Source organism: Streptomyces spinosisporus (genome assembly GCF_022698145.1).
Taxonomy (GTDB): Bacteria; Actinomycetota; Actinomycetes; order Streptomycetales; family Streptomycetaceae; genus Streptomyces; species Streptomyces spinosisporus.
The window spans coordinates 113,493-170,099 of record NZ_JALDAX010000017.1; the positions used below are offsets into that span (position 1 = coordinate 113,493).

50 protein-coding genes and 2 pseudogenes (2 of these 52 running past the window's edge) are annotated in these 56,607 nt (G+C 71.9%); 33 read left to right on the plus strand and 19 right to left on the minus strand.

Annotated features, from left to right (window positions below; translation table 11 throughout):
- The 6 genes from hisH to MQN93_RS34300 form a co-directional block, all read left to right on the plus strand.
- Window positions 1–427, plus strand: partial view of an imidazole glycerol phosphate synthase subunit HisH gene (gene hisH, locus MQN93_RS34275; protein WP_016435887.1) — the 3' portion only. The gene continues 215 nt to the left of window position 1, outside the view; only the last 427 of its 642 coding nucleotides appear in the window; its start codon lies beyond the left edge, outside the window; the stop codon is at window positions 425–427.
- A 3-nt stretch (window positions 428–430) separates the two neighbouring features.
- Window positions 431–1,156 carry a bifunctional 1-(5-phosphoribosyl)-5-((5-phosphoribosylamino)methylideneamino)imidazole-4-carboxamide isomerase/phosphoribosylanthranilate isomerase PriA gene (gene priA, locus MQN93_RS34280; protein ID WP_242712572.1) on the plus strand — a complete coding sequence of 242 codons (726 nt, stop codon included), beginning with the start codon at window positions 431–433 and terminating at the stop codon, window positions 1,154–1,156.
- Window positions 1,153–1,551 (plus strand): RidA family protein, encoded by a 399-nt coding sequence (locus MQN93_RS34285; protein WP_016435889.1) that lies wholly within the window; start codon window positions 1,153–1,155, stop codon window positions 1,549–1,551. The genes priA and MQN93_RS34285 overlap by 4 nt, the downstream gene beginning before the upstream one ends.
- Entirely contained in the window at window positions 1,548–2,303 is a 756-nt protein-coding gene (gene hisF, locus MQN93_RS34290; protein ID WP_242712573.1) for an imidazole glycerol phosphate synthase subunit HisF, read from the plus strand. The genes MQN93_RS34285 and hisF overlap by 4 nt, the downstream gene beginning before the upstream one ends.
- A gap of 114 nt (window positions 2,304–2,417) precedes the next feature.
- Window positions 2,418–3,008: an ArsR/SmtB family transcription factor gene (locus MQN93_RS34295; RefSeq protein WP_016435891.1), complete on the plus strand. Its 591-nt coding sequence runs from the start codon at window positions 2,418–2,420 to the stop codon at window positions 3,006–3,008.
- Entirely contained in the window at window positions 2,986–4,239 is a 1,254-nt protein-coding gene (locus tag MQN93_RS34300) for an MFS transporter (protein WP_242712574.1), read from the plus strand. Before MQN93_RS34295 ends, MQN93_RS34300 begins: the two co-directional genes overlap by 23 nt.
- 16 nt (window positions 4,240–4,255) lie before the next feature.
- Here MQN93_RS34300 and MQN93_RS34305 read toward each other — a convergent pair whose 3' ends face one another.
- Window positions 4,256–4,891: a TIGR03085 family metal-binding protein gene (locus tag MQN93_RS34305; RefSeq protein WP_016435893.1), complete on the minus strand. Its 636-nt coding sequence runs from the start codon at window positions 4,889–4,891 to the stop codon at window positions 4,256–4,258.
- Between the two features lie 83 nt (window positions 4,892–4,974).
- Between MQN93_RS34305 and hisI the strand changes: the two genes are divergently transcribed.
- The 11 genes from hisI to lgt all read left to right on the plus strand — a co-directional run bounded on the left by hisI (window position 4,975) and on the right by lgt (window position 14,221).
- On the plus strand, window positions 4,975–5,367 hold the full coding sequence (gene hisI, locus MQN93_RS34310) for a phosphoribosyl-AMP cyclohydrolase (RefSeq protein ID WP_242712575.1): 393 nt from the start codon (window positions 4,975–4,977) through the stop codon (window positions 5,365–5,367).
- A gap of 11 nt (window positions 5,368–5,378) precedes the next feature.
- Window positions 5,379–6,860, plus strand: a complete 1,482-nt coding sequence (locus MQN93_RS34315; RefSeq protein ID WP_242712576.1) for an anthranilate synthase component I — start codon at window positions 5,379–5,381, stop codon at window positions 6,858–6,860.
- 72 nt (window positions 6,861–6,932) lie between these two features.
- Window positions 6,933–7,574, plus strand: coding sequence for a TIGR02234 family membrane protein (locus MQN93_RS34320; protein WP_037782584.1), 642 nt, complete (start codon window positions 6,933–6,935; stop codon window positions 7,572–7,574).
- A gap of 517 nt (window positions 7,575–8,091) precedes the next feature.
- Window positions 8,092–8,352, plus strand: coding sequence for an HGxxPAAW family protein (locus MQN93_RS34325; RefSeq protein ID WP_242712577.1), 261 nt, complete (start codon window positions 8,092–8,094; stop codon window positions 8,350–8,352).
- A gap of 113 nt (window positions 8,353–8,465) precedes the next feature.
- Window positions 8,466–8,915, plus strand: a complete 450-nt coding sequence (locus MQN93_RS34330; RefSeq protein ID WP_242712578.1) for a DUF2752 domain-containing protein — start codon at window positions 8,466–8,468, stop codon at window positions 8,913–8,915.
- Between the two features lie 145 nt (window positions 8,916–9,060).
- Window positions 9,061–9,870, plus strand: coding sequence for an indole-3-glycerol phosphate synthase TrpC (gene trpC / locus MQN93_RS34335; protein ID WP_108013428.1), 810 nt, complete (start codon window positions 9,061–9,063; stop codon window positions 9,868–9,870).
- A 21-nt stretch (window positions 9,871–9,891) separates the two neighbouring features.
- Window positions 9,892–10,107, plus strand: a complete 216-nt coding sequence (gene trpM / locus MQN93_RS34340; protein ID WP_078516659.1) for a tryptophan biosynthesis modulator TrpM — start codon at window positions 9,892–9,894, stop codon at window positions 10,105–10,107.
- A gap of 60 nt (window positions 10,108–10,167) precedes the next feature.
- A complete protein-coding gene (gene trpB / locus MQN93_RS34345) occupies window positions 10,168–11,451 on the plus strand; it encodes a tryptophan synthase subunit beta (protein WP_242712579.1) in 1,284 nt (427 codons plus the stop codon).
- The gene (gene trpA, locus MQN93_RS34350) at window positions 11,448–12,266 is read left to right on the plus strand and encodes a tryptophan synthase subunit alpha (protein WP_016435901.1); all 819 of its coding nucleotides are present in this window, start codon (window positions 11,448–11,450) and stop codon (window positions 12,264–12,266) included. The genes trpB and trpA overlap by 4 nt, the downstream gene beginning before the upstream one ends.
- 88 nt (window positions 12,267–12,354) lie before the next feature.
- Window positions 12,355–13,128, plus strand: coding sequence for a DsbA family protein (locus MQN93_RS34355; protein WP_242712580.1), 774 nt, complete (start codon window positions 12,355–12,357; stop codon window positions 13,126–13,128).
- 82 nt (window positions 13,129–13,210) lie between these two features.
- Window positions 13,211–14,221, plus strand: a complete 1,011-nt coding sequence (gene lgt, locus MQN93_RS34360; protein WP_242712581.1) for a prolipoprotein diacylglyceryl transferase — start codon at window positions 13,211–13,213, stop codon at window positions 14,219–14,221.
- A 48-nt stretch (window positions 14,222–14,269) separates the two neighbouring features.
- On the opposite strand, the gene MQN93_RS34365 is transcribed toward lgt, so the two are convergent.
- The 6 genes from MQN93_RS34365 to MQN93_RS34390 are packed head-to-tail and all read right to left on the minus strand — an operon-like array spanning window position 14,270 to window position 21,236.
- Window positions 14,270–15,106 carry an HpcH/HpaI aldolase/citrate lyase family protein gene (locus MQN93_RS34365; RefSeq protein WP_016435904.1) on the minus strand — a complete coding sequence of 279 codons (837 nt, stop codon included), beginning with the start codon at window positions 15,104–15,106 and terminating at the stop codon, window positions 14,270–14,272.
- Window positions 15,103–16,320, minus strand: coding sequence for a CaiB/BaiF CoA transferase family protein (locus MQN93_RS34370; protein ID WP_242712582.1), 1,218 nt, complete (start codon window positions 16,318–16,320; stop codon window positions 15,103–15,105). The genes MQN93_RS34365 and MQN93_RS34370 overlap by 4 nt, the downstream gene beginning before the upstream one ends.
- Window positions 16,317–17,678, minus strand: a complete 1,362-nt coding sequence (locus MQN93_RS34375) for an ADP-ribosylglycohydrolase family protein (protein ID WP_242712583.1) — start codon at window positions 17,676–17,678, stop codon at window positions 16,317–16,319. The genes MQN93_RS34370 and MQN93_RS34375 overlap by 4 nt, the downstream gene beginning before the upstream one ends.
- Window positions 17,666–18,850 carry an ADP-ribosylglycohydrolase family protein gene (locus MQN93_RS34380; protein ID WP_372504509.1) on the minus strand — a complete coding sequence of 395 codons (1,185 nt, stop codon included), beginning with the start codon at window positions 18,848–18,850 and terminating at the stop codon, window positions 17,666–17,668. Before MQN93_RS34380 ends, MQN93_RS34375 begins: the two co-directional genes overlap by 13 nt.
- Window positions 18,851–18,858: 8 nt before the next feature.
- A complete protein-coding gene (locus tag MQN93_RS34385) occupies window positions 18,859–20,235 on the minus strand; it encodes an ADP-ribosylglycohydrolase family protein (RefSeq protein WP_242712584.1) in 1,377 nt (458 codons plus the stop codon).
- Window positions 20,232–21,236, minus strand: a complete 1,005-nt coding sequence (locus MQN93_RS34390; RefSeq protein WP_016435909.1) for an ADP-ribosylglycohydrolase family protein — start codon at window positions 21,234–21,236, stop codon at window positions 20,232–20,234. Before MQN93_RS34390 ends, MQN93_RS34385 begins: the two co-directional genes overlap by 4 nt.
- A gap of 240 nt (window positions 21,237–21,476) precedes the next feature.
- On the opposite strand from MQN93_RS34390, the gene MQN93_RS34395 reads away from it, so the two are divergent.
- The 3 genes from MQN93_RS34395 to MQN93_RS34405 all read left to right on the plus strand — a co-directional run bounded on the left by MQN93_RS34395 (window position 21,477) and on the right by MQN93_RS34405 (window position 28,622).
- Window positions 21,477–22,208, plus strand: a complete 732-nt coding sequence (locus tag MQN93_RS34395; RefSeq protein WP_016435910.1) for a VIT1/CCC1 transporter family protein — start codon at window positions 21,477–21,479, stop codon at window positions 22,206–22,208.
- A 365-nt stretch (window positions 22,209–22,573) separates the two neighbouring features.
- Entirely contained in the window at window positions 22,574–27,166 is a 4,593-nt protein-coding gene (gene gltB / locus MQN93_RS34400) for a glutamate synthase large subunit (protein WP_242712585.1), read from the plus strand.
- A complete protein-coding gene (locus tag MQN93_RS34405; protein WP_016435912.1) occupies window positions 27,159–28,622 on the plus strand; it encodes a glutamate synthase subunit beta in 1,464 nt (487 codons plus the stop codon). The genes gltB and MQN93_RS34405 overlap by 8 nt, the downstream gene beginning before the upstream one ends.
- 132 nt (window positions 28,623–28,754) lie before the next feature.
- Here the strand turns inward: MQN93_RS34405 and MQN93_RS34410 are convergent, their stop codons facing one another.
- Both MQN93_RS34410 and MQN93_RS34415 read right to left on the minus strand, forming a co-directional pair.
- A complete protein-coding gene (locus MQN93_RS34410) occupies window positions 28,755–29,660 on the minus strand; it encodes a chitosanase (RefSeq protein WP_016435913.1) in 906 nt (301 codons plus the stop codon).
- A 36-nt stretch (window positions 29,661–29,696) separates the two neighbouring features.
- A complete protein-coding gene (locus tag MQN93_RS34415; protein ID WP_242712586.1) occupies window positions 29,697–30,608 on the minus strand; it encodes a rhomboid family intramembrane serine protease in 912 nt (303 codons plus the stop codon).
- 97 nt (window positions 30,609–30,705) lie between these two features.
- On the opposite strand from MQN93_RS34415, the gene MQN93_RS34420 reads away from it, so the two are divergent.
- Both MQN93_RS34420 and qcrB read left to right on the plus strand, forming a co-directional pair.
- Window positions 30,706–31,431, plus strand: coding sequence for a vWA domain-containing protein (locus MQN93_RS34420; RefSeq protein ID WP_242712587.1), 726 nt, complete (start codon window positions 30,706–30,708; stop codon window positions 31,429–31,431).
- A 67-nt stretch (window positions 31,432–31,498) separates the two neighbouring features.
- Window positions 31,499–33,148 carry a cytochrome bc1 complex cytochrome b subunit gene (gene qcrB / locus MQN93_RS34425; protein WP_016435916.1) on the plus strand — a complete coding sequence of 550 codons (1,650 nt, stop codon included), beginning with the start codon at window positions 31,499–31,501 and terminating at the stop codon, window positions 33,146–33,148.
- Here qcrB and MQN93_RS34430 read toward each other — a convergent pair.
- The 3 genes and pseudogenes from MQN93_RS34430 to MQN93_RS34440 form a co-directional block, all read right to left on the minus strand.
- Window positions 33,123–33,641 (minus strand): annotated as a pseudogene (locus MQN93_RS34430) (acyl-CoA dehydrogenase family protein); the annotation flags it as partial. The gene qcrB and the pseudogene MQN93_RS34430 sit on opposite strands and share 26 nt — an antisense overlap.
- Before the next feature lie 576 nt (window positions 33,642–34,217).
- Window positions 34,218–34,505 (minus strand): annotated as a pseudogene (locus MQN93_RS34435) (acyl-CoA dehydrogenase family protein); the annotation flags it as partial.
- Window positions 34,506–34,807: 302 nt separating this feature from the next.
- Window positions 34,808–35,947, minus strand: coding sequence for an acyl-CoA dehydrogenase family protein (locus MQN93_RS34440; RefSeq protein WP_242712588.1), 1,140 nt, complete (start codon window positions 35,945–35,947; stop codon window positions 34,808–34,810).
- 48 nt (window positions 35,948–35,995) lie between these two features.
- Here MQN93_RS34440 and MQN93_RS34445 point away from each other — a divergent pair, with 48 nt between their 5' ends.
- Genes MQN93_RS34445 through MQN93_RS34455 form a run of 3 tightly spaced genes read left to right on the plus strand, consistent with a single transcriptional unit; the run spans window position 35,996 to window position 38,618 of the window.
- Window positions 35,996–36,787 carry an SDR family oxidoreductase gene (locus MQN93_RS34445; protein WP_242712589.1) on the plus strand — a complete coding sequence of 264 codons (792 nt, stop codon included), beginning with the start codon at window positions 35,996–35,998 and terminating at the stop codon, window positions 36,785–36,787.
- A gap of 26 nt (window positions 36,788–36,813) precedes the next feature.
- Complete coding sequence (locus tag MQN93_RS34450) at window positions 36,814–37,437, plus strand: TetR/AcrR family transcriptional regulator (protein ID WP_016435920.1); 624 nt, start codon at window positions 36,814–36,816, stop codon at window positions 37,435–37,437.
- Window positions 37,438–37,460: 23 nt separating this feature from the next.
- Complete coding sequence (locus MQN93_RS34455; protein ID WP_242712590.1) at window positions 37,461–38,618, plus strand: acetyl-CoA C-acetyltransferase; 1,158 nt, start codon at window positions 37,461–37,463, stop codon at window positions 38,616–38,618.
- A gap of 65 nt (window positions 38,619–38,683) precedes the next feature.
- Here MQN93_RS34455 and MQN93_RS34460 read toward each other — a convergent pair whose 3' ends face one another.
- From MQN93_RS34460 to MQN93_RS34475, 4 genes are all read right to left on the minus strand, one after another.
- Window positions 38,684–39,748, minus strand: a complete 1,065-nt coding sequence (locus MQN93_RS34460) for an NAD(P)H-dependent flavin oxidoreductase (RefSeq protein ID WP_242712591.1) — start codon at window positions 39,746–39,748, stop codon at window positions 38,684–38,686.
- A 70-nt stretch (window positions 39,749–39,818) separates the two neighbouring features.
- Window positions 39,819–40,559, minus strand: coding sequence for a CoA-transferase subunit beta (locus MQN93_RS34465; protein WP_242712592.1), 741 nt, complete (start codon window positions 40,557–40,559; stop codon window positions 39,819–39,821).
- Window positions 40,556–41,371: a CoA transferase subunit A gene (locus tag MQN93_RS34470; protein ID WP_016435924.1), complete on the minus strand. Its 816-nt coding sequence runs from the start codon at window positions 41,369–41,371 to the stop codon at window positions 40,556–40,558. The genes MQN93_RS34465 and MQN93_RS34470 overlap by 4 nt, the downstream gene beginning before the upstream one ends.
- A complete protein-coding gene (locus MQN93_RS34475; protein WP_242712593.1) occupies window positions 41,368–42,153 on the minus strand; it encodes an enoyl-CoA hydratase family protein in 786 nt (261 codons plus the stop codon). Before MQN93_RS34475 ends, MQN93_RS34470 begins: the two co-directional genes overlap by 4 nt.
- A gap of 55 nt (window positions 42,154–42,208) precedes the next feature.
- Between MQN93_RS34475 and MQN93_RS34480 the strand changes: the two genes are divergently transcribed.
- The gene (locus tag MQN93_RS34480; protein WP_242712594.1) at window positions 42,209–42,949 is read left to right on the plus strand and encodes an SDR family oxidoreductase; all 741 of its coding nucleotides are present in this window, start codon (window positions 42,209–42,211) and stop codon (window positions 42,947–42,949) included.
- Window position 42,950: 1 nt separating this feature from the next.
- Complete coding sequence (locus MQN93_RS34485; RefSeq protein WP_242712595.1) at window positions 42,951–43,886, plus strand: SDR family oxidoreductase; 936 nt, start codon at window positions 42,951–42,953, stop codon at window positions 43,884–43,886.
- A gap of 799 nt (window positions 43,887–44,685) precedes the next feature.
- Here MQN93_RS34485 and MQN93_RS34490 read toward each other — a convergent pair.
- Both MQN93_RS34490 and MQN93_RS34495 read right to left on the minus strand, forming a co-directional pair.
- Window positions 44,686–45,582, minus strand: coding sequence for a hypothetical protein (locus tag MQN93_RS34490; protein WP_242712596.1), 897 nt, complete (start codon window positions 45,580–45,582; stop codon window positions 44,686–44,688).
- Between the two features lie 106 nt (window positions 45,583–45,688).
- Window positions 45,689–47,446, minus strand: a complete 1,758-nt coding sequence (locus MQN93_RS34495; RefSeq protein WP_242712597.1) for a glycoside hydrolase family 35 protein — start codon at window positions 47,444–47,446, stop codon at window positions 45,689–45,691.
- Window positions 47,447–47,578: 132 nt separating this feature from the next.
- Between MQN93_RS34495 and MQN93_RS34500 the strand changes: the two genes are divergently transcribed.
- The 6 genes from MQN93_RS34500 (at window position 47,579) to MQN93_RS34525 (ending at window position 55,191) form a co-directional block, all read left to right on the plus strand.
- Entirely contained in the window at window positions 47,579–48,481 is a 903-nt protein-coding gene (locus MQN93_RS34500; protein ID WP_016435930.1) for a helix-turn-helix domain-containing protein, read from the plus strand.
- Window positions 48,482–48,492: 11 nt separating this feature from the next.
- Window positions 48,493–48,843: a chorismate mutase gene (locus MQN93_RS34505; protein ID WP_016435931.1), complete on the plus strand. Its 351-nt coding sequence runs from the start codon at window positions 48,493–48,495 to the stop codon at window positions 48,841–48,843.
- Between the two features lie 140 nt (window positions 48,844–48,983).
- A complete protein-coding gene (locus MQN93_RS34510) occupies window positions 48,984–49,535 on the plus strand; it encodes a response regulator (RefSeq protein ID WP_016435932.1) in 552 nt (183 codons plus the stop codon).
- Window positions 49,536–49,591: 56 nt separating this feature from the next.
- Complete coding sequence (gene pepN, locus MQN93_RS34515; protein WP_242712598.1) at window positions 49,592–52,087, plus strand: aminopeptidase N; 2,496 nt, start codon at window positions 49,592–49,594, stop codon at window positions 52,085–52,087.
- A 252-nt stretch (window positions 52,088–52,339) separates the two neighbouring features.
- A complete protein-coding gene (locus MQN93_RS34520; RefSeq protein ID WP_242712599.1) occupies window positions 52,340–53,761 on the plus strand; it encodes a pyridoxal phosphate-dependent decarboxylase family protein in 1,422 nt (473 codons plus the stop codon).
- Window positions 53,758–55,191, plus strand: a complete 1,434-nt coding sequence (locus MQN93_RS34525) for a lysine N(6)-hydroxylase/L-ornithine N(5)-oxygenase family protein (RefSeq protein ID WP_242712600.1) — start codon at window positions 53,758–53,760, stop codon at window positions 55,189–55,191. The genes MQN93_RS34520 and MQN93_RS34525 overlap by 4 nt, the downstream gene beginning before the upstream one ends.
- Before the next feature lie 36 nt (window positions 55,192–55,227).
- Here MQN93_RS34525 and MQN93_RS34530 read toward each other — a convergent pair whose 3' ends face one another.
- Window positions 55,228–56,607 carry the 3' portion of a bifunctional metallophosphatase/5'-nucleotidase gene (locus MQN93_RS34530; RefSeq protein WP_242712601.1) on the minus strand. The gene runs 426 nt beyond the window's last position, so the window shows 1,380 of its 1,806 coding nt (coding positions 427–1,806); the start codon falls outside the window, past its right edge — the gene reads right to left on this strand; the stop codon is at window positions 55,228–55,230.

Sequence of the window (56,607 nt, forward strand, 5' to 3'; positions counted from 1 at the left end):
CAGACTGTCCGGCGGCCGCCCGGTCATGGGCATCTGCGTCGGCATGCAGATCCTCTTCGCACGCGGCATCGAGCACGGCGTGGAGACCGAGGGCCTGGGCGAGTGGCCCGGCTCGGTCGAGCCGCTGCAGGCCGAGATCGTGCCCCACATGGGCTGGAACACCGTCGAGGCACCGGCCGACACCGAGCTGTTCGCCGGCCTGGACGCGGACGCGCGCTTCTACTTCGTGCACTCCTACGCCGTCCACGACTGGTCGCTGGAGACGCACAACCCGTCGATGAAGGCGCCCAAGGTGACCTGGTCGACGCACGGCAAGCCCTTCGTGGCGGCCGTCGAGAACGGCGCCCTGTGGGCCACGCAGTTCCACCCCGAGAAGTCCGGCGACGCCGGCGCGCAGCTGCTCACCAACTGGATCGGAACCCTGTAGACCATGGCCAAGCTCGAACTCCTCCCCGCCGTCGACGTCCGCGACGGACAGGCCGTCCGTCTCGTGCACGGCGAGTCCGGCACGGAGACCTCGTACGGCTCCCCGCTCGAGGCCGCCCTCGCCTGGCAGCGCTCGGGGTCCGAGTGGCTGCACCTGGTCGACCTGGACGCCGCGTTCGGCACGGGTGACAACCGCGCGCTGATCGCCGAGGTCGCGAAGGCGATGGACATCAAGGTGGAGCTGTCCGGCGGCATCCGCGACGACGCCTCGCTGGCGGCGGCCCTCGCCACCGGCTGCACCCGGGTGAACCTGGGCACGGCCGCCCTGGAGACCCCGGAGTGGGTCGCCAAGGTCATCTCCGAGCACGGCGACAAGATCGCGGTCGGTCTCGACGTACGCGGCACGACCCTGCGCGGCCGCGGCTGGACCCGGGACGGCGGCGACCTCTACGAGACGCTGGAGCGCCTCGACAAGGAGGGCTGCGCGCGCTACGTCGTCACCGACATCGCCAAGGACGGCACCCTCAAGGGCCCCAACCTGGAGCTGCTGCGCAACGTCTGCGCGGCGACCGACCGCCCGGTGGTGGCCTCCGGCGGCGTGTCGTCCCTGGACGACCTGCGCGCCATCGCCGAGCTGGTACCCCTCGGTGTCGAGGGCGCCATCGTCGGGAAGGCCCTGTACGCGAAGGCGTTCACCCTGGAAGAGGCCTTGGAGGCGGTAGCCCAGTGAGCGATCTACGACGGGTGGCGAGCGGTGCGCCCTGGGAGGAGACGTTCGGCTACTCCCGCGCGGTCGAGCTGCCGAACGGCCTGGTGCTGGTCTCCGGCTGCACGTCCATCGTGGACGGCGAGATCGCCGGGGGCGGCCCGTACGAGCAGGCGGTCAACGCCTTCAACGTCGCGCTGGAGGCGCTGGGCCAGGTGGGACTGGGCCGCGACGACGTCGTGCGGACGCGCATGTACATCACGCACGCCCGGGACGTGGAGGACGTCGGGCGGGCCCACAAGGAGCTGTTCGACGCCGTCCGCCCCGCCGCATCCATGATCATCGTCTCCGGCTTCGTGGACCCAAGCCTGGTCGTCGAGGTCGAGGTGGAGGCGTACCGAGGGGACACCGCAGCATGACCCTGGCCGTACGAGTCATCCCCTGCCTGGACGTGGACAACGGCCGGGTCGTCAAGGGGGTCAACTTCCAGAACCTGCGCGACGCGGGCGACCCCGTCGAGATGGCCAAGGTGTACGACGCCGAGGGCGCCGACGAGCTGACGTTCCTCGACATCACCGCGTCGTCGGGCAACCGCGAGACGACGTACGACGTGGTGCGCCGTACGGCCGAGCAGGTGTTCATCCCGCTGACGGTGGGCGGCGGTGTGCGCACCGCCGAGGACGTGGACAAGCTGCTGCGGGCGGGCGCGGACAAGGTCGGTGTGAACACCGCGGCCATCGCGCGCCCCGACCTGATCCGCGAGATCGCGGAGCGCTTCGGGCGGCAGGTGCTGGTGCTGTCGGTGGACGCGCGCAGGACCGAGGGCGGCACCTTCGAGGTCACCACGCACGGCGGCCGCAAGGGCACCGGCATCGACGCCGTCGAGTGGGCCCACCGGGCCGCCGAGCTGGGCGCGGGCGAGATCCTGCTCAACTCGATGGACGCGGACGGCACGAAGGACGGCTACGACCTGGAGATGATCGCGGCCGTCCGCAAGCACGTGACGGTCCCGGTGATCGCGTCCGGCGGCGCCGGCAGGCTCGCCGACTTCCCGCCGGCGATCGCGGCGGGCGCGGACGCGGTGCTGGCGGCGTCGGTCTTCCACTTCGGCGACCTGCGGATCGGCGAGGTGAAGGGGGAGCTGCGGGGCGCCGGGCACCCTGTGCGGTAGTACGTCGAGCCAGCCCCGGCCGGTCCTGGCCGGGGCTCGCTTGTCGCTAAATGCGAAAGAGAAGTTGCGCAAAATCGATTGCGCAACTTCTCTTTCGCATTTAGCGTCGCATGCATGGCTGACAGCGAGAGGGACCGGCGCATCAAGGACGTGGGCACGCTCAAGGCGCTCGCCCACCCCCTGCGCGTCCAGCTCTACCGACTGCTGACCATCGCGCGGACAGCGACCGCCTCCCAGCTCGCCGACCAGGTCGACGAGGCCGTCTCGCTGGTCAGCTACCACCTGCGCAAGCTGGCCGAGCACGGGCTGATCGAGGAGGCCGAGCCGGGGAGCGGGGACGGCCGTGAGCGGTGGTGGCAGCCCGCGTCCGAGGGCGTGAGCATCCGTGACGAGGACTTCAGGGACGCCCCGGAGAAGGCCGCAGCGCACACCGCCGCCAGCCGCCTCTTCTTCGAGCAGCGCGTCGAGATGTACCGGCGCTACCTCGACGAACGCGCGCACTGGAGCGACGCGTGGACGACCGCCTCCGAATCCGCGGAGTGGCTGCTGCGCCTGACCTCGGACGAACTGGCCGAACTGGCCAAGGAGATGTACGCCGTCGTACGCCGGTACGAGGAGCGCGGACGCGCCGCCGTCGCCGCGGGCGACACCGAGGGCCGCGAGAACGTGGCGGTGCACACCTATGGCTTCCCGTTCCGTGTCTGAGACCGCGACAGCCGTCGCACTTCCCGCCCACCGCGACACCAACGTCCTGCGCTGGCTCGCCGCCTTCACCTTCTCGATGGTCGGCGACAGCGTCTACTACATCGCGCTGTCCTGGGCCGCCGTACAGACCGGTACGCCCTCACAGGCCGGGCTGGTGATGACGGCGAGCGCGCTGCCGCGGGCGCTGCTGATGCTCGGTGGCGGGGTGATCGCCGACCGTCTGGGGCCGCGACGCGTGGTGATCGGCAGCGACGCCGTGCGCTGCGCGGCCGTCCTCGCGGTGGCCGCCCTGCTCGTCCTGACCAGCCCCGGTCTGTGGCCGCTGGCCCTGCTCGCCCTGGTCTTCGGCACCGTCGACGCGGTGTTCCTGCCGGCCGTGGGTGCCCTCCCCGCGCGCGTGACGAACCGTGACCAGCTCGCGCGCGTGCAGGGCATGCGGGGACTCGCGATCCGGTTCGCGAGCGTGGTCGGCGGACCGCTCGGCGGGCTCGGGTTGGCGCTCGGCGGGGCGACGGCGGCGTTCGGCCTCGCGGGACTGCTGATCGCCGTGTCCGTGCCGCTGCTGGTCTCGGTGCGCATACGCGAGCTGCCACCGGACGACACGGTGGGCACACACAATGCCACCGCCCGGCAGGACCTCGTGGCAGGACTGCGCCACATCCGCCGGCACCCCGTGCTCGCGCCGCTGATGGCGGCCATAGCCCTCGGCGACCTCGGCTTCGTCGGCCCGCTCAACGTCGGTCTGACCCTGCTGTGCGACGAACGCGGCTGGGGCGCGGCCGGGATGGGCTGGGTGCTCGCCGGGTTCGGCGTCGGCGCGGGCGCCGCCTCGCTGCTGCTGACCGTGCGCGGACGGCTGCCGCACGCCGGGCGGGTCGCCGGCTGGTCGATCCTGGCGGGCTCGGTGGCGGTCGGCACGCTCGCGTTCGCGCCGACCGTCGTCCTCGCCGTCGGAACAGCCCTGCTGATCGGCCTGCTCACCGGACTCAGCGGCGCGATGTGCGGGGCCCTGCTGCAGACCCACGCCGACCCGGCGTACCTGGGCCGGGTGACCGCCGTCTCCAGCCTGGTCAGCCTCGGTCTCACCCCGCTCAGCATGCCCCTGTCCGCCACCGCGATCGGCGCGTGGGGAACCGGTCCCGTCTTCGTGGTCAGCGCGCTCGTGTGCGGGCTCGGCGGAGTGGTCGCCCTGGCCGTGCCCGGCCTGCGCCGCGCCGAGCTGCCCCGCTGACGCGGGATGCGGGCTTCTAGATGCCCAGCTGCTTCGTCTCGTGCAGCTTGGCCACCGCGTCCTTCTCGCCCTCCAGCTGCACGTCGGCGGCGTCCTGACGGCCGTAGGAGAAGAGCAGGAGCTCCGACGGTTCGCCGGTGACCGTCACCACGGGTGTGCCGCGGTGGGCGACCGCGGTCTGGCCGTCCGGGCGGCGCAGGACCAGGCCCGTCGGGGTGCCGCGGCCCATCAGCCGGGCCGAGCGTTCGAGGCGGGACCACAGGGCGTCCTGGAACACCCCGTCGAGTTCGCGCGGCGTCCAGTCGGGCTGCGCACGGCGGACGTCCTCGGTGTGGACGTAGAACTCCACCGTGTTCGACATCTCGTCGACCTGCTTGAGCTGGAAGGGCGAGAACCGCGGCGGACCGGTGCGGATGAGCTGGATCAGCTCCTCGTACGGCTTCGAGGCGAACTCCGCCATCACCCGTTCCAGGCGTGGCGCGAGCTGCTTGATCAGGATGCCGCCGGCGGCATCGGGGCGACGCTCGCGCACCACCACGTGCGCGGCGAGATCACGGGTCTGCCAGCCCTCGCAGAGGGTCGGGGCGTCCGGGCCCTCGGCCTCCAACAGGTCGGCCAGGAGAAGTCGTTCACGCTTGGCGAAAGTCGACATGCAGTCAGCCTACGACCACCCTCCGGGTCCGCCCAGTGGACGCGGCGCCGTGACTGTCGGTGCCGCGCGGCACAATGGCACCCATGACCAGCACGCCACCGGCCGGCAGCCTCGACCCGGAGATCGTCGCGCGCCTCAAGCGCAGCGCCGACGGTCTCGTCCCCGCCATCGCCCAGCAGTACGACACCGGTGAGGTGCTCATGCTCGGCTGGATGGACGACGAGGCGCTGCACCGCACCCTCACGACCGGCCGCTGCACCTACTGGTCGCGCAGCCGCCAGGAGTACTGGGTCAAGGGCGACACCTCCGGCCACTTCCAGTGGGTGAAGTCCGTCGCGCTGGACTGCGACGCCGACAGCGTGCTGGTCAAGGTGGACCAGGTCGGCGCCGCCTGCCACACCGGCGCGCGCACCTGCTTCGACGAGGACGTGCTCCTCAAGGACGCCGATTCGGGCGCGTCCGGCCCGGATCAGTAAGGTCAGCCGCCATGGACCTCGAGACCTTCCGCAAGCTGGCCACCGACCGCCGTGTCATCCCCGTCACGCGCAAGCTCCTCGCCGACGGCGACACCCCGGTCGCGCTCTACCGCAAGCTCGCCGCCGAGCGCCCCGGCACCTTCCTGCTGGAGTCCGCGGAGAACGGCCGCTCCTGGTCCCGGTACTCCTTCGTGGGCGTCCGCTCCGCCGCCACGCTCACCGCGCGCGACGGCCAGGCCCACTGGCTCGGCACCCCGCCGGTCGGCGTCCCCGTCGACGGCGACCCGCTGGCCGCCCTGCGCGCCACCATCGAGGCCCTGCACACCCCGCACCAGGAGGACCTGCCGCCCTTCACCGGCGGCATGGTCGGCTATCTCGGCTACGACATCGTGCGCCGCCTGGAGAAGATCGGTCCCGGCGAGCGGGACGACCTGAAGCTGCCCGAGCTGACCATGCTCCTCACCAGCGACCTCGCGGTCATGGACCACTGGGAGGGCTCGGTCCTGCTGATCTCCAACGCGATCAACCACAACGACCTGGAGACGGGCGTCGACGAGGCCCACGCCGACGCGGTCGCCCGCCTCGACGCCATGGAGGCGGACCTGACACGAGCGGTCGCCCAGCCGCCCGCCGTCCTGCCGCCCTCCGAACTCCCCGAGTACACCGCCCTGTGGGGCGGCCCCGACTTCCAGGAGGCCGTCGAGGACGTCAAGGAGCGCATCCGCGCGGGCGAGGCCTTCCAGGTCGTCCCCTCGCAGCGCTTCGAGACACCGTGCACGGCCAGCGCGCTGGACGTCTACCGCGTGCTCCGGGCGACGAACCCCTCGCCGTACATGTACCTCTTCCGCTTCGACGGCTTCGACGTCGTGGGCTCGTCCCCCGAGGCCCTGGTGAAGGTCGAGGACGGACAGGCCATGGTCCACCCCATCGCCGGCACCCGGCCGCGCGGGGCGACCCCGCAGGAGGACCAGGCCCTCGCCGACGAACTGATGGCCGACCCCAAGGAGCGCGCCGAGCACCTGATGCTGGTCGACCTCGGCCGCAACGACCTGGGGCGGGTCTGCGCACCGGGCTCCGTCGAGGTCGTCGACTTCATGTCCGTCGAGCGGTATTCGCACGTGATGCACATCGTCTCGACGGTCACCGGAAAGGTCGCGGACGGCCGCACCGCCTTCGACGTCCTGACGGCCTGCTTCCCGGCCGGCACCCTCTCCGGTGCCCCCAAGCCCCGCGCCATGCAGATCATCGACGAACTCGAGCCGTCCCGCCGGGGGCTGTACGGCGGCTGCGTCGGGTACCTGGACTTCGCGGGCGACTCCGACACCGCCATCGCCATCCGCACCGCCCTGCTGCGCGGCGGCACGGCCTACGTCCAGGCGGGCGCCGGCATCGTCGCCGACTCCGACCCGGTCGCCGAGGACCAGGAGTGCCGCAACAAGGCGGCGGCCGTCCTGCGCGCGGTGCACACGGCGAACCGGCTGGGCGGCAAGTAGGCGCGCTTCGCGCGCGATGGGGCGCTTCTCACGTGAGCCCCGGGTGACGGTTCACCCGGGGTACGGGTGATAGTGGAGTACGTGACAGCTGTTCCTCACCCCCGTTCCGAAGCCGGCGGCCCCGCGCGGGCCGGCCGCCGAAGTCTCGCCCTGGCCCTGCTGTGCGGTGCGCTCGGCGCGGCCGTCGCGCTGCTCTCCACCCGGCAGCGCTGGTCGGAGGGCACCACCACGGTGGCCGGCGGCGCCTTCTCCCTGACCGCCAAGGGCAGCGACGTCACGGGTGTGCCCGCGGCGCTCGCCATAGTGGGCCTCGCCGCGCTCGTCGCCGTCTTCGCCGTCCGCAAGGCCGGCCGGCTGCTGGTGGCGGCCCTGCTCGCGCTCTCCGGCGCCGGCACCATCGCCGCCGCCCTGCTGGGCGTCTCCGACACCTCCGCGCTCGACGAGCAGGCCGCGAAGGCCGCCGGCGACACCTCGGCCACCGTGGACGCCCTCTCCCACACCGCCTGGCCCTACGTCGCGGCAGCGGGCGGCGCCCTCCTCCTCGTCGCCGGCCTCCTCGCCCTGCGCTACGGCCGGCAGTGGCCCGCCATGTCCGGCCGCTACGAGCGCGCGGGCGCCCCGAAGCCCCGCCGCAGGACAGCGCCCACCGACCCCGACCGCCCCGAGGACATCTGGAAGGCCCTCGACCGCGGCGAGGACCCCACCGGAGCGTGACCGCTCCGCGGAGGGCGGGGGCGGTTTTCGCGGGGGCGTGATTGCTGCGCGTGGTGGGTGGGTGTGGGTTTTGCGGGCGGGTGATTGCTGCGGGTGGCGGGCGGGTTCGGTTTTCGCGGGTGCGTGATCGCTGCGCGTGGCGGGCGGATTCGGTCTCCACGGGTGCGTGATCGCTGTGCGGGTGGGCGTGGTTTTCGCGGGCGGGTGATCGCTGCGCGCGGAGGGCCGGTTCGGTCTCCGTGGGCGCGTGACCGCTCCGTACGGAAGGCGGGTTCGGGTCTGCATGGGCGCGTGACCGCTCCGCGCGGAGGACGGGTTCGGGCCTGCACGGGCGCGTGACCGCCCCGCGCCGCGGGCCGGGTTCGATCCACCGGAGCCGACGCGCGAGGCGTCGCGTTGCGGTCCCCGTCGGAGTCGACGCGCGAGGGGACACCCCCGAGCGGCGCGCTCGCGTGCGTGCGGGACAATGTTTGTGAGCGTCCGGCTCAGACACGAAAACAGCAATGAGGAGCAAGCAATGGCGGGCAGCAGCCACGGTCACACCCCGGCCGCCTGGACCGGTGTCATGATCGCGTTCGTCGGTTTCTGCGTCTCCGGCGCCTTCATGGTGATGGCTCAGCCCGCGGGCTTCTGGGCCGGCATGGGCATCGTGGTCGTCGGCGGTGTCGTCGGCTGGATCATGAGCGCGATGGGCATGGGACAGCCGAAGGACGCCCACAAGGACTTCCAGGAGGCGCTGGCGCAGAGCCAGGCCGCCGCGGGCGCGACCAAGAGCTGACCAGCACGGCTTTCGCGCGTACCCCTGCGCACCCCCGCGTACCCCTGAGGGGCGATCCGGCGCCGGATCGCCCCTCACGCGCGCGTGGCGGCCCGTGCGTCCTCCGGGGGACAATGCAGGACGTGAACGCCGAGAGCCAGATCCCGACGCGGACCCCCGCCGGACCCACGGCGATGTCCCGGCTCGCCGTCCCCGCAGGGATCCTCGCGGCCGTCGCCGGCGCCTTCGCCTACGTGGGCACCGTGGACCCCAACCAGCCCGGCCACTACCCGGCGTGCCCGCTCTACCAGGTCACCGGCATCTACTGCCCCGGCTGCGGCGGGCTGCGCAGCGCGCACTCCTTCGTCCACGGGGACTTCCTGGCGGCGCTCCAGGACAACGCGCTCGCCGTCGTGGGCTATCTGGCTTTCGCGGTGCTGTGGACCGTATGGGTGGTGCGCGCGGCCCGCGGCCGGCCGCTGCGCTTCGAGCCCGGGCCGGTGCACCTGTGGACGCTCGGGACATTGCTGCTGGTCTTCACGGTTGTCCGGAACCTGCCGTTCGGTGGCTGGCTACATCCTTGATCAACAGGCGAACGTCCAGGTAGTGCGGCCGACGTCAACCGGATGCGAGGCCTACGCCATCCTGCGGATACCATCGCAGTGACCATCGGTTTTTCCCTTGGCTCAACCTCTTGAACAGTCAACCGTCTGAAAGGGGGCCGCTCGCGTGAGTGTGCTCGACGAGATCATCGACGGAGTCCGTGCCGACCTCGCGGAGCGGCAGGCGCGCGTCAGCCTCGACGAGCTCAAGGAGCGCGCGGCGAAGGCTCCCGCGGCCAAGGACGGACTGGCCGCGCTGCGCGGCGACGGTGTCAAGGTCATCTGCGAGGTCAAGCGCTCCAGCCCCTCCAAGGGCGCGCTGGCCGCGATCGCCGACCCCGCCGGACTCGCCGCGGACTACGAGGCGGGCGGCGCGGCCGTCATCTCCGTGCTGACCGAACAGCGCCGCTTCGGCGGCTCGCTCGCCGACCTGGAGGCCGTCCGCGCCCGCGTGGACATCCCGGTCCTGCGCAAGGACTTCATCGTCACCTCGTACCAGCTGTGGGAGGCCCGCGCGTACGGCGCCGACCTCGCCCTCCTGATCGTCGCCGCCCTCGAACAGCCGGCCCTGGAGTCGCTGATCGAGCGTGCCGTCTCCATCGGGCTCACCCCGCTCGTCGAGGTGCACGACGAGGACGAGGTCGAGCGGGCGGTGGACGCGGGCGCCAAGGTCATCGGCATCAACGCGCGCAACCTCAAGACCCTCGAGGTCGACCGCGGCACCTTCGAGCGCGTCGCGCCCGAGGTCCCCGCCGACCTCGTCCGGGTGGCCGAGTCCGGCGTCCGCGGCCCGCACGACCTGATCGCGTACGCCAACGCCGGCGCCGACGCCGTCCTGGTCGGCGAGTCCCTGGTCACGGGCCGCGACCCCAAGACGGCCGTCTCCGACCTGGTGGCGGCGGGCGAGCACCCCGCACTCCGGCACGGACGCGGCTGACCTTTCGCTAGACTCGCCCCGATGACGCTCACGACGACCACCACGGACCGGTACGCCCGCCTCGCGCGCGGCTGCCGCCCTCGCGGTTGCCGTGCCCCCGCCCGCCGTGTCCACGGCCGCAGGGTCAGATACGTCATCGGCGACGAACCCGGCCAGGTCAACGGCCGGCGATGGCAGCGCCCCTCCAGGGGCGCGGGGACCTGCGCGACCAGCCACACACGGCCCGCAGTCGCCTGACCATCTCCGCCCCCACGGCGATCAGTGCTGTTCACACACCACTCACCGTGAGGTACACGCATGCCCAGCGACTTCTTCATCCCCGACCCGGAGGGTCAGGTCCCCAGCGCCGAGGGCTACTTCGGCGCCTTCGGCGGCAAGTTCATCCCGGAGGCCCTCGTGGCCGCCGTGGACGAGGTCGCCGTCGAGTACGACAAGGCCAAGCACGACCCGGAGTTCGCCCGCGAACTCGACGACCTGCTGGTCAACTACACCGGCCGCCCCTCGGCCCTCACCGAGGTGCCCCGCTTCGCCGCGGAGGCCGGCGGCGCCCGGATCTTCCTCAAGCGGGAAGACCTCAACCACACCGGCTCCCACAAGATCAACAACGTGCTCGGCCAGGCCCTGCTGACCAAGCGCATGGGCAAGACCCGCGTCATCGCCGAGACCGGCGCGGGCCAGCACGGCGTCGCCACGGCGACCGCCTGCGCGCTGTTCGGCCTCGACTGCACGATCTACATGGGCGAGATCGACACACAGCGCCAGGCCCTGAACGTGGCCCGCATGCGCATGCTCGGCGCCGAGGTTGTCGCCGTGAAGTCCGGCAGCCGCACGCTCAAGGACGCCATCAACGAGGCCTTCCGCGACTGGGTCGCCAACGTCGACCACACCCACTACCTCTTCGGTACGGTCGCGGGCCCGCACCCCTTCCCGGCCATGGTCCGCGACTTCCACCGGGTGATCGGCGTGGAGACCCGCCGCCAGCTCCTGGAGCGCGCCGGACGCCTCCCGGACGCCGCCATCGCCTGTGTGGGCGGCGGCTCCAACGCCATCGGCCTCTTCCACGCCTTCATCCCGGACGCCTCGGTCCGCCTGATCGGCTGCGAACCGGCCGGACACGGCATCGAGTCGGGCGAGCACGCGGCCACGCTGACCGCGGGCGAGCCCGGCATCCTGCACGGCTCGCGCTCCTACGTCCTCCAGGACGAGGAGGGCCAGATCACCGAGCCGTACTCGATCTCCGCCGGTCTGGACTACCCGGGCATCGGCCCGGAGCACTCCTACCTCAAGGACTCGGGCCGCGGCGAGTACCGCGCCGTCACCGACGACGCGGCGATGCAGGCGCTGCGCCTGCTGTCGCGCACCGAGGGCATCATCCCGGCCATCGAGAGCGCCCACGCCCTCGCCGGAGCCCTGGAGGTCGGCAAGGAGCTGGGCAAGGACGGGCTGATCGTGGTCAACCTGTCCGGCCGCGGCGACAAGGACATGGACACGGCCGCGCGCTACTTCGGGCTGTACGACACCGACGCGGAGGTCGCCGCCAACGAGGCCGACACCGCCGAGATCGAGGGGGACGCCAAGTGAGCGGGAACATTCAGCTGCTGTCCGACACCCTCGCCGGCGCCAGGGCCGAGGGCCGCTCCGCCCTCATCGCCTACCTCCCGGCCGGGTTCCCGACCGTGGACGGCGGCATCGAGGCGGTCAAGGCGGCCCTGGACGGCGGCGCGGACGTCGTCGAGGTCGGCCTGCCGCACAGCGACCCGGTCCTCGACGGCCCCGTCATCCAGACCGCCGACGACATCGCCCTGCGCGGCGGCGTCAAGATCGCGCATGTGATGCGGACGGTCAAGGAGGCCCACGAGGCCACCGGCAAGCCGATCCTCGTCATGACGTACTGGAACCCCATCGACCGCTACGGCGTCGAGCGCTTCACCGCCGAGCTCGCCGCGGCGGGCGGCGCGGGCTGCATCCTGCCCGACCTGCCGGTGCAGGAAGCGGCGCTGTGGCGGGAGCACGCCGACAAGCACGGGCTCGCCACGGTCTTCGTGGTCGCGCCCAGCAGCAAGGACGAGCGGCTCGCCGAGATCACCGCGGCGGGCAGCGGCTTCGTCTACGCCGCCTCCCTGATGGGCGTCACGGGCACCCGCGAGTCGGTGGGCGCGCAGGCGCAGAACCTGGTCGAGCGCACCCGCGCCACCGGCACCGCCCTGCCCGTCTGCGTCGGGCTCGGCGTCTCCAACGCCGAACAGGCCGCCGAGGTGGCCGGCTTCGCCGACGGCGTGATCGTCGGCTCGGCCTTCGTCAAGCGGATGCTGGACGCGCCGGACGACGCGGCCGGTGTCGAGGCCGTCCGCTCGCTCGCCGGTGAGCTCGCCAAGGGCGTGCGCGGGGCGGCGTAGCCGGACATCTCATGTCACGGGGATCCTCCTTACGAGTGGATCTGGGAGCGGGGAGGCGCATTGCGCCTCCCCGTTTCGTTCTGGGGGTGTGAGCGAGAAGAACCGTGAGGGAAAGCGCACCGCCCGGGAGCGGCTGGCGGACGAGCGAGCGAAGCAGAAGGCCGCGGACAAGCGACGGCGGACGCTGATCGTGGGCGCGAGCGTGGTCTGCGTCCTGGGCCTCGCCGCGGTGATCGGCGTGGTCGCCGCGAACTCCGGCAAGGACGAGGACAAGGCCTCGGGCCCGGCCGTGGCGCCCTCCGGGGCCCAGGGCAAGGACAGCCTCGCGATCCCGGTGGGCAAGGACGGCGCCAAGTCGACGCTCACGATCTGGGAGGACTTCCGCTGCCCGGCCTGCATGGCCTTCGAGACGGCGTACCGCCCGACGTTCCACGAGCTGACCGACTCCGGGCAGCTGCGCATCGAGTACCACCTGGTCCGGCTGATCGACGGCAATCTCGGCGGCACCGGCTCGCTGCGCGCGGGCAACGCCGCCGCCTGCGCCCAGGACGCCGGCCTGTTCCGCGACTACCACGACATGCTGTACGCGAACCAGCCGAAGGAGACCGACGACGCCTTCGGGGACAACGGCAAGCTGATCGCGCTCGCGGGCAAAGTGAAGGGCCTGGACACGGCCGCCTTCCGCTCCTGTGTCAACGACGGCAGGCACGACAGCTGGGTCGACAAGTCGAACGACGCCTTCAAGGCCGGCCATTTCAGCGGCACCCCGACCGTGCTGCTCGACGGCAAGAACATCTACCAGGACCAGACGATGACCCCCGCCAAGCTGAAGCAACTCGTGCAGCAGGCGAACAAGGGTTAAGAGTTTCACGGCCGCCCGTTATGGACCCGTAGCCGGTCCGCCTGCCGTCGGGCCCGCCCGGCACGGTAGCGTCGACCCTGTCATGGAAGAACTTGCCTACATTCCGAGCCCGTCGCGCGGGGTGCTGTATCTCGGCCCCATCCCGCTGCGCGGCTACGCGTTCTGCATCATCATCGGCGTCTTCATCGCGGTCTGGCTCGGCAACCGGCGCTGGGTCGCCCGTGGCGGGCGGGCCGGCACGGTCGCCGACATCGCCGTCTGGGCGGTGCCGTTCGGCCTCGTCGGCGGCAGGCTCTACCACGTCATCACGGACTACGAGCTGTACTTCAGCGAGGGCCGTGACTGGGTGGACGCCTTCAAGGTGTGGGAGGGCGGACTCGGCATCTGGGGCGCGATCGCGCTCGGTGCGCTGGGCGCCTGGATCGGCTGCCGCCGCCGCGGCATCCCGATGCCCGCCTACGCCGACGCCGTCGCCCCCGGCATCGCCTTCGCGCAGGCGATCGGCCGCTGGGGCAACTGGTTCAACCAGGAGCTGTACGGCAAGGAGACGCACGTCCCCTGGGCGCTGCACATCACGTCCTCGACGGACGGCCGCGTGCCCGGGTACTACCACCCGACGTTCCTCTACGAGTCCCTGTGGTGCATCGGCGTCGCCCTCCTGGTCATCTGGGCCGACCGCCGCTTCAAGCTGGGCCACGGCCGGGCGTTCGCGCTCTACGTCGCCGCGTACTGCGTGGGCCGCGCCTGGATCGAGTACATGCGCGTCGACGACGCCCACCACATCCTCGGCCTCAGGCTGAACGACTGGACCGCGCTGGGCGTCTTCCTGCTCGCGGTGACATACATCGTGGTGTCGCTGGACAAGCGCCCGGGCCGGGAGGCCGTGGTCGAGCCGGGTGCCGCGGAGGACTCGGCCGGGGCCGACGGCGGGGATCGCGTGTCCTTCGAGAAGGACGAGGCGGATGCGAAGGGTCCCGAGGAGCCCGAAGCCGCCGGGAACGCCGACGCCTCCGAAGCCGAGGCGAAGGACGGCGCGGAGGACGACGTCAAGGACGACGTGAAGGACAGCGCCGAGTCGGCCAGGAAGAGCTGACCGGTCGGTCGTACGACGACGAGGGCGCCCGCGGTGAAGCGGGCGCCCTCATCGTCGTTCGCGGTGGGCGAGCGCCAGAGTGCGCTGCGCCGCCGTCACCACCGCCGCGTCGATGAACGTCCCGTCCGGCAGCGCCTGGGCGCCCTGCCGGGTCGTCGCCGCCTTCACGATCGTCTCGGCCTCCTCGACCTCCCTCGCCGTGGGCAGATAGGCCCGCTCGATGACGGGGAGCTGACGGGGGTGGATGGCGGCGCGGCCCAGGAAGCCGAGGGCGCGGCCGTGGGCGCAGGACGCGGCCAGGCCCTCCAGGTCGCGGATGTCGGGGTGGACCGACTGCGGGGACGGGGGCAGGCCCGCCGCCCGTGCGGCGACGACGACGCGGGAGCGGGACCAGTCGAGGCCCACGTCCTCGCGTACGCCGAGGTCGGCCCGTAGATCCGCCTCTCCCAGGGCGATGCCGCGCAGGGCCGGGTGGGCCGAGGCGATGGCGTAGGCGTGCTCGACTGCCAGGGCGGACTCCAGCAGGGCGTACAGGGGGAGGGCTCCGCCGTCGGAGGGGACCGACCGTTCCGCGGTGCGGGCGATCTGCTCGGGGGAGGTCACCTTCGCAAGACGCAGGCCCGACAGGCCCGGCAGGGCGGCCACCGCCTCCAGATCGCGTGCGGCGAGCGGGCCGTTGAGGGCGTTGATGCGGACATGGACCGGGACCGGCTGCGGGGCGGAGAGGAGTTCGGCCGTGGCCGCGCGGGCGTACTCCTTGCGGTCCGGGGCGACCGCGTCCTCCAGATCGACGACGACCACGTCGGCGCCCGCGACCAGGGCCTTGGCGACGACCTGCGGTCGGTCGCCGGGGGCGTAGAGCCAGGTGAGCGGGGGCGGGGTCATACGGCGCCCTCCTCGCGCAGGGCGGTCAGTTCGGCCGGGGTCAGACCGAGTGCGGTCAGGACCGTCTCCGTGTCGGCGCCGTGCGGGCGGCCCGCCCAGCGGATCGCGCCGGGGGTGGAGGAGAGCCGGAAGAGGACGTTCTGCATGCGGAGGGGGCCCAGTTCGGGGTCGTCGAGCGAGGTGATCGTGTCCAGGGCCGCGTACTGCGGGTCCATCATCACCTCCCGGACGTCCTGGACCGGCGCCACCGCCGCCTCCGCCTTCTCGAAGGCCGCGAGGACCTCGGTCCGGGTGCGCTCGGCGATCCAGCCGCCGACCGCCTGGTCCAGGACGTCGGCGTGCCGGGCGCGGTCGGCGCCCGTCGCGAACCACGGCTCGTCGATCAGCTCCGGGCGGCCCACCAGGTGCATCACGCGTTCCGCGATCGACTGCGCGGAGGTGGAGACGGCGACCCAGGCGCCGTCGGCGGTGAGATAGGTGCCGCGCGGGGCGTTGTTCTGGGAGCGGTTGCCGGTGCGCGGCTGGACGTGGCCGAGCTGGTCGTACCAGATGGGCTGGGGGCCCAGGACGGTCAGGATCGGCTCGATGATCGCCATGTCGACGACCTGGCCCTCGCCGGTGCGCTCGCGGGCGGCCAGCGCGGTCATGACGGCGTAGGCCGTGGCCAGGCCCGCGATGGAGTCGGCGAGGCCGAACGGCGGGAGCGTCGGGGGTGCGTCCGGTTCGCCGGTGATGGCGGCGAAGCCGCTCATCGCCTCGGCCAGGGTGCCGAAGCCGGGGCGGTGCGCGCTCGGGCCGAACTGGCCGAAGGCGGTGACCCTCGTGAGGATCAGCCGGGGGTTGGCGGCGGACAGCTCCTCCCAGCCGAGGTCCCACTTCTCCAGGGTGCCGGGGCGGAAGTTCTCGACGACGACGTCCGCGGTGGCGACCAGGCGCAGCAGGGTGGAGCGACCGCCCCGCTTCGACAGGTCGAGGGTGATGGTCCGTTTGTTGCGGCCGAGCAGCTTCCACCACAGGCCGACGCCGTTCTTCGACGGGCCGTGGCCGCGGGCGGGGTCGGGCTTGGCGGGGTGTTCCACCTTGATGACCTCGGCACCGAAGTCGCCGAGCATGGTGGCGGCGAGCGGGCCGGCGAAGAGGGTGGCGAGGTCGAGGACGCGCAGTCCGGTGAGAGGGGCCTGGGCCTCTTCGGTGGGTCGGGTGGCGCGGGTCATGAGCGGGATGCCTCCCGGTGCGTGAGCTGGGCCAGGGTGTCGAAGCCGGTGCCGTTGAAGTCGCCCACGGAGGTGGCGAGCCGGTTCTTCAGCGGGGTCGTCCAGCGGTCCGGCAGGGCGGCCGGGGCACCGGCGAGGAGGGCGGCGATGCTGCCGGCCGCCGCGCCGCACGAGTCGGTGTCCCAACCCCCGGACACCGCACGGCAGATGGAGCCGCTGAAGTCGCCGTCCGCATGGGTGAGCGCGGCGGCGACGAGGGCGGTGTTGGGGACGGCGTGCACCCAGTGGTGGGTGGCGGCATGGGTCTCGTGCAGCCGGTCGACGACGGTGTCGAAGTCGGTGTGCTCCGCGGCGAGTTCGACGGCGTGGCGGACGGCGCGGGCCAGCCGGGAGCCGGGCGGTACGACGGTCAGGCCGGTACGGAGACAGGCGTGGACGTCGTGGGTTCCGGTCGCCGCGGCGGCGATGACGGCGGCCGTGAACATCGCGGCGTAGACGCCGTTCGCGGTGTGGGTGAGGGTGGCGTCGCGATGGGCCTGCTCGGCCGCGGCTGCCGGGTCGCCGGGGTTGGTCCAGCCGTGTACGTCGGCGCGGATGAGCGCACCGATCCACTCGCGGAAGGGGTTGCGGTGGCGGGCCGTATGCGGTGGCTCCAGGCCGAGGAGGAGATTGCGGTAGGCGATGCGCTCGGCGGTGAAGGTGCGGCCCGCCGGAAGTTCGGACAGCCACAGGCCGGCGACGTCGGCCGTGGTGAAACCCCTGCCGTGGCGCTGCATCAACAGCAGGTTGAGGAGCGGGTAGTTGAGGTCGTCGTCCTCCGGCATGCCGTCGATGTTCTCGGCGAGGGAGGTGGTCGCCGAGCGGCGGTTCCAGGGATGTTGCGCCAGGAGGTCACCGGGCACCCCGCGGGCGGTGAAGTAGGTGTGCAACGGCCAGTTCCCGGCGGCGCGCGCCAGTTGACGGATGCCGTCGAGGGGGAGCTTCTCCACCGGTTTGCCCAGCAGACAGCCGACGGCCCGGCCGAGCCAGGCGGCCTCGAGACGGGCCCGCGTGACCGGTGACGGGCCGGCGGACGCGGGCCAGTCGGGGCACAGGGCCCTGATCCTGCGCAGATCCGTCGGCTCGCTGTCGCCCAACGTGCTCGGCAGGTCCGCCAGTTCGTCCAGCAGGTCCTTGGCGAGCAGCCGCAGGTAGCGCGAGACAGGGGTCGGTGAGGCGCCCGCCCGCAGCGGGGCCTCGGGGCCGCGCGCGGCCCGCCACCGTGCGGCGATCGCCGACGGCTCGCGTCCGTCCAGGGCCGCCTGCCTCAGCTCGTGGCCGATCAGGTCCTCCGGCTGGACCCAGGTCAGTCGGAGCAACTCGGGCCTCCCATCTCGGCGAAGGCCGCCTCGTGGGTCCTGCGGCGGCGTACGTCCCGCTCGAAGATCTCCCGGGTCACCCGCGTGAGCGTCGCCGCCGGCTCCCACAGGTCGAGGCGGCTCGCCTCCGCCACCCTCTTCGACCAGTCCTCCGGGACCGGGGAGCCCAGGGCGCCGGCGAGTGCGCCCGCCATCGTCGCGATGGAGTCGCAGTCACGGCCGTAGTTCACTGCCCCCAGGACGGCGTGCCGGTAGTCGCCGCAGGAGACCAGCAACATGCCGAGGGCGACGGGGAGTTCCTCGATCGCGTGGAGCCGGGAGGGGCGGCGGGCGCCGAGGGACGGGTCGCGGTAGTCGGGGCCGACGGTGTCGTACGGCGCCACCGCCTCGCGCAGCGGGACCAGCGCCGACTCGAAGTCCGTGTGACGGGAGGCCACTTCGCAGACCCGGTCGATCGCCGTGCGCGTGCCGTCCTTGGCCAGGGCGAGCGCGGCGGCCACGACCGAGTCCGGCGTCGCTCCGGGGGTGGCGGCCGCGGCCACCGCCGCCGCGAGGACGCCCGCCGCCTCGCGGCCGTACGACGACTGGTGCGCGCCCGCGACGTCGAGCGCTTCCGCGTACGCTCCCGCCGGGTTGGCCGCGTTGACCAGGCCGACTGGCGAAATGTACATCGCGGCACCGCAGTTGACGATGTTGCCGGTGCCCGCCTCGCGGGGGTCGGCATTGCCGTAGTGGAGCCGGGCCACCAGCCACTTCTCCGCGAGGAAGAGGCGGTGCAGGGGGAGGGACTCCGTCTCCAGCTCCGGGATCCAGCGCGGGTTCGTCATCAGGTCCGGGACCAGGTGGTCGGCGATCGCGAACGCGTCCAGGTGGTCGCGGACCCGGGCGTAGACCCGCACCAGCGCGTGCGTCATCAAGGTGTCGTCGGTGACGTGGCCGTCGCCCTTGTGGTACGGCGCGAGGGGGCGGGCCGTGCGCCAGTCGTCGCCGTTCCAGGGGCCGACGATGCCGTGGACGCGGCCGCCGTGGCGTTCGAGGATCTGGTCGGGGGAGTAGCCCTCGACGGGGCCGCCGAGGGCGTCGCCGACCGCGGCTCCCACGAGGGCTGCGGTGATGCGGTCCTCCAGGCTGGTTTGTCGGCTTCCGGAGGTCATGGGTGTCATGGGCGTCATGGGCGGAATCATCCTCCCGGTGAGGTCGGTTGCGTGGCTTCCAGAAGTTCGGCGAGTTCCACCAGGTCGGTGCCGGTCAGGCGGGGGAGTGCGCAGCCGGAGAGGGTGCGGCAGGCCTGGCGCCAGGTCGCCGGGATCGACGCGCCGCCGCCGAGTGCTCCGGTGAGCGCTCCCGCGAGCGCCGGGGCCGAGTCGGCGACGCGGGACAGACAGGCCGCGGCCGGGACCGCCTCCGCGATACGGCCGCCCGAGGCGATGGCCAGGGCCAGGGCGACCGGGACCGTCTCGGCGGCGGCGATGCCGTAGCTGTAGACGTGGTCGACGATCTGGTGCTCCAGGAGCGGGATCAGGGTGAAGGCGCTCTCGGCGCCGGCGGCGAGGTCGAGGGCGTGGCGGGCGTTGCGGCCGATCTCCGTGTACTCGGGGAGCTCGGCGAGGGCGGCCGCGACACAGGTGTGTGCGTCCGCGCCGCCGAGGGCGAGGGACACGGCCGCCGCCATCGCGCGGGCGCCGTGCACTCCGTCGCCGTCCTGGGTGTAGCGGGCGTCGAACTCGGCGAGGTCCGCGGCGGGGCGGGGGTCGCCGGGGTGGGCCACGGCGAGGACGCAGGCGCGTACGCAGGCCGCGTCGTCGAAGTAGTGGGGGTTGTCGTGGCCGGTGGCGGGTGGGCGCAGGCCGGTGGCGAGGTTGCCGAGGCCGGCGCGTACGGAGATGCGGGCGCGCAGGGGGAGGACGGCGGACTCGACCTCCGGGGCGCGGTTCGCCGCGGCGGCGATCTCGGCGGCCACGGCGTTCCAGGTGAGGTCGATGGCGGCTCTCGTACGGCGTTCTCGGCTGAGGTCGCCGAGGACGGTGCTGTCGCCGGCGCGCAGGAGGGCCTCTGCGGCGAAGGCCGCCCATTCCGCGTCGTCGGAGGGGCCGAGGCGGAGGGGTTCGGGGGGTTGGTTCAGGGCGATGGGGACGGGGAGGGTGGTGGTGGCGTTCTGTTCGGCGAAGGTGTCGAGTTCGCGGGTGAGGCGGCGGGTCCACTCGGGCATGCGGGCGGCTCTGTGGCGGGCGGCGGGCCAGCCGGCGGCGTCGCCTGCGGCGAGCCCCAGCAGGAGGCCTTCGGTGCGGCGGGGGTTGTTGTGCGGGTCGGCGTGGGGTGCGCGGTGCGGGTCGGCGTCGGCGTCGGGTGCGGCCTCGGCTTCGCCTTCGGCCGATGTGTTCCCACCCGCACCACCCGTGCGAGTTTCGATGTCGGGTGCGGGTGGCCCCTGTGGGGGTCGTTCGCCGTCGGCGGGTGCGGGTGCGGGTGCGGGTGCGGGTGTAGGGCGGGCCTGCGTGCGTGGTTCGTCGGTGGTGATCGTTTGTGGGGTCTGTGTCCAGGGGGCCGGTGGGGTCATCGGGGGCGCTCCCGGGTGAGGTGGTCTGCCACGTCGAGGATGTGGTGGCCGGCCATGGCCGGGAGGCAGGTGCCGCGGGCCGGGCCGATGGCGGCCGCCCAGTCGTGGGGGATGGCCGAGATGCCCTGGGTGGCGCCCGCGAGGGCGCCCGCCACCGCGGCCGTGGTGTCGGCGTCTCGGCCCATGTTCACGGCCGTGAGGACGGACTGCCGGAAGTCGCCGTCGGCCGCCGCGTAGGCGCCGAAGGCCAGGGCGACCGCCTCCGGTGCGAGGTCGGTCCAGGGGTAGCCGCCGATGACGACCGAGGAGCGGACGGCGCGTTCGCCGCGATGGGCCACCGCGGCGGCCCGGCGCAGGGAGCGGGCGGTCCAGGAGTCGTCCGGGACGACGGCGAGGGCGGAGGCGACGACGGCGATCGTCGGCGCCCCCGCCATCGCCGCCGCGACGCCGGCCGCGACCGCCTGGCCGCCGTAGATGCCCTCGCCGTCGTGGCTCACCGAGCCGTCGATCGCCGCCAGCCGGGCGGCCTCGGCGGGGCGGCCCGCGGCGAAGACGCCGAAGGGGGCCGCGCGCATGGCCAGGCCGTCGCTCCAGGCGTGCCGATGCTGGGCCGAGATCGGCGCGGCAAGGCCTCGGCGCAGGTTCTCCAGCGTGCCGCGCTCGCTGAAGCCGGCGCCGCGGAACGGGCCCTCCTCGCGGTCCGCGATCCACTCGTGCCAGGCCGCCTCGACATGGGCCGGGGTGAGGGCGGATCCGTGCCGGGCCAGGAGCAGACCGGAGAAGATCGCGTACTCCGTGTCGTCGGTGCCGCAGGGGTGCTCGGCGACGTAGCCGGTGATGCGGCCCCAGCGGGCGCGGATCTCCGAGGGCTTCATGTTCTCCGCCGGGGCCCCGAGGGCGTCGCCGACGGCCAGCCCGAGCAGCGCGCCGCGCGCCCGTTCGCGGAGTTCTGCGGCGTTCCCGGGTGAGGGGACCGGGGGAATGCAGGCGACCGATGCCATACGCGGCCTCTTCCGGGAGTGGGTTCGCACAGGGCGCGAACCCTTTGCCCATGTGTCCCACCGTCGGCGGTTGACCTGAGCCTCCGACGGAGCCAAGTCACCCGGTCGACGCCCGGGTCCGGCTGTTAGCTCAGCCTTTCCTTGCTGGCGGGGGAGGAATTGCGGGCGTAGATTTGGCGTTGTCGGAAGTTAGAAACAGTCCAAAGTTAGCTTTGGCTTAGCTTCCTTGAGGAGAGGCAAGTGGCGATCATCGAGACCGAGGCCGCGCTGCACGAAGCGCACCGCGACAACCACACGCACCGGGATGTGAACGGCGGCTGGCTGCGCCCCGCCGTCTTCGGCGCGATGGACGGCCTGGTCTCCAACCTCGCCCTGATGACCGGTGTGGCCGGCGGTGCCGTCAGCCGGGAGACCATCGTGCTGACCGGGCTCGCGGGCCTGGCCGCCGGCGCCTTCTCGATGGCCGCCGGTGAGTACACGTCGGTCGCCTCCCAGCGCGAGCTCGTCGAGGCCGAGTTGGACGTCGAGCGCAGGGAGCTGCGCAAGCACCCGAAGGACGAGGAGGCCGAGCTCGCGGCGCTCTACGAGTCGCGCGGCGTCGAGCCCGAGCTCGCGCGGGAAGTCGCCCGCCAGCTGTCGAAGGACCCCGAGCAGGCCCTGGAGATACACGCCCGCGAGGAGCTCGGCATCGACCCCGGCGACCTGCCGTCCCCGCTGGTCGCGGCCGTGTCGTCGTTCGGGTCCTTCGCGCTGGGCGCCCTGCTGCCCGTACTGCCGTATCTGCTCGGTGCGACCGTGCTCTGGCCCGCCCTGCTGCTGGCGCTCGTCGGGCTCTTCGCCTGCGGTGCGGTGGTGGCCAGGGTGACGGCGCGCAGCTGGTGGTACAGCGGACTGCGGCAGCTCGCGCTCGGTGGCGCCGCGGCCGGTGTGACGTACGCCCTGGGCAGCCTGTTCGGAACGGCCGTAGGATGAGGGTCGGCTGCACAGTATGCGTTGGGCCGCATAAGTAGCCGTTACTCGCTGGTTTCGGATGCATGACCACGGGGCATGAGCCGTAAGCGCTGTGGGCAATGACGCCTGTCGCGCATCCGCGGGGGGCGACGCCGCCCCTCCCGCCTTGGACTGACGGACATCGATCTGTCCCGTTCGGTCCCCATAGCTTCCACCGCAGGCGTGGTACCCCCGCCGCCCCGCGGTGTCCGCATGTTGGAACGAAGCATCCGCTTCCCGAGAACGCCCCCATCATGTAACCTGCACGAAATTTTGCACCGAGCAGAGGGCCAACGTCGTCCCTCGGCACTTTGAACATGCCACTTGAGACGACGACGGGAGAGCCGATGCGTACGCCGCGCCAGCCGTCCCAGCACTCCGCGAATGGCCAGAACTGGTCCTTCATGGATGCTCGCCCTGCTGCGCAGGGTATGTACGACCCCCGCAACGAACGAGACGCGTGCGGCGTCGGATTCGTGGCGACCCTCACCGGCGAGGCGTCCCACACTCTGGTCGAACAGGCCCTGACGGTGCTGCGCAACCTCGAGCACCGCGGCGCCACCGGCTCCGAGCCGGACTCCGGTGACGGCGCCGGACTGCTCTCCCAGGTGCCCGACGCCTTCTTCCACGAGGTGGCCGGATTCCAGCTGCCCGAGGCGGGCGGTTACGCCGTCGGCATCGCGTTCCTGCCCGAGGAGGGCACCGAGGACGTCGTCTCACGCATCGAGACGATCGCCGGTGAGGAGGGCCTCACGGTCCTCGGCTGGCGCGAGGTTCCGGTCGCGCCGGAACTGCTCGGCGCCACCGCCCGTTCGACGATGCCCGCCTTCCGGCAGCTCTTCGTCACGGACGGCGTGAGCCGGGACATCGACCTCGACCGCAAGGCCTTCGCGCTGCGCAAGCGCGCCGAGCGCGAGGCCGGCGTCTACTTCCCGTCGCTCTCGGCCCGCACCATCGTCTACAAGGGCATGCTGACCACCGGCCAGCTGGAGCCGTTCTTCCCGGACCTGTCCGACCGCCGCTTCGCCTCGGCCGTCGCCCTGGTCCACTCGCGCTTCTCCACGAACACCTTCCCGTCGTGGCCGCTCGCGCACCCCTACCGCTTCGTCGCGCACAACGGCGAGATCAACACCGTCAAGGGCAACCGCAACTGGATGCGCGCCCGCGAGTCGCAGCTCGTCTCCGACCTGTTCGGCGAGGGCAGCTTGGAGCGCCTGTTCCCGGTGTGCACGCCGGACGCCTCCGACTCGGCGTCCTTCGACGAGGTGCTCGAACTGCTGCACCTGGGCGGGCGTTCGCTGCCGCACTCCGTGCTGATGATGATCCCGGAGGCGTGGGAGAACCACGACTCCATGGACCCGGCCCGGCGCGCCTTCTACCAGTTCCACTCCACGATGATGGAGCCCTGGGACGGCCCGGCCTGTGTCACCTTCACCGACGGCACCCAGGTCGGCGCGGTCCTCGACCGCAACGGCCTGCGCCCCGGCCGCTACTGGGTCACCGACGACGGCCTCGTCGTCCTCGGCTCCGAGGTCGGCGTCCTCGACATCGACCCCGCCAAGGTCGTCCGCAAGGGCCGCCTGCAGCCCGGCCGCATGTTCCTCGTGGACACCGCCGAGCACCGCATCATCGAGGACGACGAGATCAAGGCGACCCTCGCCGCCGAGCAGCCGTACGCCGAGTGGATCGAGGCCGGCGAGATAGAGCTGGGCGACCTGCCCGAGCGCGAGCACATCGTGCACACCCACGCCTCGGTCACCCGCCGCCAGCAGACCTTCGGCTACACCGAGGAGGAACTGCGCGTCCTGCTCGCGCCGATGGCCAAGGCCGCGGCCGAGCCGATCGGTTCGATGGGAACCGACTCGCCGATCGCCGCGCTCAGCGACCGTCCGCGGCTGCTCTTCGACTACTTCACACAGCTGTTCGCCCAGGTCACCAACCCGCCGCTGGACGCGATCCGCGAGGAGCTCGTCACCTCCCTGCGCTCCTCCCTCGGCCCCTCGGGCAACCTGCTGGAGCCGACCGCCGCCTCGTGCCGCTCGGTCCTGCTGCCCTTCCCGGTCATCGACAACGACGAGCTGGCCAAGCTCATCCACATCAACGCCGACGGCGACATGCCCGGCTTCAAGGCCGCGACCCTCTCCGGCCTGTACCGCGTCTCCGGCGGCGGCGACTCCCTCGCCGCGCGCATCGACGAGATCTGCGCCGAGGCCGACGCCGCCATCGAGAACGGCGCCCGCCTGATCGTCCTGTCGGACCGCCACTCGGACGCCGAGCACGCGCCGATCCCCTCGCTGCTGCTCACCGCGGCCGTCCACCACCACCTCATCCGCACCAAGCAGCGCACCCAGGTGGGCCTGCTGGTCGAGGCCGGAGACGTCCGCGAGGTCCACCACGTCGCCCTGCTCATCGGCTACGGCGCCGCGGCCGTCAACCCGTACCTGGCGATGGAGTCGGTCGAGGACCTGCTGCGCGCGGGCACGTTCATCAACGGCCTGGAGCCCGAGCAGGCCATCAAGAACCTGATCTACGCCCTCGGCAAGGGTGTCCTGAAGGTCATGTCCAAGATGGGCATCTCGACCGTCGCCTCCTACCGCGGCGCACAGGTCTTCGAGGCCGTCGGCCTGGACGAGGCCTTCGTCGAGAAGTACTTCAACGGCACGGCCACCAAGATCGGCGGCGTCGGCATCGACGTCATCGCCAAGGAGGTCGCCGCCCGCCACGCCAAGGCCTACCCGGCCTCCGGCATCGCGCCGGCCCACCGCGCGCTGGAGATCGGCGGCGAGTACCAGTGGCGCCGCGAGGGCGAGCCGCACCTGTTCGACCCGGAGACGGTCTTCCGCCTCCAGCACTCCACGCGCACCGGCCGCTACGACGTCTTCAAGAAGTACACCGAGCGCGTCAACGAGCAGTCCGAGCGCCTGATGACGCTGCGCGGCCTGTTCGGCTTCAAGTCCGGCCGGGAGCCGATCTCGATCGACGAGGTCGAGCCCGCGAGTGAGATCGTCAAGCGCTTCTCCACCGGCGCCATGTCCTACGGCTCCATCTCGCGCGAGGCCCACGAGACCCTCGCCATCGCCATGAACCAGCTGGGCGGCAAGTCCAACACCGGTGAGGGCGGCGAGGACCCGGAGCGCCTGTACGACCCGGCGCGCCGCTCGGCGATCAAGCAGGTCGCCTCCGGCCGCTTCGGCGTGACCTCCGAGTACCTGGTCAACGCGGACGACATCCAGATCAAGATGGCCCAGGGCGCCAAGCCCGGCGAGGGCGGCCAGCTGCCCGGCCACAAGGTGTACCCGTGGGTGGCGAAGACCCGGCACTCCACGCCGGGTGTGGGGCTCATCTCCCCGCCGCCGCACCACGACATCTACTCCATCGAGGACCTGGCCCAGCTGATCCACGACCTGAAGAACGCCAACCCCCAGGCGCGCATTCACGTCAAGCTGGTCTCCGAGGTCGGCGTCGGCACGGTCGCGGCGGGTGTGTCCAAGGCGCACGCCGACGTGGTGCTGATCTCCGGCCACGACGGCGGCACCGGCGCCTCCCCGCTGACCTCGCTGAAGCACGCGGGCGGCCCCTGGGAGCTCGGCCTCGCCGAGACCCAGCAGACCCTGCTGCTCAACGGCCTGCGCGACCGCATCGTCGTGCAGACCGACGGCCAGCTCAAGACCGGCCGTGACGTCGTCATCGCCGCGCTGCTCGGCGCCGAGGAGTTCGGCTTCGCGACCGCGCCGCTCGTCGTCTCCGGCTGCGTCATGATGCGCGTCTGCCACCTGGACACCTGTCCGGTCGGCATCGCCACGCAGAACCCGGTGCTGCGCGAGCGCTTCTCCGGCAAGGCCGAGTACATCGTCAACTTCTTCCAGTACATCGCCGAAGAGGTCCGCGAGATCCTCGCCGAGCTGGGCTTCCGCACCATCGAGGAGGCCGTCGGCCACGCCGAGGCGCTCGACGTGACCCGCGCGGTCGACCACTGGAAGGCGCAGGGCCTGGACCTCGAGCCGCTGTTCCACGTGCCCGAACTGCCCGAGGGCGCCGTGCGCCACCGGCTGATCGAGCAGGACCACGGCCTGACCAAGGCGCTCGACAACGAGCTGATCAAGCTCGCCGCCGACGCGCTCGCCGCGGACTCCGCCACCGACGCCCAGCCGGTGCGCGCCCAGGTCGCCATCCGCAACATCAACCGCACGGTCGGCACCATGCTCGGCCACGAGGTGACCAAGAAGTTCGGTGGCGCGGGCCTGCCCGACGACACCATCGACATCACCTTCACCGGCTCCGCGGGCCAGTCCTTCGGCGCCTTCCTGCCGCGCGGCGTCACGCTGCGCCTGGAGGGCGACGCCAACGACTACGTCGGAAAGGGCCTGTCGGGCGGCCGCCTCATCGTCCGCCCGGACCGGGGCGCCGACCACCTCGCCGAGTACTCCACGATCGCGGGCAACACCATCGCCTACGGCGCGACCGGCGGCGAGCTGTTCCTGCGGGGGCGTTCGGGCGAGCGGTTCTGTGTCCGCAACTCCGGCGCGCTGGTGGTCTCCGAGGGCGTGGGCGACCACGGCTGCGAGTACATGACCGGCGGTCACGCGGTGGTCCTCGGCGAGACGGGCCGCAACTTCGCGGCCGGCATGTCCGGCGGCATCGCCTACGTCATCGACCTGGACGTCGACAACGTCAACGCCGGCAACGTGGGCGCCGTGGAGGCCCTCGACGACTCCGACAAGCAGTGGCTGCACGAGGTGGTGCGCCGGCACCAGGAGGAGACGGGGTCCACGGTCGCCGAGAAGCTGCTCGCCGAGTGGGACATCGCCGTGGAGCGCTTCAGCAAGATCATCCCCAGCACGTACAAGGCAGTGCTCGCCGCCAAGGACGCCGCCGAGCGAGCCGGTCTCACCGAGACCGAGATCACCGAGAAGATGATGGAGGCGGCGACCAATGGCTGACCCGAAGGGCTTCCTGAACCACGGCCGTGAGGTCGCCCAGACCCGTCCCGTCGACGAGCGCGTCAAGGACTGGAACGAGGTCTACGTCCCCGGCTCCCTGCTGCCGATCATCAGCAAGCAGGCCAGCCGCTGCATGGACTGCGGCATCCCGTTCTGCCACAACGGCTGTCCGCTCGGGAACCTGATCCCCGAGTGGAACGACTACGCTTACCGCGAGGACTGGAGCGCCGCCTCCGAGCGGCTGCACGCGACCAACAACTTCCCGGAGTTCACCGGTCGCCTCTGCCCCGCGCCCTGCGAGTCGGCCTGTGTGCTCGGCATCAACCAGCCGCCGGTGACCATCAAGAACGTCGAGGTCTCGATCATCGACAAGGCGTGGGAGGCCGGCACCGTCGCCCCGCAGGCGCCCGAGCGCCTGTCCGGCAAGACGGTCGCCGTCATCGGCTCGGGCCCCGCGGGCCTGGCCGCCGCCCAGCAGCTGACCCGGGCGGGCCACACCGTCGCCGTCTACGAGCGCGCCGACCGCATCGGCGGCCTGCTGCGCTACGGCATCCCCGAGTTCAAGATGGAGAAGCGGCACATCAACCGCCGTATCGAGCAGATGCGCGCGGAGGGCACCCGCTTCCGTACCGGCATCGAGATCGGCCGCGACCTCAAGGCGACCGACCTGAAGAAGCGGTACGACGCGATCGTGATCGCCGCCGGTTCGACGACCGCCCGTGACCTGCCCGTCCCCGGGCGGGAGTTGAAGGGCATCTACCAGGCGATGGAGTACCTGCCGCTGTCCAACAAGGTCCAGGAGGGCGACTACGTGGTGTCGCCCATCTCGGCCGAGGGCAAGCACGTCGTGGTCATCGGCGGCGGCGACACCGGCGCCGACTGCGTGGGCACCGCCCACCGCCAGGGCGCGGCCTCCGTCACCCAGCTGGAGATCATGCCCCGCCCGAACGACGAGCGGCACCCGACCAACCAGCCCTGGCCGACCTTCCCGATCCTGTACAAGGTCACCTCGGCCCACGAGGAGGGCGGCGAGCGGATCTACTCCGCCTCGACGACCCACTTCGAGGGCGACGAGGACGGCAACGTCCAGTGGCTGCACCTCGCCGAGGTCGAGTTCGTCGACGGCAAGCTGACCTCGAAGCCGGGCACCGAGCGCAAGATCCCGGCCCAGTTGGTCACCCTCGCCATGGGCTTCACCGGCCCCGACCGGGAGAACGGCCTGGTCGAGCAGTTCGCCCTGGACCTCGACGAGCGCGGCAACATCGCCCGCGACGCCGACTTCCAGACCAACGTGCCCGGTGTGTTCGTCGCCGGTGACGCCGGCCGCGGCCAGTCGCTCATCGTCTGGGCCATCGCCGAGGGCCGCTCCGCCGCCCGAGGCGTCGACCGCTACCTGACCGGCGCCAGCGACCTCCCGGCCCCGATCCGCCCGACGGACCGCGCACTGACGGCCTGACGGTGGCACGAGGGACCTGACGGTCCCTCACGAGAACGTCCCGTACAAAGGCGTACGGAACACAGACGGCGCCCGCCCTTCCAGTCCCCGACCGGACCGCTGGGGCGGGCGCCGCCGCATGCTCGCGCGGATCTACGGCACCTTGTACGTCTCCCCGTACACCTGCCACGTCAGCGGTGTCTTCAGGGACAGGTTGCCGTCGTAGAGGAAGCGGCGCTGGGCCGTGTCGATGCGGCTGGTGTCGATGTCGGTGCGCTTGGACTTCATGGCCTTGACGCGGATGTCGAGGAAGATGTCCAGGTACTTCTTCTCGGAGCCGCCCTGCGAGGGCGTGTCCGCCTCCGCCATGGCGCGTTCGCGCAGGCCGTAGAAGCTGTTCGGGCCGGTGCCGGGGCCGTGGAAGACCATGGCGTCGTAGTAGATGAACTGGCCGAGCGTGCCGAGGCCGTCGAGCTTGGCGAGGCGGACGGACGGGTTGAAGTAGACCCGGTCGCGTTCCTCGTCCTGGGCCCTGCGGAAGGCGGGGAGCTTCGCCTCGGCCTTCCAGGCGGCGGTGAAGCCGGGGTCCAGGCCCTCGTGGGAGTCCGTGCCGTCGACCTTGCGCAGGGCGGGCAGATAGCGGGCGAGGCCGTTGCCGGGGTGCGCCTTGGTGTAGCGCTCGACCAGGGTCAGCAGGTCGTGGGTGCCGGTGCAGAAGCCGATGACGCCGGCCGTGTAGCCCTGCCCGTCGCCGATGTCCTCGATGTAGCCGTAGGCGCTGCGCCAGTCGAGGGTCGAGTTCTCGGCGCTCGCCACCAGCTTCTGCGCCAGCTCCTTCTCGGCCGGGGCGGCGAGGCCGGGCGGCAGGTCGGCGATCACCTCGTCGTCCTCCGCCCGCTCCTGCTCCGCCCGGCTCTTCGCGTCCTGCGCCCCGTGCGGTGCGGCCGAGACCGACGGCCTGGACGTGCCGTCGTCGGAGTGCGCGGGCGTGAGGACGTAGACCCCCGCCGTGATGACCACGGGAAGGGCCGCGAAGAGCAGGCAGCCGACACGTTTCATGGGGCACACATTACGTGCACATGTTCCATCGGCCGGTCACACGGTCAGTTCGGCGACCTTCGCCAGCGAAAGGATCACCAGCAGCGCCAGCACGGCGACACAGGTGCCGGCCTGCACGAGGTTGCGCCGCCGGTCCCGGGGCGCGTACGCGTACGCCAGCGTCACCGCGCCGCCGGCCAGCAGACCGCCGAGGTGGCCCTGCCAGGACGTGAGGCCCGCGGAGATCAGCAGCCACAGCAGCAGGCCCGCCATGAAGCGGTTGACGCTGCGCATGTCGGCGCCGAGACGGCGGGCCATCACGTAGTACGCCGCCCCGAGCCCGAAGATCGCCCCGGACGCGCCCAGGGTGGGGGTGTCGGGCGCGATCAGCAGGACGAGCACCGAGCCGCCGAGCGCCGACAGCAGGTACAGCGCGACGTAGCGGATGCGGCCCAGCTGGAACTCCACGGCCCGGCCGATGTTCCACAGCGACACCATGTTCATCACGATGTGCAGGATCCCGAACGTCCCCTCGGCGACCGGGAGATGGAGGAAGGCGCCGGTCAGCAGGCGGTACCACTCACCGTCCACGACACCCTCGGGGTGATAGCCCGGGGGGTAGTCCGCCTGCCACACGTAGTGGCCGCCGTCCGGTCCGACCAGCCCGCGGCCCAGCATCTCGAACCGGTCCACGACCGAGGACCGCACCAACTCGCCCAGATACGCGAGCACGTTGAGCCCGATCAGGACGTACGTCACCAGGGGCACACCGGTGATCCGGCCGCCGAAGGCGGTACGTGCCTGCCGTACCGACCGCGCGCCCTCCTTCACGCACTCCACGCACTGGTGGCCGACGGCCGCCTCACGCATGCAGTCCGGGCAGATGTACCGGTCGCAGCGGGTGCAGCGGACATGGGACTCCACCTTGGGGTGGCGATAGCACGTGGTGACGGCGGACTCGGGTTCCACGGCCGGCTCCTAGGGCGCGGTGGGACGGATGGTGAGCCGATGGGAACGGCGGCGAACAAAATAACCAACGCCGGTTGCCGATGGGAGAGTAGGGGCCATGGTTGCGATCAGTCTGCAGAAGATCGAGGAGACCGCGCCCGCGCTGGTCGGTCCCTACAAGAGCGCAGGGGCCTCGCTGCACCGGCACGGCATCGAGGGTGTGCGGGCCGCCGTGTACCTGGTGGTCGACCACTCCGGCTCCATGAAGCCGTACTACAAGGACAGCAGCGTGCAGGCGCTCGCGGACCGGGTGCTGGGGCTGTCGGCGCATCTCGACGACGACGGACGGGTGCCGGTGGTGTTCTTCTCGACGGACGTCGACGCCGAGACCGACATCGCGCTGGCCGACCACGAGGGCCGTATCGAGCGGATCGTGGCCGGCCTCGGGCACATGGGCAGGACCAGCTACCACCTGGCGATGGACGCGGTCATCGACCACTACCTGGACAGCGGGTCCACCGCCCCCGCCCTCGTCGTCTTCCAGACCGACGGCGGCCCGATCAACAAGCTCGCCGCGGAGCGGTATCTGTGCAAGGCGGCGAAGCTGCCGCTGTTCTGGCAGTTCGTGGGCTTCGGGGACCCGCACAGCAAGCAGTTCGACTTCCTGCGCAGGCTCGACGACCTGGCGGTCCCGGACAAGCGGGTGGTGGACAACGCCGGGTTCTTCCACGCCGGCGAGGACCCCGCGAAGGTGTCCGACGCGGAGCTGTACGACCGGCTCGTCGGGGAGTTCCCCAAGTGGCTGGTGGCCGCCCGATCGGAGGGGATCCTGCCGCCGTCCTGACCGCCCCGTTGGCTTGGCCTCCCCGTCGTGTCACCCTGAGGATGATCCGACGGGAGGCGACGAACGTATGGACGGCGCACGATCGGGGAACGAAACGGCGACTGCCGCACGCAGGCAGCCGCCGGGCAAGGGCGAGCGCGTCGCCGACTGGGCCGACGGGCGGCTGGGGCTCTACTCGCTGGCCAAGGCCAACATGCGCAAGGTTTTCCCGGACCACTGGTCCTTCATGCTGGGCGAGATCTGCCTCTACAGCTTTCTGATCCTCATCCTCACCGGCATCTACCTCACCCTGTTCTTCGAGCCGAGCGGCGTCGAGGTGATCTACCACGGCTCGTACACCCCGCTCAACGGCGTCCCGATGACCCGGGCCTACGAGTCCACGCTCGACATCAGCTTCGACGTGCGCGGCGGACTGCTGATCCGGCAGATCCACCACTGGGCGGCCGTGGTCTTCATCGCCGGCATGCTCATCCACATGATGCGGGTGTTCTTCACCGGCGCCTTCCGCAAGCCGCGCGAGCTGAACTGGCTGTTCGGCTGGACCCTGCTGTTCCTCGGCATCATCACCGGTCTGACCGGCTATTCGCTCCCCGACGACCTGCTGTCCGGCACCGGTATCCGCTTCGCGGACGGTGCGATCCTGTCGGTCCCGATCGTCGGAACGTATCTGTCCATGTTCCTGTTCGGCGGGGAGTTCCCGGGGCACGACATCATCTCGCGGCTCTTCCCGATCCATGTCCTGCTGCTGCCGGGGATCATGCTCGGCCTGGTCGTGGCCCATCTGATCCTGGTCTTCTACCACAAGCACACGCAGTACCCGGGGCCCGGACGGGACCAGAAGTCCGTGGTCGGCATGCCCTTCCTGCCGGTCTACATGGCCAAGGCGGGCGGCTTCTTCTTCCTCGTCTTCGGTGTGCTGACGATCATGGGCGGCGTCGCCAGCATCAACCCGGTCTGGGCCTTCGGTCCCTACCGGCCGGATCTGGTGACCACCGGCGCCCAGCCCGACTGGTATCTCGGCTTCTCCGAGGGCCTGATCCGGGTGATGCCGGGATGGGAGATCAACTTCTGGGGTCACACGCTGGAGCTGGGCGTCTTCATCCCCTTCTCGCTCTTCCCGCTGATCATGCTCGCCATCGGCGTCTATCCCTTTGTCGAGGCCTGGATCACCGGTGACAAGCGTGAGCACCACATCCTGGACCGGCCGCGCAACATGCCCGTGCGCACCGGTCTCGGCGTGGCCTGGCTGAGCCTGTACGGGGTGCTGCTGATCGGCGGCGGCAACGACATCGTGGCCACGCATCTGCATCTGTCCATCAACGCGATCACCTGGTTCGTGCGGGTCTCCTTCTTCGTGGTGCCGGTGGTGGCGTTCCTGGTCACCAAACGGATCTGCATGGGCCTGCAGCGCCGGGACCGGGACAAGGTGCTGCACGGCAGGGAGAGCGGCACCATCAAGCGGCTGCCGCACGGGGAGTTCGTCGAGGTCCACGAGCCCCTGGGCCAGGACCAGTTGTTCACGCTCACCCAGCACGAGCAGGAGCCGCCGTACGAGATCGGGCCGCGGGTCGACGCGAACGGTGTGCGGCGGCCGGTCACGATCTCCCAGCGGGTGCGGGCGCAGCTGTCCAAGGCCATGTTCGGGTCGGAGTCGCGCATCCCGAAGCCGACGGTGGAGGAGTATCGGGAGCTCACCAGCGGCGACCACCACCACTGAGGACCAGGGCCCGGCAGGTGCGCGGTCCGCCCCACGCGGTGCGCAGGGCGCGGGCCTTGGTCAGCCACAGGGACAGGTCGTACTCCGCGGTGTAGCCGATCGCGCCGTGCAACTGCAGCGCCGTACGGGCCGTCCGGTACGCCGCCTCGCACGCCGCGACCTTCGCCGCGGCGACATCGCCCGGGCTCAGCGTCAGCGCGGTCCCGAACAGCAGAGGGCGAGCGAACTCCAACGCGATCTTCGCATCCGCCAGCCGATGCTTGACGGCCTGAAACGACCCGATGGGCACACCGAACTGGGTGCGCTGCTTGACGTAGGCAACGGTCTTGTCGAGCAGCGCGACACCGACACCGAGAGCTTGAGCAGCGGTAGCGAGCCGGGCCAGGAGCAGGGCACGGGCGGCCGCTTCGGAGACCTGCGGGCTGGTGGGGAGGGGGTCCCCGCCGGGGGGGAGGGGGAAGAGGCGGCGGGCGGGGTCGAGGGATGGGTGTGGGGGGTTCGTGGGGGAGGGTGAGGTGGGTGTGGGTGCGGGTGCGGATGCGGATGTGGGTGTGGGCGGGGTGGATGCGGATGGGTGCGGGACCAGCGCGGGTGGGTGCGGGGCTGGCGTGGGAGGTTGTGGGGCGGAGGGAGAAGGTTGTGGGGTGGATGCGGGAGGGGGCGGGACCGGCGCGGGAGGGTGTGAGTTCGGCCCGGGCGGGGGCGAGTTCGGCGCGGGCGGGTGCGGGGCCGGCGCGGGAGGTTGTGGGGCGGATGTGGCCGGGTGCGGTACCGGTGCGGCTGGGTGTCGGGCTCGGGTGGGTGGGTCGGCCGTGGTGTGGGGCAGCCTGCTCGGTCGGTCGGCCGGGGTGGGTGGCCCCTCCGGGTGGTCCGGCGGGGGCGTGACGTACAGGGTGGCCGCGGGCGGCGGCCCCGGCACCGCAGTGCACGGGTCAGCGACCGCCAGGAGTACGTCGGCCATGTCCGCGTCGAGCGCGTACCGGCCTGTCGTGAAGGTGGCCACCGACGCGCCGGAGGCCAGCGCGGGCAGCAGGCGTTCGGCGCGGCAGGCTTCGTCGAGGCCGTCGAGGAGCACAGCAGCCGCGACCGTCTCCACCAGTGGGCCCGGCACCGCGTGCCGCCCCAACTCGATGAAGGCGACGGTGAGTTCGACGGGCCGCAGGCCCATGCCGCCGTACTTCTCCTCGACCGCCAGGGAGAAGACCCCGGCCTCGGCGATACGGGACCACAGGGCGCGCCCGCTCGTGTGGTCACCGCGACTCCAGTCCCGTACGACCGAAGGCGTGTCCGCCGCCGTCAGCATCGCGTCCAACGAGGCGGCGAAGGCACGCTGTTCGACGTCCAGCAGAAAGCGCATCAGCGGCGTCCTTTCGTGGAGCCCGGCTGTCCTTCGGGCTTCCGCGCGGTCACCCTCGCGCGCGTGGCCGCGTCCCCTGTGCCGGTGGACCCTTCGTGCATCAGCGGCGTCCTTTCGTGGAGCCGGGCTCCTTATCGGGCTTCCGCGCGGTGACCCTCGCGCGCGTGACCTCGTCCCCTGTGCCGCCGGAGTCTTCGTGCATCAGCGGCGTCCCTTCATGGACCCGGGCATTGCTTCGGTCCTCCGCGTCGTCACCCTCGCGCGCGTGACCGTGCCTCCCGCCCCGGCGGAGCCCGTGCGCATCAGCGGCGTCCCTTCGGCAGCCCCAGGAGGCGTTCGGCGATGATGTCGCGTTGGATCTCGTTCGTGCCTGCGTAGATGGGGCCGGCGAGGGAGAAGACGTAGCCCTCGGACCAGGGGGTGTCCGCGAACTCGCCCTCCTCGCCCAGCAGATCGAGCGCCGTCTCGTGCAGGGCGAGGTCCAGTTCGGACCAGAAGACCTTGTTGAGGCTGGACTCCGCGCCGAGGGGATCGCCCTCAAGGAAGCGGGAGGCCGCCGCGTGGGTGAAGAGCTGGTATGCGCGGGCGCCGATCAGGGCGTCGGCCACCCGGTCCTCCTCGTGCCGCGGGCTGCCGCGGTCCGTCCAGAGCGTGCGCAGCGCCTCGGCGGCGGCGAGGAAGCGGCCGGGGGAGCGGAGCATCAGCCCCCGCTCGTTGCCCGCCGTCGACATCGCGATCCGCCAGCCCTGGCCGGGCTCGCCGATCACGTCCTCGTCCGGGACGAACACCTCGTCCAGGAACAGCTCGGCGAACGCCGGCTTCCCGTCGAGCCGGCCGATCGGGCGGACCGTGACACCGGGGGCGCGCAGGTCGAACATCAGATAGGTCAGCCCCTGGTGGGGCTTGGGCAGGTCGGGCTCGCTGCGGAACAGCCCGAAGGCCCGGTCGGCGAACGCGGCCCGCGACGACCAGGTCTTCTGGCCGCTCAGCAGCCAGCCGCCGTCCGTGCGCCGCGCACGAGACCGCAGGGACGCCAGGTCCGAGCCCGCCTCCGGCTCCGACCAGGCCTGCGCCCACACGACCTCGCCGGTGGCCATCGACGGCAGCACACGCGCCCGCTGCTCCTCGGTGCCGTGGTCGAAGAGGGTCGGCGCGAGCAGACTGATGCCGTTCTGCCCGACGCGGCCCGGTGCGCCCGCCGACCAGTACTCCTCCTCGAAGAGCAGCCAGCGGACCAGGTCCGCGCCCCTCCCGCCGTACTCCACCGGCCAGTTGACGACCGACCAGCGGTCCGCGGCGAGCTCGGCCTCCCACGCGCGGTGGGCCGCGAACCCCTCCGCGGTCTCCAGGGACGGCAGAGCGGCGCCCGGCACATGGGCGGCGAGCCACGCCCGGGCCTCGGCGCGGAAGGCCTCTTCTTCCTGCGTGAAGGCGAGATCCATCGACTGCCATCCTTCCCTAACAAGTGTTTGGTAGGTTAGCGTGGAGCCATGACAGTCGTCGAGAGGCCTGTGTACGAACCGGGGCACGGCCTGCTCAGGGGCCGCACCGCCGTCGTCACCGCGGCCGCCGGCGCGGGCATCGGCGGCGCGACCGCACGGCGCTTCCTGGAGGAGGGGGCGCGCGTGCTGGTCAGCGACGCGCATGTGCGGCGGCTCAAGGAGTACGAGGCAGAGCTGGCCGGTGAGTTCGGGACGTCCCGGGTGACCGCCCTGCCCTGCGACGTTACCGACGAGAGCCAGGTGCAGGCCCTCTTCGACACCGCCGTCCACGAGCACGGACGGCTGGACGTGGTGGTCAACAACGCGGGACTCGGCGGCACTTCGCACCTCGTCGAGATGAGCGACGAACAGTGGGGCCGCGTCCTCGACGTGACGCTGAACGGCACCTTCCGCTGCACCAGGGCGGCCCTGCGGCTGATGCGCGAGGACGGACGCGGCGGAGTGATAGTCAACAACGCCTCGGTCGTCGGCTGGCGCGCCCAGGCCGGCCAGGCGCACTACGCCGCCGCGAAGGCGGGCGTCATGGCGCTCACCCGCTGCGCGGCGCTGGAGGCCGCCGAGTTCGGAGTGCGGGTCAACGCCGTCTCGCCGAGCCTCGCCATGCATCCGCACCTGGTGAAGGTGACGACCCCCGAGCTGCTGGAGGAACTGACCGCACGGGAGGCCTTCGGGAGATACGCCGAGCCCTGGGAGGTGGCCAACGTCATCGTGTTCCTGGCGTCCGGCTACTCCTCGTATCTGACCGGAGAGGTCGTCTCCGTCAGCAGCCAGCACCCCTGAGGACCGGAGCGGATCACAATGGAAGCGTGCCGACCAAGAAACCGATCCGGAAGAAGCCCCAGGTGACCGCCGCCCCCGCCAGGCGCCGCGAACTCCTCGACACCGCCGCCGAGGTCTTCGCCGAGCAGGGCTACAACGCCACCACCGTACGCAAGATCGCGGACCACGCGGGCATGCTCGCGGGCAGCCTCTACTACCACTTCGACTCCAAGGAATCGATGCTGGAGGAGATCCTGCGCAGCTTCCTCGACGAGCTCTGGGGCGGCTACGACGCCGTCCTGGAAGCCGAGTCGGGGCCGCGGGAGACCCTGGAGGCCCTGGTCACCGAGTCGTTCAGGGAGATCGACCGGCACCGCGCCGCCGTCGCGATCTACCAGAAGGAGAGCAAGCAGCTGGTCGCGCAGGAGCGGTTCGCGTTCCTCGCCGAGTCGCAGCGCAAGTTCGAGAAGGCGTGGCTGTCCACGCTGGAGCGCGGGGTCGCCGCCCAGGTCTTCCGGGCCGACCTCGACGTCCGGCTCACCTACCGGTTCGTGCGCGACACCGTGTGGGTCGCCGCGTCCTGGTACCGGCCGGGCGGACAGCACAGCCCGGAGGAGATCGCCCGGCAGTACCTCTCGATGGTGCTGGACGGGATCGCCGTACGCGAATAGCCCTTACTGCCGAGGGAGTTGCCATGGTCGAGGCCTACATCGTCGAAGCCGTCCGCACGCCCGTCGGGCGGCGCCGGGGTGGACTGAGCGACGTCCATCCGGCCGACCTGGGCGCGCATGTACTGAAGGAGCTCATGGCGCGCGCGGGGGCGGACCCGGCCGCCGTCGAGGACGTCGTGTTCGGCTGTCTGGACGCGGTGGGGCCGCAGGCCGGGGACATCGCGCGGACCTGCTGGCTGGCGGCCGGGCTGCCCGAGGAGGTGCCGGGTGTCACCGTCGACCGGCAGTGCGGCTCCTCGCAGCAGGCCGTGCACTTCGCGGCGCAGGCCGTGCTCTCCGGCACCCAGGACCTCGTGGTCGCGGGCGGCGTGCAGAACATGTCGCAGATCCCGATCGCCTTCGCCACCCGCCAGGCCGCCGAGCCGCTGGGCTTCACCCAGGGCCCGTTCGCCGGCAGCGAGGGCTGGCGGGCGCGCTACGGCGACCGGCCCGTCAACCAGTTCGCCGGCGCCGAGATGATCGCCGCGAAGTGGGGGATCACCCGCCAGGACCAGGAGGAGTTCGCCCTGCGCTCGCACCGGCGGGCGCTGAGGGCGATCGACGAGGGCCGCTTCGAGCGGGAGACCGTGGCGTACGGCGAGGTCGCCGTGGACGAGGGGCCGCGCCGGGACACCTCCCTGGAGAAGATGGCCGCGCTGGGGCCCGTCCTCGACGGCGGGACCGTCACCGCCGCCTGCTCCTCACAGGTCTCCGACGGTGCGGCGGCGCTGCTGCTCGCCTCGGAGCGGGCGGTGCGCGAGCACGGGCTCACGCCACGCGCGCGCGTGCACCACCTCTCCGTACGGGGCGAGGACCCGATCCGGATGCTCACCGCGCCGATACCGGCCACCGCCCACGCCCTGAAGAAGACCGGCCTGACCATCGACGACCTCGACCTCGTCGAGATCAACGAGGCTTTCGCACCCGTCGTCCTGGCCTGGCTGAAGGAGACGGGCGCCGACCCGGAGAAGGTCAACGTCAACGGCGGCGCGATCGCCCTCGGCCATCCGCTCGGCGCGACCGGCGCCAAGCTGATGACGACGCTCCTGCACGAACTGGAGCGCACGGGCGGGCGGTTCGGGCTGCAGACGATGTGCGAGGGTGGCGGTCAGGCGAACGTGACGATCATCGAACGGGTCTGAGGGCGCCGGAGCGCCGGAGCGCCGGAGCGCCGGGAGCCGCGTCGGCGGCCCCCGGTGCGTCCGCGTCACGCGCGAGTGGAAGCACCGCCCGCCGCCAGCGCGCCGATGACCTCGTTCGCTTCAGACATCACTGTCCGCACCAGCTCCGCGCACGACGGCAGGTCGTCGATCACCCCGGCGACCTGCCCGGACGCCATCACGCCGAGGTCCGTACGGCCGTCCACCATCGACGACTTGAGCAGCATCGGGGTGTTCGCGGCGAGCAGGACCTGACTCCAGGACAGCTCCTTGCCGTGCCTGAGGGCGAGGCCGTCGCGCACCATCTGCCGCCAGGTGAGCCCGGAGAGCCTGCGGAACCCGGCCGCCCGGCGCACGGCGTGCACCAGGGTTCGCGCGCGCCCGGAGCTCTCCAGCGTGTCCACCAGGTCCGTACGGAGCATCCGGTGCGGCAAGCCGTCCACCGCCGTGGTCACGGTGACGTCCTTGACGGTCGCCGCCAGATAGCGGGCCTTGACCGCGGCCGGCACCGTCGAGTCCGAGGTGAGCAGGAACCGCGTGCCCATCGCGACGCCCGCCGCCCCGTACGCCAGCGCCGCGACCAGTCCCCGGCCGTCGAAGAATCCGCCCGCCGCCACGACGGGTGTGCGCACCGCGTCCACCACCTGCGGCAGCAGCACCGTCGTCGCGACCTCGCCGGTGTGCCCGCCGCCCTCACCGCCCTGCACGATCACGGCGTCCGCACCCCAGGCCGCGACCTTCTCGGCATGCCGCCGTGCGCCCACGGACGGGATGACGATCAAGCCCGCCTCCTTCAGCTCCGCGATCAACTCGGCGGAGGGGGCGAGCGCGAAGGACGCCACCCGTACGCCCTCCTCGATCATGATGCGCACCCGGTCGCCGGCGTCGGAGGCGTCGGCCCGCAGATTGACCCCGAAGGGCGCGTCGGTACGGGACCTGACCTCCCGGATCGCCTCACGCAACCGATCGGTGGACATGGTCGCGGACGCCAGAATGCCGAGGGCGCCCGCATTCGCCACTGCGGAGACCAGACGCGGCCCCGCCACCCAGCCCATGCCCGTCTGCACGATCGGGTGCCGCACCCCGACCAGCCGGGTCAGCGCGGTCTGCATCAGGAACCCGCCCTTCCGCCACGAGCGATCGGGTCGTGTATCCCGACCGGCCGGGTCCGCTCCGTCTCCCTCACGAACCGACCTCCCTGGCCCGGGTGTTGCCCGGGTCGATCACCTCGCGGATGAGGTGGAGCTCCTCCGGGGTGGGTTCGCGGGTCGCCGGGACCTCGTCCGGCACGGTCAGCTCGAAGGAGGTCGCCTCCCGGACCTGTTGCAGCGTGACGCCGGGGTGCAGTGAGGCCAGTCGCATCGAGTGGTCCGGGGTGGCGAAGTCGAAGACGCCCAGGTTGGAGACGACGCGTGGGATGCGGTGGTGGCGTGCTCCGTCGGCGTGGTCGTAGCCGACTCCGCAGACCATGTCGACCCGTTCGACGAAGACCCGCCGGGCGTGCCTGGGGACCCAGTAACTCGTCGGGTTGTTCAGGGTGTTGACCGGCGCGCCGCGCACCCCGAGCAACTGCCGTTTCGGCCGCTCCCAGTCGCCGATGCAGGAGATGTTCTGATTGCCGAACCGGTCGATCTGGCTCGCGCCCATCATCACGTGCCGCCGGCCGCCGGTGACCAGTGCGAGGTGTTTGCGGTACGGCACCCAGCCCTCGGTCGTCCCGTCCGGACGGACGAGCAGCGCCTCACCGTCGGTCAGGAGAAGGTCCGGTGCGAAGGTGAGCCGCGCCAGACGGGCGCCGACGGCGGGGATCAGGCCCATGGGGCCGGCCAGCACCTCGCCGTTGCCGCGCCAGGCCTCGGCGCAGGCGATCACGCAGTACTCGGCTCGGGTGGGCGGGAGGAGGGCGACACGGGTGCCGGTCATGACCGCGCCCCCTCGGACGGGGCGAGATGCCGTGCGGCGTACTCCGGCCACGGCGTCGTCGCGTACTCCCGCTGCGCGTCCTCGTCCCGGCCGTAGTCGGGTGCGCAGGAGGTGAAGTGCGCGCCGTTCGGCGCCTCCACGACGCCCGTCACCGTGTGCCGCTGGACCAGCAGGGTCTGCGGGGCCGCCTCCTTCGTCAACTCGGCCGTGTCGACGATCCGTTCACAGCTCATGTACGCCGCCTCGGCCGCCTCGCAGAACAGGTCGTCGAAGTACGGGTCCGGGCCCAGATACTGCCCGTTGCCCAGCCGGTCGGCGCGGTTGAGATGCACCAGGGCGGCGTCCAGCCGCAGGGCGGGCATCGCCACGAACGTCTCCCCGTCCTCGTACGGCGAAGTGACCGTCCGCAGACCGGGATTGACCCGCATCACGTCCGATCCGATCCCCGCCCGCACCGGCAGGAACGGCAGCCGGTTCGCCGCCGCGTGCAGCCCCCACATGAACATCGCCTCGTCGACCTCCATCAGCTCGAAGGCGCCCGACTCCCGGGCCGCGCGGTAGTGCGGTTCGAGGGGGATCGAGTCCAACGTGACGAAGGGCGCGACCAGTTTGCGGATCCGCCCGGCGGCCGCGAGCATGCCGACGTCGGGGCCGCCGTAGGAGACGACCGTGAGGTCCGTGACGCCGGACCTCAGCAGTGCTCCGACCAGGGCCATGGGCTTGCGGCGCGAGCCCCAGCCGCCGATGCCGAGCGTCATGCCGCTCTCCAGCCGGGAGACGGCCTGCTCGGCGGTCATCGTCTTGTCGGTCACTGCGTCCCTCCCGAAGACGTCCCGAAGGTGTCCCGCACCCGGTCGGCCACCCCGACCGCGCTCGCCTCGTAGGTGAATCCCTGCTCGAAGCGGTAGCTGCGGCGTATGTCGACGGGGTCGATGCCGTTGATGGCGGACTTGGCCAGCCGCAGCAGCTCACCGTCCTTGGCGGCGATCTCGTGCGCCAACTCCAGTGCCGCCGACCGCAGTTCCTCGCGCGGCACGACCTGCCACACCGAGCCGTGCCGGTGCAGTTCGGCCGCGCTCACGGTGCGCGAGGTGTAGTACAGCGCGCGCATCAGATGCTGCGGGACCAGCCGGGCCAGATGCGTGGCCGCGCCCAGGGCGCCCCGGTCCAGCTCGGGCAGTCCGAAGGCGGCGTCCTCGCTCGCCACGATGATGTCCGCGTTGCCCACCAGGCCGATGCCGCCGCCCAGGCAGAAGCCGTGCACCGCCGCCACCACCGGCACGGCGCACTCGTACACCGCCGCGAACGCCTCGAAGCAGCCGCGGTTGGCGGCGACCAGGGCGCTCGTGCCCCGCGCCTGTATCTCCTTGATGTCCACGCCGGCGTTGAACCCCCGCCCCTCCGCGGCCAGTACCACGCAGCGCACCCGCGGGTCGCGGCCTGCCGCGCGCAGGGCGTCGGCCAGGGCGAACCAGCCGTCCGCCGGCAGCGCGTTCACCGGCGGGAAGTCGACCGTCACGACGGCGATGCCCTCCTTTCCCTCACTCCCCTCCATTTCCGGCCCGTTTTCCGGTGACGAGGTGGAGACACTCATGGGCGCATCAGCTACCTTTCCACCAAACGTTTGTTAGGTGGAAGGGTAGCCGCGCATGGGACTGAACGGGAAGGTCGCGGTCGTCACCGGCGGCACCCGCGGCGTCGGGGCCGGGATCGCGAAGGCCTTCGTCGAGGCCGGCGCCGAGGTCGTGACGTGCGCCCGCAGACCGCCCGAAGAGCCCGTCGGGGGAACGGAGTTCGTCTCCGTCGATCTGCGCGACGCCGACGCCGTGCGCGCGTTCTTCGCCGGGCTGCCCCGCGTCGACGTGCTGGTGAACAACGCGGGCGGCGCCCCGTACCGCAGGCTCGACCAGTCCGGTTCCCAGTGGCACGCCCGGGTCGTCGAGCTCAACCTCCTCACCCCGCTGACGGCCTCGCTCGCCGCGTACGAGCAACTGCGGCGCGCCCGGGGGTCGGTGGTGATGATCGGCAGCGTGAGCGGCACCCGCCCCTCGCCCGGCACGGCGGCCTACGGCGCGGCGAAGGCGGGTCTGGAGAACCTCGCGCGCTCGATGGCCGTGGAGTGGGCGCCCGAGGTGCGGGTCAACACCCTTGTGGTGGGCATGGTCCGCACCGAACTCGCCCATCTCCACTACGGCGACGAGGACGGCATCGAGGCCGTCGCGCGTACGGTGCCGCTCGGCCGGATGGCCGTGCCCGCGGACGTCGGCGCGGCGGCCGTCTTCCTCGCCTCCGACGCCGCCGCCTACATCAGCGGGGCGAGCCTGCTCGTGCACGGGGGCGGGGAACGGCCCGCCTTTCTGGACGCGGCAACCACCCACAGGGAGCGGTGAGATGAGCGGAATCTGCGAGGGGCGGGTCGTGGTCGTCACCGGCGCCGGGCGCGGGCTCGGACGGGCGCACGCGCTCGCGTTCGCGGCGGAGGGGGCGCGGGTCGTCGTGAACGACTTGGGCGTGGGGCTGGACGGCACGCGCGGCGGCGGCAGCCCGGCCGGGCAGGTCGTCGAGGAGAGCGGTCCTGCCGGGCAGGTCGTCGAGGAGATCCGGGCGGCGGGTGGGGAGGCGGTCGCGCACGGCGGCGACATCGCCACCACCGAAGGGGCGGCCTCCCTGATCGCGGCCGCCCTGGAGACGTACGGCCGCCTCGACACGCTCGTCAACAACGCCGGGTTCCTGCGCGACCGGATGCTGGTCAACCTCGACGAGGACGACTGGGACGCGGTGATGCGCGTCCACCTCAAGGGCCACTTTCTGCCGCTCAGGCACGCGGCCGCGCACTGGCGGGCGCAGGCCAAGGCGGGGCGCACACCAGTGGCTCGCGTCGTCAACACCAGCAGCGGAGCGGGCCTGTTGGGGTCGGTCGGGCAGGGCAACTACAGCGCCGCGAAGGCCGGAATCGTCGGGCTGACGCTGGTCGCGGCCGCCGAACTCGCCCGCTACGGCGTCCAGGTCAACGCGATCGCGCCCGCGGCCCGCACCCGCATGACGGAACGCACCTTCGCCGAGACCATGGCCGCTCCTGCCGGCGGCTTCGACGCGATGGCCCCCGAGAACGTCTCCCCACTCGTCGTCTGGCTCGGCTCGGCCGCAAGCACGGGCGTCACGGGCCGCGTCTTCGAGGCGGAGGGCGGCCGGATCACCGTCATGGAGGGCTGGCGCCCTGGCCCGAGCGCCGACAAGGGGGCACGCTGGACCCCGACCGAGGCGGGCGAGACGACCCGGAAACTACTGGCGGAGGCGGGGGTGCCGGGGGCGGTGTACGGGGCATGAGGCGCTCGGCCGGCCGGCCGCGCAGCCGGTGGGTTGACCGCACGGGCGGTCGTGCTCGGCCGGTTGGTCGGCCGTGCAGCCGGTGGGTTGACCGCACGGGCGGTCGTGCTCGGCCGGTTGGTCGGCCGTGCAGCCGGTGGGTTGACCGCACAGTCGGTCGTGCTCGGCCGGTCGGCCGGCCGCACAACCGGTGAGTGGACCGCACAGCCGGTCGGCCGGCTGCCGGGCTCGCCGCGCCCTGCTCGGGCCGGCACCTGCCTCATCGCACCGGCCGCGACCGACGACCACACGCACCGGGGCCGGCCGCTCCTGCCAGGGCTGATGATCGCTGAGGCCGGGACGGTGCTACGCGACCCCGCTGGGTCCGCCGGTCCGCCGGGTCTGCCGGTCCGCTCTACGCGTCGGGTCCGCCGGTCCGCCGGGGCAGCCGTACGCGCCGGGCCCGCCAGTCCGCCATACGCGTTGGGTCCGCCGGTCTGCTGGCCCGCGGGGTCCGCCGGTCTGCCGTATGCGTTGGGTCCGCCGGTCTGCTGGCCCGTCGGGTCCGCCGGACCGCCGGACGACGGGACAGCCGTACGCGTCGAGTCCGCCGGATCACGGGACAGCCGTACGCGTCGAGTGCGCCGGTCCGCCGGACTGCCGTATGCGTCGGGTCCGCCGGACCGCCGCTCCGCCGGCCCGCCGTACGCGCCAGGCCCGGTGGCGTCGCGGATGATCGCGGCCCTTGCCGCGAGTGCGGCGCTGTGCGTGGTTCTGCGGGGGCGGGGCCCGGCAGGCCTCCGGGCCGCCGTAGCGTCCGCTACGTGTCGCACTCCAGCACCGTTCGGCACAGCCCGCAGCGGGCGCGGACGCGGCCCCGGACCGGTACCCGGATGCGTTGGTGGCAGGTGGGGCACGGGAAGGAGACGCGCAGGGGGCCGCGGCCGTCCGGGGTGAAGGAGTAGGCCGTGCCGGGGTGTGAGGTGGGGGAGTGGTGGTCCTGGGCGTGGCGGCGGTCGCGGGCGTAGCGGCGGCGGCCCGCCCAGCCGGCCGCCGTCAGCGGGGGCTGCTGCTCGTCGTGGCGGGCCTTGGCCATGCCCCGGGTGTAGGCCTCGTAGGCCTGGGGGCTGGTGAACCAGATCGACGGGTCCTCGTCGAAGATCAGCGCGCGTTTGGCCAGGACGTAGCCGAACTCCTCGGGCGTGAGATACCCGAGCTTCTGCGAGGACGCCGAGTCCTCCCGGTAGGCGTCCAGCAGCAGCCAGCCCGCGCCCAGATACGTCGTCGCCGTGTCCGTGAGGATCTCGTTGGCGCGCGTGCCGGGGAACGACAGATCCAGACGGTGCAGATAGACGTGCATGATCTCGTGCGCCAGAGCGGCGCCGATGTCCCGGCGGTGGGTGCGGAAGCGGTCGTTCAGCTCGACGAAGTACTCGGGGCCCGCGGCGAGTTCGATGTTCGCCGCGTGCTCCATCTCCCGGAAGCCGACGATCATGTGGGCGTCCGGGAGGTGGTAGTGACGGACCAGCTCACGGGCCACGCGCTGCGTGCCCAGATGGAGATCGTCCGTGTCGGCGAAGGCCACGTCCGCGGGGGCGACGCTCCCCGAGAACGTCTGGATCGTGTCGTACGACAACCGCTTGTAGAGCGCGGTGATGGCCTCCCGCACCGTCTCCAGGTGTGGGAAACCGTGCTCGACCGGTCCGCCGTTCGCCACGCCAGAACCCCCAGGACGCCCTGCACCCGATCCCACTCTACGGGGAGGTGAGCGGATTTTCCCGGCCGTTCTCCCGGGCATGCCCGCGGCCGGAATCCTGGACGCCCTACAGGCCCCGCAGCAGCACACCCCCGGCCCCGGCCGGGTCCGAGCCGTCCAGTTCCAGCAGCCACACCTCGTTCTCGCCCTCGCGCAGCACGGGACCGGGCACGTACAGCGAGCGCTGCGGGCCCACGGACCAGTAGCGGCCCAGACAGAATCCGTTGACCCAGGCGAACCCGCGCCCGCGGCCCGGCAGTTCGAGCCGTGCGTCCCCGGCGCCGCGCACCGTCACGGTGCCGCGGTACAGCCCCGGGCCGCCGTCCAGCGGAAGCGGCCCGAAGGGAATGTCCGTGATGTCGTCCAGCGCGTCCAGCCGCAGCCCACGCGCGCGTACCCCGTGCAGATACTGCCGCTCGTGCAGCAGACCACCGGTGATGCCCTTGGCCTCCCCACTGCGCGGCCCGTAGTTCACGCGCCCCAGGGACTCCACCCACAGCTCCACGCGCGCGTGCCCCGCGACCGGCTCCTTGAGCTGCTCGTCGCCCTCGGTGAGCACCCCCGCCCGCTCGCCGTCGACGTACACCACGGCCAGGTCCCGCAGGCCGCGCGCGATCAGCGGGTACGGCTGCCGCGGGCCGGGCACCGTCACCGCGTAGCGCACGAGCCCCCGGTCCACGTCCAGCTCCTCGAAGGTGGGCGGCACGGGAGCCGACCTCTCCGGACCGCCCCGCGCCTCCAGTACGACGTCCAGGGGCGCCCACCCGGCCAGCTCAGCCTCGGCAGGGGCGCCCAACCGCGCGGGCGGGGTGGGGGGTTCGGGCAGCGGGCCCTCGGCGTACTCGGCGAGGACCTCGCGCATACGCCAGAACTTCTCCGTCGGCCGTCCGTACTCGTCGACCGGGGCGTCGTAGTCGTATGACGTCACGTCCGGCTCCAGCGGTCCCTCGTGCAGGTCGCCGCCGCCCCGGTTGGCGCCCGCCCAGCCGGCGAAGCTGGTGCCGCCGTGCGCCATGTAGAGGTTGACGGAGGCCCCGCACTGAAGGATTTCCCGCAGGGCGGCCGCCGCGTCCCCGGCGTCGCGGGTGGCGTGCTCGCCGCCCCACCGGTCGAACCAGCCGCACCAGAACTCCATGCACATCAGCGGCCCCTCGGGGCGGTGGCGGCGCAGCGTCCGGAACGCCTCACGCGCGCGGGAGCCGAAGTTCACCGTGGCGAGCACCCCGGGGATCGCACCGCCGGTCAGCATGTGGTCCTCCGCCCCGTCGGATGTGACCAGCGGAACGGTGACACCCAGCTCGCGCAGCAGGCCGGCCAGCCGGCGCAGATACGCGGCGTCCGAGCCGTAGCTGCCGTACTCGTTCTCGACCTGCACCAGGACCACCGGTCCGCCGCGGTCGATCTGCCGCGGCACGATCTCCTGCAGCAGACGCGAGAACCAGCGCCGCACGTGCGCCAGATACGTCTCGTCGCGGGTACGCACGCGCGTGCCGAGCTCGCCGGTCAGCCAGTGCGGCAGCCCGCCGTTCTCCCACTCGGCGCAGATGTACGGCCCCGGACGCACGATCGCCCACAGCCCCGCCCGACGGGCCGCGTCCAGGAAGCGGCCGAGCGCCGCCACGTCCCGGTGCTCGCCCGGCGCCGGCTCGTGCAGATTCCAGGGCACATACGTCTCCACGCAGTTCAGGCCCATCGCCCGCAGCATCGCCAGCCGGTGATCCCAGTGCGACTCGTGCACCCGGAAGTAGTGCAGCGCGCCGGACAGCAGCCGCACCGGCCGCCCGTCCAGCAGGAAATCCCGGTCCCCGACCCCGAACTCGCTCATGCGCCCCACCCTCGCTCGCGGGCGGCGATCATGTCCATGGACAAAGATCACCGCCACTTGGACCGAAACGAGACGCAGACACGTGGACCGAAACGAGACGCAGACTTGAGTGACGCAAGGAAGGGGCGCGGGATGTACCAGACCTGGATGCGGTTCTTCACGCCCGGACCGGCCCACCACCGGCTCGGTCTCGTCTGCCTCGGCGTGGGCCTGCAGTACGGCGCGCTGCCCACCGTCGGCCCCCGCACCCTCGACCACCATGTCGCCGTCGTCGTCAGCGCGGGCGGCGGCTGGTACCTCGCACCCGACGGCACCCGTACGACCGTCACCGCGCCCGCCCTGCTGTGGCTCACCCCCGGCGTGCCGCACCACTACGGCGCCGGTCCCGACGGCGGCTGGGACGAGGGCTTCGTCGTCTTCTCCGGGCCCGCCGTCGCCACCTACACCGAACTGGGCTACATCGAGCCGGACCGCCCCGTCGTGCCCCTCTCCGACGCCACCGGCGCACGCGGCGTGATCGGCCGCATCGCGCGGGCCGCCCGGCGCGGCAACCCCCTGCTGGAGGTGGAGACCGGCGCCGCCGTCCACGAACTGCTCGTCGCCCTGCGCCGCGCCAGAGCCGACCTCGCCCCCGGCGGCGACCCCGTCCTCAAGGCGCTCGCCCGCGACGCCTGTCTGCCCATGTCGGTCGCCGAGCACGCCGCCCGGCACGGCATGACCCCGGCCGAGCTGCGCACCGCCGTGCGCCGCGGCGCCGGCTGCAGCCCCAAGGACTATCTGCTCGGCATCCGCCTCGGCCGCGCCAAGGAACTCCTCGCCGCCACCGAACTGCCCGTCGCCGCCGTCGCCCGCCGCGTCGGCTACGACGACCCCGCCTACTTCTCCCGGCTGTTCACCCGCCGCGTCGGCATGCCACCCGTGCGCTTCCGCGCACAGCAGTACCGCACCGTCCCCGGCGGCTGGAGCGACCAGGTACCCGACCCCGACGATCCACCGATGATCGAAGCCCCGCCCGCCCCCGAGAGCCTGCCCTAGGGTGGACCCCCATGACCACCAGCAACACCGGCACCCAGGACGTCGACCCCGCCGTCCGCGAGGAACTGTCCAGGCTGCGCGACAGTATCGACAACATCGACGCGGCCGTCATCCACATGCTCGCCGAGCGCTTCAAGGCGACACAGCAGGTCGGCCACCTCAAGGCCGAGCACCGGCTGCCGCCCGCCGACCCGGCCCGCGAGGCCCGCCAGATCGAGCGGCTGCGCTCGCTCGCCGAGAGCGCCAAACTCGATCCGGCGTTCGCTGAGAAGTTCCTGAATTTCATCATCGCCGAAGTCATCCGCCACCACGAGCGCATCGCCGAGGACGCCGTGAACGGCTCCGCAAAAACGGCGAATTGACCTCGGCAGATGCCACTGAGGGCGTGACACGGGGGCCCGCGCGAGGCATGCTGCGCTGTGCACTCCTTGTCAGCTGACGAGCACGCTTCGTCAGCGCTCCGGTCATAAGCTGGTTGTCCACGCGGGAGGGACGTCGGGCCATGCCGGATGCCAAGATCCTCATCGTCGACGACCACGAGGACACGCTGTACGCCCTGGAGAGCGCACTTGCTCCGCTGGGGTACCTGCTGGGCCGGGCCACCAGTGGCGACGAGGCGCTCAAGCAGGTGCTCCGCGGGCAGGTCGGTCTGCTCCTGCTCGACGTCCGCATGCCCGGCGTCAGCGGACTCGACGTCGTCCGCTACATGCGCCGCGTGGAACAGACCCAACACATTCCGGTCATCCTGCTCACCGGCTTCGGACTGGACCACGTCCTGACCTCCGCGGCCTTCGGACTGGGCGTCGCCGACCTCGTCATGAAGCCCATCGACCCCTGGGCGCTGCGCACCAAGGTCCGCTACCTCTTCGACAGCCACCGCCGCTACCTCGACCTCGAACAGGAGGTCCGCGAGCTGCGCGCCCTGGTCAAGGACCACGCAGAAGCCGAAATTCCCCTCCCGCGCGGCCCCGCCCTGCCCCACCCGGACGCCCACGTCCCCGTACAGCGGGCGGGCCGGGCGCACAACGGGGAGCTCGAAGAGGAACGGACGTAGCACCCCGCCCCCATATCCCCTGTGACTTGTCAGTGGCATCGGGCAGCATTACCTGCATGTCCGTACTGACGCGCGACGAAGCGCAGACCCGTGCCAAGCTCCTCGACGTCCACCGCTACACGATCGAACTCGACCTGACCACCGGCGAGGAGACCTTCGACTCCCGCACCGTGATCCGGTTCAGCGCGCATACGGACGCCGACACCTTCGTGGAGCTCAAGCCCGCCGAACTGCGCTCCGCCACACTCGACGGACAGCCCCTCGACCCGGACACCCTGCGCGAGAACCGCCTGCCGCTGAAGAACCTCACCGCCGGCGAGCACGAGCTGCACATCGACGCGCGCATGCGCTACTCCCGCACCGGCGAGGGCATGCACCGCTTCACCGACCCCACCGACGGCGAGACCTACGTCTACACACAGCTGTTCATGGAGGACGTGCAGCGCGTCTTCGCCGCCTTCGACCAGCCCGACCTCAAGGCCGTCTTCGAGCTGACGGTCACCGCCCCCGAAGGCTGGAGCGTCCTCGCCAACGGCATCACGGAACACCTCGGCGAGGGCCGCTGGCGGGCCGCCGCCACCCCGCTGATCTCCACCTACCTCGTCGCCGTCGCCGCCGGCCCCTGGCACTCCGTGCGCACCGAACACCGCGGCCTGCCCTTCGGCATCCACTGCCGCCGCTCGCTCGCCCCCCACCTCGACGCGGACGCCGACGAACTCCTCGAGATCACCAAGCAGTGCTACGACCGCTACCACGAGAAGTTCCAGGAGCCCTACCCCTTCGACTCCTACGACCAGGCGTTCGTCCCGGAGTTCAACGCCGGAGCCATGGAGAACCCGGGCCTGGTCACCTTCCGCGACGAGTTCGTCTACCGCTCCGCCGTCACCGACACCGAGCGGCAGACCCGCGCCATGGTCATCGCCCACGAGATGGCCCACATGTGGTTCGGCGACCTCGTCACCCTGCGCTGGTGGGACGACATCTGGCTGAACGAGTCCTTCGCCGAGTACATGGGCTACCAGACCCTCACCGAAGCGACCCGCTTCACCGACACCTGGACCGACTTCGGCGTCGCCCGCAAGGCCTGGGGCTACGACGCCGACCAGCGCCCCTCCACCCACCCCGTGGCCCCCGAGAACGTCGACGACACGGCCTCCGCCCTCCTCAACTTCGACGGCATCTCCTACGCCAAGGGCGCCTCGGCGCTGCGCCAGCTCGTGGCCTGGCTCGGCGAGAAGGACTTCCTCGCCGGCATCAACACCCACTTCGCGCGCCACAAGTTCGCCAACGCCACCCTCGCCGACTTCATCGACTCCCTCGCCTCCGCCACCGAACGCGACGTGCACGCCTGGGCCGACGCCTGGCTGCGCACCACCGGAGTCGACACGCTCAGCCCGGTCGTGGCCCGCGGCGACTCGGGCACGTACACGCTCCAGGTGGAGCGCACCGGAAGCCGCCCGCACTGCATCGCCGTCGGCCTCTACGACCAGGACGTCGCCGACGAGGACCGCCACCTCACCCTGCGCGAGCGCATCGACCTCGACGTCCCGCAGAGCGAACCCCACGCCCTCGGCAAGCGCCCCGCCCTGCTCCTGCTCAACGACGGCGACCTCACCTACGCCAAGATCCGCTTCGACGACGACTCCTTCGAGGCGATCCGCACCGGCCTGTCCGGCCTGCCCGACCCGCTGACCCGCGCGGTCGTCTGGAACGCCCTGCGGGACGCCGTCCGTGACGGCCAACTCCCGCCCGCCGCCTACCTGGAGGCCGCCCGCGCCCACCTCCCGCGCGAGAGCGACCTCGCGCTCGTGCAGGGCGTCCTGGCCTTCGCCTCCGCCCAGGTGACCGACCGCTACCTCACCCCCGAGGCCCGCCCGGCGGCCCTCGGCACCCTCTCCTCCCTGTGCCGCGACCTCATCCGCCGCACCGAGGACGGCGACAACCCCGGTCTGCGCCTGATCGCCGTACGCCACTTCATCGACGCCGCCGCCCACCCCGACACCATCGCCGCCTGGTTCGCCGAGGGCACCGTCCCCGGCGGCCCGGAACTCGACCCCGAGCTGCGCTGGCGCATCCTCGGCCGGCTCGCCGTCCTCGGCGCGACCGACGAGTCCACGATCGCCGCCGAACTGGACCGCGACCCCTCCGCCACCGGCCAGGAGGGCGCCGCCCGCTGCCGCGCCGCCCTGCCCGACGCCCAGGCCAAGGCCCGCGCCTGGGAGGCGATGTTCGGCGGCGACGACCGCACCGACCTGTCCAACTACCTCTTCATCGCCACGGCCCAGGGCTTCTGGCAGCCCGAACAGGCCGACCTGGTCCGCGACTACGTCCCCCGCTACTACGAGGACGCGGTCACCGTCTCCGCCCGCCGCGGCCCCGCCATCGCCGACGCCGCCGGCCGCTGGGCCTTCCCGCTCCACGCGGTCGACACCGAGACCCTCCGCCTGGGCGAGTCCTGCCTGAAGGACGCCCACCCGATCCCGGCCCTGCGCAGGAAACTGGTCGACCAACTGGACGACCTGGCCAGGGCGTTGCGAGTCAGGGAGGGGTGACATTCTGCTGAGCGCCGGTCGGTGAACTTTCAGCCCGTCCGGCGTTTGAGGACAAGGCCCGTCCAGGGCCGGAGCGGGGGCCTGGGGGCGGCAGCCCCCAGCCACCGGCACCCCAAACCCACCCCCCAACCCCCCCGCTGAAGCCCCGCAGGGCGTACCCCCTTTCGGGTTCCGATCGTTGACTCTCCGGGCACGCGCACGCATCCGCGTACAAGCTGGAACTCCCTCTGCCTGCGCGCCCGGGAGGAATCCATGAGTACACCGGCCCTCGCCTCGGGCCCCGAAGGCCGCGGCGCCCTCCGACCGTTGCTCGACACCGTGCTCGACGCGCTGGAAGACGGCGCACGCGCCCGCGGAGGCCCGCTGCCCGCCGGGGGACCGGACGCCGTGACCGCGCGTGTGCACGACGCCGTCGGGGACGTACTGCCGCAGGACGGCGAGCCCGACGCCCTGCGCACCCTCGTGCGCGCCCTCGCCGAGGGCGCGGCCGACCCGGCCCATCCGCTGTGCGCCGCCCATCTGCACTGCCCGCCCCTGGCCGTCGCCACCGCCGCCGACCTCGCCGTGAGCGTCCTCAACCCCTCCCTCGACTCCTGGGACCAGGCTCCGGCCGCCTCCGCGCTCGAAGCCCTGGTCACCCGGGCCCTGGCCAGGGAGGCCGGCGCCTCCGACGCCGTCGTCACCACCGGCGGCACCGAGGCCAACCAGATCGCCCTGCTGCTGGCCCGCGAACTGCACGGCAGCGACGTCCGGCTGGTCTGCGGCGCCAACGCCCACCACTCACTGCCCCGCGCCGCCTGGCTCCTCGGCCTGCCCGACCCGGTGATCGTCCCCGCCCCCACCGGCACCCTCGACCCCGCCGCCCTCGACAAGGCTCTCACCGCCCACCCCGGTCCCCACCTGGTCGCCGCCACCGCGGGCACCACCGACGCGGGACTCATCGACCCCCTGCCCGAGATCGCCGCCCTGTGCCGGGCCCACCGCGTCCGGCTGCACATCGACGCCGCCTACGGCGGGGGCCTGCTGTTCAGCGACCGGCACCGCGAGAAGCTCGCCGGTCTGGAGCGCGCCCACAGCATCGCCCTCGACCTGCACAAACTGGGCTGGCAGCCGGTCGCCGCAGGGCTCCTCGCGGTGCGCCACCCCCGCGACCTCGCCGCCCTGGACCAGCACACGGACTATCTGAACGCCGACGACGACCTCGCGGCCGGCCTGCCCGACCTCCTCGGCCGCTCCCTGCGCACCACCCGCCGCCCCGACATCCTCAAGATCGCCGTCACACTCAAGACGCTCGGCCGCAGCGGCCTCGGCGCCCTCGTCGACCAGGTCTGCGGCCGCGCCCGGGAGTTCGCGGCGCTCGTACAGGACCACCCCGGCTTCGACCTGTACGCCCGGCCCACCATCAGCACGGTCCTGTTCCGGCCCGCCCACGCCGGGGACGACACCGTCGCCGCCGTACGCCGAAGCCTCCTCCACCACGGGCACGCCGTCCTCGGCCGCGCCCGTCCCGACGGCCGGCTCTGGCTCAAGGCCACCCTGCTCAACGCCGACACCCGCCCCACCGACCTGGCCGCCCTCCTCGCCCTCGTCGAAAAGGCCACCCACCCGACCACCGAGCCGACCGAACCAGGCGCGGAAGCCGAAGCACTTGTGGAAGGAACCACCCCCCGATGAGCACCACCCCCCACCCCCCCCACCACGAGCCCGACGCCCCCCGCGACCTGGTCGGCATCGGCATCGGCCCCTTCAACCTCTCTCTCGCCGCCCTCGCGCAGCCCCTCGCCGAACTCGACACCGCCTTCTACGAACAACGCCCCGCCTTCGACTGGCACTCGGGCCTGCTCATCGACGGCGCCCGCATCCAAGTCCCCTTCCTCGCCGACCTGGTGACCCTCGCCGACCCCGCCAGCCCCTGGACCTTCCTCAACCACCTCAAGGCCTGCGACCGGCTCTTCCCCTTCTACTTCGCCGAGCGCTTCCACATCCAGCGCGCCGAGTACGACGCCTACTGCCGCTGGGTCGCGGACCACCTCCCCGGACTCCACTTCGGCCACCAGGTCGACGCCGTCCGCTGGAACCCCGAACGCGACGTCTTCGAGGTGGACTTCACCCAGCTCGACGCAGACGGGGAGGCCGAGGCCCTCGGCCGCACCTACACCAGGAACATCGCGCTCGGCATCGGCACCGAACCCCACGTCCCGGACCCCCTCAAACCGCTCGTCGAGGCCCCCGGCGTACCCGTCATCCACGCCGCCGACTACCTCGCCCACCGCGACAGGCTCCTCGCCGCCGACCACATCACCGTCATCGGATCCGGCCAGTCCGGCGCCGAGATCCTCCTCGACCTGCTCCGCGCCCGGCCCGCCGGCCGCGAGAAACTGCACTGGCTCGGCCGCACCGAGGCGTTCGCCCCCATGGAGTACTCCAAGCTCGGCCTCGAACACTTCACCCCGGACTACACGCGCTACTTCCACGCCCTCCCCGAAGGCGTCCGCGACCGTCTGGTCACCGGCCAGTGGCAGCTCCACAAGGGCATCGACGCCGACACCATCGCCGCCATCCACCAGGAGCTCTACGACCGCACCCTGCACGGCGGCTGGCCCGACGTCGTCCTCACCCCCGGAGTCCGCGTCCGCACCGCCGGCCGCCTCGCCACCACCAAGGTCGAACTCCACCTGGAACACGTCCAGCAGAACACCCGCGCCCGGCTCACCACCGACGCCGTCGTCCTCGCCACTGGCTACCGCGAGCGTCCCCTCGACCGGCTCCTGGCCGGCCTCGACCCCTATCTGCGCCGCGACAACCGCGAACGCCCGCGCGTCGACGAGCAGTTCCGCCTCGTCCTCGACCCCTGCGTCAGCGGCTCCGGCTGCCACCTCTACGTCCAGAACGCCGAACGCCACACCCACGGCGTCGGCGCCCCCGACCTGGGCCTCGCCGCCTGGCGCAGCGCCACCATCCTCAACTCCCTGACCGGCAAGGAGACCTATCCGCTGCCCGCCCGGACGGCGTTCACCACCTTCGGACTCGACGAGACGCAGCAGCCCCGCGTCCCGCAGGCCCGCCAGGCCCAGGTGCTCATCCCGCTCGCCGAGGGCAGATGAGCACCCGGACGGACCCGAGGCGGGGCCGGTGCACTGCTAGAACACCGGCGTGCCGTTCCTGGTGAGCCTCCAGTCCGCCGACGCGAAGTCCTTCGGATCCAGCACGCCCTTCGCCGTCACCCACTCCGCGATCCGCGTACGGATCTCCGTCGACTCCGACCACACCTCCTTCGCGGAGGCCACATGCGGGAACGCACCCCCGCCGTTGGCACGGTAGTTGTTCACCGCCAGCACGAACTCCTGCGCGTCGTCCAGGACTTCACCGCCGTACGTCAGGTTCTTGATCCGCGACCCGGCCGGCTGCGCCACGTCGATGTCGTACGCGAGACCCGAGACGTAGTCGTAGTTGTAGTCCGGGCGGCCGCCGGCGTTCGTCAGCTTCTCCACGTCGACCGGCACGTCGGCCGCCGTCTGCACGAAGTACTCCGCCGAGTACTCCAGGTACGCCCGCAGCTGCGCCCCCGTCATCACCTTGGCGACCAGCGTGTTGTCGTACACGTACAGACTCGACAGATCCCGGATCGTCACCTGGCCCGCCGGGATCTCGGACGTGCGCGAGAACGGCGACGCCTGCGCGAGGACCGGCAACGCGGCGTACTCCGTGCCCGCCAGCGCCGCCTTCACCACGTCCTCCTGGACCTTGGTGATCAGATCGACGATCGGCGCGTCCTTGTACCGCGCCTCGGCCGTCGTCAGCGTCTCCGTGGCCGTGCCGACGACCTGGTTGACGTACTCGACGACCTTCGCGTGCTCGTCCGACAACAGCTTGGTGATCTTCGGGTCGTCGGCGACCGAGTTCGAGTTCAGCACCTTCGCGGACACCGACTCCACGCTCCACCGGCCCCTGGCGAAGACCAGCTCGATGTCGAACAGCGACAGCCGCTCCGCGAACGCCAGCGGCTCCGACAGCACCACCGTCCGGCCGGTCCTCGTGTTGGTGACCTTCAGCTCCGGGATCTCCACGTGCGCGTGCCCGACCAGGATCGCGTCGATGTCCGGGACCTGCTGCGCCACCAGCGCGGCGGCGTTCTCCACGTACGGCACCTGGTCGCCGTACGACGACGTGCCCGAGGAACCGGAGTGCGCCGACACCACGACCACGTCCGCGCCCATCGACTTCAGCTTCGGCACCCAGCGCGCGGCCTGCTCCTCCAGACCCGGGAACTCCAACTTCCCCTGCACAAAGGCCTTGTCCCAGATGGCGATACCGGGATTGGTCAGACCCAGCACCGCGACCTTCACCGGAGGCAGCCCCGGCACCCGGAACCTCTTGATGAAGTACGGCTGGAAAGCGGGCCGTTGGGTCTTCGCGTCCACCGCGTTCGCGCCGAGCAGCGGGAAGTGCAGCTGCTCCTCGAACCTGCGCAGCGTCTGAAGGCCGTAGTTGAACTCGTGGTTGCCCAGCGCCGCGGCGTC

What these genes read in the sequence shown, in the direction of transcription:
- MQN93_RS34460 (WP_242712591.1), bottom strand. Translation starts at nt 39,748, where the DNA reads ATGCAGACCGCGCTGACCCGGCTGGTCGGGGTGCGGCACCCGATCGTG.
- lgt (WP_242712581.1), top strand. Translation starts at nt 13,211, where the DNA reads ATGGAAGAACTTGCCTACATTCCGAGCCCGTCGCGCGGGGTGCTGTAT.
- MQN93_RS34330 (WP_242712578.1), top strand. Translation starts at nt 8,466, where the DNA reads ATGCAGGACGTGAACGCCGAGAGCCAGATCCCGACGCGGACCCCCGCC.
- MQN93_RS34495 (WP_242712597.1), bottom strand. Translation starts at nt 47,446, where the DNA reads ATGAGCGAGTTCGGGGTCGGGGACCGGGATTTCCTGCTGGACGGGCGG.
- MQN93_RS34475 (WP_242712593.1), bottom strand. Translation starts at nt 42,153, where the DNA reads ATGAGTGTCTCCACCTCGTCACCGGAAAACGGGCCGGAAATGGAGGGG.
- MQN93_RS34380 (WP_372504509.1), bottom strand. Translation starts at nt 18,850, where the DNA reads ATGACGCCCATGACACCCATGACCTCCGGAAGCCGACAAACCAGCCTG.
- MQN93_RS34485 (WP_242712595.1), top strand. Translation starts at nt 42,951, where the DNA reads ATGAGCGGAATCTGCGAGGGGCGGGTCGTGGTCGTCACCGGCGCCGGG.
- MQN93_RS34455 (WP_242712590.1), top strand. Translation starts at nt 37,461, where the DNA reads ATGGTCGAGGCCTACATCGTCGAAGCCGTCCGCACGCCCGTCGGGCGG.
- MQN93_RS34325 (WP_242712577.1), top strand. Translation starts at nt 8,092, where the DNA reads ATGGCGGGCAGCAGCCACGGTCACACCCCGGCCGCCTGGACCGGTGTC.
- MQN93_RS34405 (WP_016435912.1), top strand. Translation starts at nt 27,159, where the DNA reads ATGGCTGACCCGAAGGGCTTCCTGAACCACGGCCGTGAGGTCGCCCAG.
- MQN93_RS34480 (WP_242712594.1), top strand. Translation starts at nt 42,209, where the DNA reads ATGGGACTGAACGGGAAGGTCGCGGTCGTCACCGGCGGCACCCGCGGC.
- MQN93_RS34525 (WP_242712600.1), top strand. Translation starts at nt 53,758, where the DNA reads ATGAGCACCACCCCCCACCCCCCCCACCACGAGCCCGACGCCCCCCGC.
- pepN (WP_242712598.1), top strand. Translation starts at nt 49,592, where the DNA reads ATGTCCGTACTGACGCGCGACGAAGCGCAGACCCGTGCCAAGCTCCTC.
- MQN93_RS34440 (WP_242712588.1), bottom strand. Translation starts at nt 35,947, where the DNA reads ATGGATCTCGCCTTCACGCAGGAAGAAGAGGCCTTCCGCGCCGAGGCC.
- MQN93_RS34305 (WP_016435893.1), bottom strand. Translation starts at nt 4,891, where the DNA reads ATGTCGACTTTCGCCAAGCGTGAACGACTTCTCCTGGCCGACCTGTTG.
- MQN93_RS34420 (WP_242712587.1), top strand. Translation starts at nt 30,706, where the DNA reads ATGGTTGCGATCAGTCTGCAGAAGATCGAGGAGACCGCGCCCGCGCTG.
- MQN93_RS34295 (WP_016435891.1), top strand. Translation starts at nt 2,418, where the DNA reads ATGGCTGACAGCGAGAGGGACCGGCGCATCAAGGACGTGGGCACGCTC.
- MQN93_RS34390 (WP_016435909.1), bottom strand. Translation starts at nt 21,236, where the DNA reads ATGGCATCGGTCGCCTGCATTCCCCCGGTCCCCTCACCCGGGAACGCC.
- MQN93_RS34365 (WP_016435904.1), bottom strand. Translation starts at nt 15,106, where the DNA reads ATGACCCCGCCCCCGCTCACCTGGCTCTACGCCCCCGGCGACCGACCG.
- MQN93_RS34300 (WP_242712574.1), top strand. Translation starts at nt 2,986, where the DNA reads ATGGCTTCCCGTTCCGTGTCTGAGACCGCGACAGCCGTCGCACTTCCC.
- trpM (WP_078516659.1), top strand. Translation starts at nt 9,892, where the DNA reads ATGACGCTCACGACGACCACCACGGACCGGTACGCCCGCCTCGCGCGC.
- MQN93_RS34505 (WP_016435931.1), top strand. Translation starts at nt 48,493, where the DNA reads ATGACCACCAGCAACACCGGCACCCAGGACGTCGACCCCGCCGTCCGC.
- hisF (WP_242712573.1), top strand. Translation starts at nt 1,548, where the DNA reads ATGACCCTGGCCGTACGAGTCATCCCCTGCCTGGACGTGGACAACGGC.
- gltB (WP_242712585.1), top strand. Translation starts at nt 22,574, where the DNA reads ATGCGTACGCCGCGCCAGCCGTCCCAGCACTCCGCGAATGGCCAGAAC.
- MQN93_RS34465 (WP_242712592.1), bottom strand. Translation starts at nt 40,559, where the DNA reads ATGACCGGCACCCGTGTCGCCCTCCTCCCGCCCACCCGAGCCGAGTAC.
- MQN93_RS34510 (WP_016435932.1), top strand. Translation starts at nt 48,984, where the DNA reads ATGCCGGATGCCAAGATCCTCATCGTCGACGACCACGAGGACACGCTG.
- MQN93_RS34370 (WP_242712582.1), bottom strand. Translation starts at nt 16,320, where the DNA reads ATGACCCGCGCCACCCGACCCACCGAAGAGGCCCAGGCCCCTCTCACC.
- MQN93_RS34315 (WP_242712576.1), top strand. Translation starts at nt 5,379, where the DNA reads ATGGACCTCGAGACCTTCCGCAAGCTGGCCACCGACCGCCGTGTCATC.
- MQN93_RS34385 (WP_242712584.1), bottom strand. Translation starts at nt 20,235, where the DNA reads ATGACCCCACCGGCCCCCTGGACACAGACCCCACAAACGATCACCACC.
- MQN93_RS34410 (WP_016435913.1), bottom strand. Translation starts at nt 29,660, where the DNA reads ATGAAACGTGTCGGCTGCCTGCTCTTCGCGGCCCTTCCCGTGGTCATC.
- qcrB (WP_016435916.1), top strand. Translation starts at nt 31,499, where the DNA reads ATGGACGGCGCACGATCGGGGAACGAAACGGCGACTGCCGCACGCAGG.
- MQN93_RS34520 (WP_242712599.1), top strand. Translation starts at nt 52,340, where the DNA reads ATGAGTACACCGGCCCTCGCCTCGGGCCCCGAAGGCCGCGGCGCCCTC.
- priA (WP_242712572.1), top strand. Translation starts at nt 431, where the DNA reads ATGGCCAAGCTCGAACTCCTCCCCGCCGTCGACGTCCGCGACGGACAG.
- MQN93_RS34500 (WP_016435930.1), top strand. Translation starts at nt 47,579, where the DNA reads ATGTACCAGACCTGGATGCGGTTCTTCACGCCCGGACCGGCCCACCAC.
- MQN93_RS34445 (WP_242712589.1), top strand. Translation starts at nt 35,996, where the DNA reads ATGACAGTCGTCGAGAGGCCTGTGTACGAACCGGGGCACGGCCTGCTC.
- hisI (WP_242712575.1), top strand. Translation starts at nt 4,975, where the DNA reads ATGACCAGCACGCCACCGGCCGGCAGCCTCGACCCGGAGATCGTCGCG.
- trpB (WP_242712579.1), top strand. Translation starts at nt 10,168, where the DNA reads ATGCCCAGCGACTTCTTCATCCCCGACCCGGAGGGTCAGGTCCCCAGC.